This is a genomic window from Fulvivirga sp. M361, from assembly GCF_007097395.1.
Taxonomy (GTDB): domain Bacteria; phylum Bacteroidota; class Bacteroidia; order Cytophagales; family Cyclobacteriaceae; genus Fulvivirga.
Window position 1 is genome coordinate 57,672 of the sequence record NZ_VKDC01000033.1, and the last position, 57,671, is coordinate 115,342.

The window sequence follows — 57,671 nt, forward strand, 5'->3', positions numbered from 1 at the left end:
AAAGAACCCGCCTTAGCTCTTCCATCGTGCCGTAAGGACGACCTGGTTCGTTTCCTTGCCAGGAACATAGCGGGTGTATTATAAATCAGGTTTGGATTTACATACGGCTTTTGGAAGTAAAATTATCTAATTCAATGCCTTTTCCTATGGACTTCTATTTTTATGATTCATAATCGTTTGGTTTATCCTAGTGGGTGGAACTGATCTACATCCAATTGCAACCCTTCGGTATCGTTTCGTTGATAGCTTTCCGTACTCATGACTTTCCGGTGACCGGCCATGTATTGTACTTCTCTTAAGTTGTATTGCTTCAACCAATGGGTAATCACACTCGCCCGGATGTGTTTCAAGGATTGCAATTGGGGTTCTTGCTTCTTCAGCCGTTTGGTCAGGTTTCAGAGTGATTCATTGAACTGGGCAAAGCCTGTGATCAATAGTGCTTCACTTTCTTCTTTCTTAAAAGCGTGCTGTAATTCTTTTCTGGTTTGGTTGATGTAGCGGTCGAGTTCAATGATCTGAATAGCTTGTAACGGCAGGTTCCGGGCGGCATGGGTACGACTGCTTTGGATCGTTATGTTACCGCCTAATACATCTACATCTCTTACGGTCAGTGCGCCCAATGCGGTGGAGTTTAACCCTTGGAAGACTAATAAACCAACGGTAATCCTGTTTCTGATCGCTGAGGCTTTGGCGGTCGGCCTGGTATTTCGGGTCGCTTTGGTTTCTAAGTGGGTGTATAAGTGCTCTAATTGTTCCCGGCTCAGAACGGGATAGAGCTTTCGAGCCTGGTTATTCTTTAGTTGAAGGTATTTGGCTGGATTGACGGTAATGATATTAAGCTTTATGAGATGATCAAAATAATGGCTCACGGCTGTCATGTAGCCTATGATGCTGTGTTGGGCCAGGTTTCTTTTTCGTAATTCGGTGATGTAATCCAATAGATCTGTATAGGTGGTATTTTCTATTGCTATGTGCTTGTATTCCGCCCACGCTGTGAACTTTTCACAACACCGAACATAGCTTTTGATGCTGCTTTTCGAACGGCCTTTTTGCTGTAAATATCTAATTAGCTGATCCATAGTGTTTCTCCATGATGTGGGTGTATACCTGGGTACTTTCCAGCGAGTAGTGGCCTAAGAACTGGGCTACGTTTTCCAAGCTCATGCCCTGGTAAAGTAAGTGCGTGGCAATGCTATGTCTTAAGATATGCAGGTGCAGTTTCATTTGTCGCAAGGCGGCATCATCACTGTAGTGTTGAAGGGTTTTTAACCGGTTATTGAACATATTTCCTGTAGCCCTTTTCCCTTCCTGGTTCAGGAAAAGGGCATCTTCGTTGGCTTTTTTCATTAGGAGTGGCCGCCCTTCGTAGTGGTAGTTTTGCAGGTGGGCTACGGTGCTTAGGCTCATAGGGACGAACCGGGGTTTGCCGCCTTTGCCTTTTTTTACTTCCAATAAGCGGGTATCGTAATGTAGGTCGGACAGGTTCAGGGCTGCACCTTCTGACCTGCGTAAGCCACAGTTGTAAAAGACAGCTAAGATGGCTTTATCCCTTAAAGGCATGGCTGAACGAAAGTAGCCCGGGGATTTTTCCTGGTACTCTTCGGCACAAGTATCAGCTGCCTGGTAGAGGTGTTTTACCTGATCTAAGGTGAGCGGCACAACTTCTTCAGGAGTTGGGGTTTCCTTCGGTATTCCGGTAGGTGGGATTTCGATCCGTGCTTGTTTTCTCAGGTATTCCAGTAACCTGTCTAGGGCGTTTAAATGGGTGTTCAGGTAGTTATTAGATAACCCACCACCCCGCCTTTGGTTGCCGCGCTGGGACAGTTCGTTGTAGTAGGTTTTTATCAGGGGGATGTCGATTTGCTGGATTTGGGTATATCCGTTTTTCTCCATGTAGTGCAGGAACTCACGGATGTAGGTGGGGAACGTTCGCACGGTGCTTGGGGCATAGCCCAGGATGTCAAGCCACTGGCCGTAGCTTTGTTCTAAGTATCTAAAAGCTGCCGTTTGGAGGGTTAGTTTTTTCACTTCGGTATGTGTTTTCGGTTTGGAATGGACTTCTTTGATTTTCTTGGTTTCTAGCTTGTAGAGGTAATTATGTGGTTCGTTTCTTGGATTGAACTTCTTTTGGGCTTCTTGAACTACTTAGGTGAACCAGTATTTCATCCAACACTGTAGTAATGCGCTTATTGCGCTGGTTCTGGTCTTCGTAGGTGGCGATTTCATAGGCAAAGCCGTTCTTTTTATCACCTTGTACTTTTTGTATTAATCCCCATTCCTGCAGGGCGGCCATGTAGCGTTTCTGATTGCTGGATTTCACACGCAAAGCTTGTCGGGCTTGCACGTTGGTAAAGCTGTTTTTGTCTTCTGCTTGCAGCCAATCTTTTAAGCGTTCAAAGTAATTTCTCGTTGCCCCGTTTAGGTCATCTGATTTTCGGAGCAGGATTTCTTTCATGAGGCCGTTGGCCTCTTTTATATCATCTAAAGTGGTGGCTATGAACTCTTCTCCGGTGTCCTTGTCGTATTGCTTTTCACGCTGGTACTGGTGGTAAAAGGTCACCGCTTCAATGAAAGCCAGGTAGTGGGCATTGGTTCGCCTGGGTTTGAACACTTCTTCGGGGATGTGCAGGGATTCGGCAAAGGGGTTGCGCACTTGTACAGGTTGCAGCACCCGTTGGGTGTTTTGAAGCAGTTCAGTGATCCGATGTTCTTCAGTTACGTCTATTTTGCCCGCACTCAATTTGCGTTGGTAGTCCATGATCTTTTGGTCTTGTTCCTGGCTTTCATCGATGTAGATCAAAAAGGAACGGTTCGCGTTGTCCCCGTAAAGGCTTTCTCGTGTGGTGCATCCGGCCACGCTGACAGGGCCTTCTACTTTTAGGGTCACGGTTTTGGTTTCGCCTCTGGTGTTCTTGATCACAATGGTTTTACTGATGCGCTTTTTGGATTGGATTTCACGCAAGGGGTACAATACATCTTCCGCACCGTCCAGGTCTTCGATCAAGATCAGTTTGTTTCTGAGTTCTTGTTGGCCGAAGTAGTAGAAGGCATTGCCGCTCAAGCTGGTGATCTCTAGTTTATCTTCTTCCGGGATCAAGGCACTTACTTTTTCCTGTAAATGGGTTTTGCCTATCCCTGAACTTCCTAAACTGATGATGTGGAGTGGGTTTTCTCTCTTTCTACTCGTAAAGATCAGGTACATCAATAATCGGTTGATTTCCTCTCCAATGACCCCGGCTTTGCCGATGTCCTCTTTGGTGCGTTCGATCAGGTTCGGACTGGATAGGTACAGTTGAGCTGCTTTGATTTCTTCCGGGGTGAGGAACTTGCGTTTGTCCTGGGCTTGGGTTTGTTTCTCGATCTCGTTCATTCGGTAATCTTCCAGCTCTTCGGTGAGGTCAACGAGTGCAGCAGTGATCACGCTCGTTCCGATCTCTAACCGCTCGGCTACTCTCCGGATCAGCTTTTCTACCTGGATGTTGTTATACAGATCGAGGTTATGTCTAACTGCCTGCTGTTCTTCTGTTTTGATCTTTAGTGTGACTCTCATTCTATCTAAGCCCTCTAATCTGATTCCTCCTAGCACTGTAATTTCCAATGGTGGGTGTTCGTAGGTGAGGCAGTCGGGGTTGGTGGTATTAAGAGTACTTTTCATGCTTTGCGTACTTATTTATTTTTTCTGTACAATCATCTATAATGGAGCTAATTATTGTATAGGTCAATATTATGATGTAATAATATATATTTTTGATTTTATAATCAATTATTAAATCAAATAATTGATCCAATACAGTATTTCTTTGATCTAATTTTATATAAAAAGGGTTTTTAACTAACTTCGACCTGTGACTAAGTCAAAAAAGAGACTCAACAGAATTAAAGTTGTCCTTGCAGAAAAGGAAAAGACAAATGCGGATTTGGCCAGAGCGTTAGAAAAAAATCAAGCTACGGTTTCTCGTTGGTGCACAAATGACGCTCAGCCAGGACTGGAAACACTATTTGAAATAGCCGACTTTCTCAAGGTAAATGTATCGGACTTAATCGCTGAGAAGAAATAAAACCCCTCAAGTATTTCTTAAGATACATTTATGTCTAATCAGAGAAGATAAGTGTGATTTTTTTGAATGACATATATGTTTTTCATTTGATGCATATATATGACCAAGAATACAAGACTTAAGCGTTCATTAACTTTATGAAATCGACTCTGGTATTAGACTTAGGTTTTTTAGGGTTAACCAAATGAAATACAATTCATGTGTAAATTACATGAGTATAGAAATTAATAGCTGGAATAGATTTCAAAATTGGGTTTCAAGGTATTTTGCCTACCCTGAATTAAACAGTGAAGAACTTCAGGAAAGTCATGAAGAAGGAAAGATAAAACCTTCGCATATGGAACGCCTAACTCTTTTTAGAAGAAGGCTTTTTGTAGCTGTACTGATTGTTCTGGGTATAATACTTTTATTCAAATATCTGTTCGGTTAAGAATTGTGATTCTAAAGTGATTAAATTACTTATCAACGGGAGCAAAAATTGCATCAGCAATGTAGTGGTTTTCGTACCAATTATTATTAGTGATTGAATGAAACTTCCCATTTTCAATAATAGCTATATCATAAAGTTGGGGTTCGGATTCTGAATGACTCGATTACGAATAAGGTATAATTATTTTGTTCCTAATAGAGTAAGAGATGTTTTGATAAATAAACAGCTTCTTAAAGTCAAATACTACTGATAGAAAAGGAGAGACACAATGCTTACTAAGTAAATTAGATTTTTGCATTCATATGATTTACTAATCTTCATTCTATCAGATCGATTTTTTTATAAGTAACTAGTCGTTTTTGACGATTAGATGACCGTTATCTGTTTTCTTTCTGCAAAAGTCATCAAAAACGTAAAAGACTTTTTTGAATGATTAGAGACGAATTGAATTCTCCATAAAGTTTTTTCGGCATCTATGTTTACTGTGTGATCAGGTTTTATTAATAAATCTCCAATTTTATTAATCATAAATACTTCTTTGCCTTCTGACAGGTTAACTTCAATGGCATCTTCTGTGAAAGCCAATTGACCTAGTATGAATTTTCTACTGAAAATATTATCTAGTAGGAGAAGAAAAAAAATCAACCCTAATATACTTGCAGTGATGTATACCGATAAGGGAGCGTTCAAAATAGAAAGAATAGGCATACCCCCATAAGTTCCACCAAGTACTAAGGCAATGCTCAAAAAGAGGCATATGGAATACAATACCCGCAAAGATTTCTGTCTTCTGAACTTACTAATGGAAACAAGCTCAAATGTCATTTTGATCTTTTGAAAAATAATCTGAAAGCCATAGGGTTTTCTGGATGATCTTCATTATACTCTAAAAGTATCAAACTTTCAGCATCAAGATTCTCTATGATATAATTTCTATTACCCAGAATCAAGATGCTATCCCTTACAGAATATTGAAATTCGGTATTATTCGAATATTCAAACCCACGACCATCTTCGAAAAGATCGAACTTCAAAGAGGTTCTATAAGGTTTACCATCAAATGTGTACTTTTCACCTGTTTCGCCATTCCGTAAAACTTTCTTGTATGCCTCCCAGCTGCCATAAATTATTTCAGTACTTGATGTAGGTTGGCATGAAAAAATCAGGAATAAAATAAATGGTAGAATTAAGTACTTCACTATTGTTGATTTGATAAATTATTTATGTCTTTGACGATTTGTTGGAAATTATCTTTTAAATATTGCTGTGCAACTTCTAAATCATCTGAATTAGTTAAATCAAATTGTGATAATACTTGACTCAAACCATTATAAGTGTTGTTTAAAACTTGTATCGCTTGGTCTTCATTCAGCGAATCATCATTAAAATTCAAAACACCCTCATTAGCAATATTCAAAGCCCCTAAATCACTCTTCACGGCAATCGCAAATGTTGTTTCTTCCAAAACCTCTTGAGGTGTAGCATCAGAAGCCATCTCGGTCACTGCTCCAAGTAGCCCAAGACCTCGACCAATTTTTTTAACAATTGAATTCGCAGATTTTAGCATTCCTCTGTTTTGACCAACCATAGCGTCTTTAGAACCTGCATCTGTTATGAAATCTAAAGTTCCTATTGTACCAGCTTGGGCGGTTGTAGAAATTGCTGTGTTGTTTTCTCCAATGCTGGCTTTACTGATCTCAGTTCCTACTCCAATTACAGCACCTCCAGGAGCAAATGTAGAAGCAACAGCCATACCTACATTAAAAGATTTTCGTTCACCAGTGGTCATTCTTCTTGCAATTAATCTTCCACCTACCTTTCTAACATTGCTTCTATTAAAAGGCGGATCATTAACTCCCGCTGGAATCATCCCATCGGGATCAATAAATCTTATCGGATTATCAAAAGCATAGTTATATGGGCTATGCCTTCTCATTAAATCAGCTGCAGGATCAACTTGCAGGAATCGGCCTATAGCTGGATCATAATATCTCGCGAGATAATCGTATACCCCCCAATCTAACGATTTTTGTAACTCAAAGCCGTTGTATAAGTAATTATTGCCTTTAGCAGTGATGCGTTGATATCCTCCGGCTGTTTGCATACCGTAGGGGTAATAATCCGCAGTCTGAATAATGGGGTGTTCTTTCACTTCAATTTCCAGGTCATCAAAATACACTTCGGCTATCGTGCTGCTTTCATTACTTAGATAGACTAATACATAACCCTGTGATGGAGCTATAAAATCAGTTACACTTAACTCGTCATAATTGGTATTCTTTGGCTGACCTACCTGCTGACTGGCTGTGGTACTGATCTGATCATAGGCAAAACTACTGTTATCCAATGTGATCGTTTCACCCTCTGGCAGGAACATCACATTCAAAAACGCCATAGGTGAACCACCATCTGCCGGGAAAGATGGGGTTCCTATTAAAGATCCTGAACCAAAGTTATTATTAATGCTCTGATTACCTAGCTCATGGGTTCCACCAATCCCCCCGGTAAACGCATTAATGATAGAAGTGGCTAAATTGGTCACTGCACCTGTTGGATTGGCCGTCACTTCTACATACTTCGCGTACACTTTAGCATTGAGTGTATCACCCATCCCTACAGGGATCGCAATCACAGAACCGACTCTGCTACCTTCGGTTCCGTTAAGAAGTTGTGCATGGGTATACGTTGTTCCTAGTTCGTCCGTGTGATCAAAGATGTCGTTACTTACAGTCGTGACATCCTCAAACAAGCTTTGATCATCATCGGGTGTGCCTTCATAATTGGTTTTGAAGGTGATTGACTTAGGTTTAGTGGTAAAAGTAACGCGTGTATTCCCCAGATGATCTTTGAGATAATACTGGTAATCCGGGGCCTCGGTAACCGGATCAAAAACGATACGCCCTTCTTCGTGTTGGATCAGCTCTAGTTCATCATCTTCATAGATATACTCACCAATATAATCTGTGGTTTTTATCGGTTCCACGGTGGTGATCTCAATGTCCTTGATATAAAACAAGTCATCCGTAGCACTGTCAGCTCCTGCAAAAATTCGTTCTGAACCGGAGAGCATGAAAAAAGAGACGAATCCATCATTGGTATTCTCTTTATCCCCCAGGAAAAACGTTACATCTATCCATTGGTCGGTGGCCGTATAAATGCTTCCCGGATAGTCACCTACATATACCTGCACCCCGTCCACATTCGTGTTGCCGGAAGGCAGGTAGAGCTTGGCTTTTACCCGTACCCGCTTACCCTGGAGTGGGGCCATGTATTTGTGGATCCGGTGTAAGCCATGGGAACCATTTGCATATACTCTGAGGACCCTGTTGCCCTCACTAACAGGGGCATCGATTACACTTCGAGCAGTTAGTGCAGGATTCCAGGAGATCAGCTCACTGGGTGTATAAGAGGTATCTTGCAAGATCGTCGAATGTACTTCCTGTTGTAGCTTCATACCCGCAGCATCATAGGTATAGCTCAGTAGTTCTCCATTCCCCTTTTCCACCGTTTCTGGAAGGTTCAGATGGTTATAGGTGATCCAGGTGATATCTTTGTTCAGGTCGCGCGTCATGTTTCCATTGGCATCATAAAGATAATCTTCATTGCCATTACTTCCTATATGGCCGTTGATAAACCCTTGCGCTTCGGCAGTGGGATCTTCTACGTACTGAAGCTGGTTGCCGACATATTCGTAGGACAGCTGATCAATGACGCCTCCTTTTCCGTTTCTACTTAGGCTGTCAATATTTCCATTCAGGTCATAAGCGATATAGGACACATCAAAATCAGGGGTATTGACAGCATTTTTATGATAGTCCGCCCCGGTCAGCCGGTTCATCGCATCATAGCTGTAACCATAACCTGACGTTTCCTGTCCTAAGTCGTTACTCCACTTCGTTGCGCTAATGTTTCCATTATAGGCAGCAGTAGCTGTCACTCCTGTTAGTGCATTGTTATAGCCTAATTCCATGCCCCAGTAGTCTGTGGGCTGATTTGTGTCTTGATTGTCAGCGTTGCTGGTAAGGTTAGCATTATTGATGTTGGTCAACCACCCCCGGATAGTATACCGGTAGTCCACACTCTGGGCAAAGCCTGGTGCTCCTGACTCTTGGTGCAGGTTCTTTTCGATCAGCTCGCCGAGTTCATTATATTGGTTCTGTGCTAATAAGTATCTTCTCGACAGGTACACATTCTCAATCAAAACGTCTTGGGCATAGGCCGCTACATCTACTATAAGTCGCTCCTGAGTAGGGTGTAAAGAGGTGTAAATCAATTCCTGATTATGCCAGTATCGAATTTGACCATTCTGCCGCTCAATGGCCACAATATCTCCCACAGCATACGGTCGAGCTTCAATGAGAATGTCAGAATCATACTCTTTCACATTAAGTTCTGAACCAATATCAAAACGGTAATCAATGGTGGATCGATGTGAATCAACATTTTCATTCGATAGCCCGATCACCCTATACCCGGTTTTATATTGGATGGGAATAATAACTTTTCCATCCCTGCCTTCAGGAATCTCCTGAAGAGAAGCTGCCCCTCCGTATCCTTGTCCCGTAGGCAAGGTTTTTATCAGGCCATTCGAGACCTCTTTCACATGTTCCTTATCCACCCAGGTGACGGGGAACGTCAGCTCATGCCAGGTATGGATCAGCCGTCCCGCATGATCGTAGTCATAGTTGCGGGTCTGGTCAATACGCTTTTCCCGGGGAGCATCGAAAGTGAAAGAGCATTGAAGGTCCGATACAGAGGCCTCGGGAGAGGAAAATGAAGCATCTACGATCAGAGAAGTACTGGAAGCTACCGTAGTACTATGCAGTACTTCATCGTTTTTTACGTAGTAAATAAGGTCACCACTGCGCTCTACCCGAAAGGTATCCCCCACCTGATAACTGCCAAAGTTGCCCAGTAAAACCCCTTCTTCAACGATAAACACTGCACTGTCCTTACGCAAATTAATGGCGTGATCGATCCCGGCGTAAGCCACACTTACATCTTGTGTCGACAGGCCGATCATCAGGTCATGCGCAGCGCTCACCGCCCGAAACGACATCCATCCGTCCTGACCCTTTGCCAGCCTGTTCAATGAAGAAGCATTCCCATTCCAGCCGGTGACATTGGTTTTGATCAGGCTGTCTTCGTTGACGGTCATGTTATTCAATCCGGTCCAAACCATCGAATAGGGAAACGTATCGTTTGAACGAGGCACTCCAAAAGAGCAATCCAGGTGGGCCAAACTTGCCTGATGATTTAAAGACACATCCAATACCAGCGAACCCGTACTCAAGCTATCATACGTATGGAGTAAGACGCCATTTTTATAAAGCCTGACCACTCCACTTGCACGCGAGAGCTTTAACTCGTCTCCTAACTCTGCATTACCCAGATCAACCACAGGGGAGCCTTTGTAATACATCCGGATCAAAGCATTGTATAAATACACCCCATAATCTATTTCAAAAGGAACGGTGTTATGATCCACATCGTTGAGGCCAAAAAACCGTTGGCCGGTCAAGTCGGTGACAACGCTACTTACCCAACCGTCCTGGTGTTCTTCCAGGGTATTGAGGGTAGATAGACCCGCATTCCAGCCTACCCCTACAGAAGTAAACAGGTCATTGGCATCTTTCACGTTTTTCTGGTTACGCCATACAATAGGCTCAGGGGTGTAATGACTGCTTTTGGTTTCCAGCACTTTACCTACAAAATCATAGGTGTTGGCCATCCGGTCGGTCCCTTGTTTATGGTTATCACTGGCTTGCTGGATCACACGGTAGCGGTTGTCATAGTAAGTGGCGCTGCGCAGCCACCGGTCGCTGCCGAGGACTTTGGTCATCGTGCCGGTCACCTGGCCTTTCACACGATCAAAGTAAGTAAGGTGCTGAGCAGTAGACTGGTACTGGTATTCCGGTAAGCTCGCATGATGAAAGGTGTAATCGTCGTAATAGGTGATGGTCAGGTAATCCTGTTCCGCTACACTGAAAGGAAAGCTTTGAGAGGTATAGCTGAAGGTATCTTCCCCGCGCTGCTCATAATAAGAAGGCTGCCATGGTTTTAAGGTAGCTCCTGCATCAAAAAAGGCAGCATCTCCTACCAAAGGTCCGCTGGAAGGAACTCCACTGCGATGAAACTCTTTCCCGTTTTTCAAGTACCGGATCGTAGTGCCTTCCCGCATTACGACAAGGACATCCCCGGTATGGTATTGCCCAAAGATCCCTCGCTGTGCCCCCGATTCATATACCCTCAGGTCACCATTGTTCAGGTATATGGCATAATCAATGGTATTATGGTGGTCATTCACATCGGTATCTGACAGCCCAAACATGCGATAACTGGTGGTTTCAGTGGCTTCCATTCCAATGAAGCCATTCTCACCAGTGGCAATATGGACAGCCGTAGCGGCTCCAGCGCTTCCCCAGCCGCTGCCGCTGGTCCGGGTCAGCACGCCTTCCTCGTAGGTGACCGGACCGCTGGGAACCCAGGAAATTTCTTGGGTATACACCGCATCCACATAGCGCTGCATCGTCTCCCGGTCGGAACCGTTACGATATATTCCTGTACCTACAGGGCGGTTTAAGGCGTCGTATTTGGTGAACAGCCATTCTCCTTTGTCTCGCTGATTACCGTCCTGGGTTAGTACCAGACGGTCTCGTTGATCATATACCATGTAAACAGGATCAGTGCCAGGCACTTTTTTGGAGATCATCCGTTGGCGACCATCGTAAGTATATTGAAAAGCCCAACGGGCTAAAAGCGCAGCGTCCGGAGTATAAGGAAAAGTACCTGGATTACCTATTTCTTCAACTGCCTTGGGAGGTAATACATATCTCAGATTACCAAAATCATCGTAAACATAGTAGGTATCAGCCCATTCTCCCCCGACGAATTGGGTCATATTTACTGTTTCATCAGCTTGTAACCTTTTGAGAACGGTCTGATCTAATTTATTTACAAATTCAACGACGGCATGACCCTTTTCATCGGTAGTGATGGTTTTGTTAAGTAAAAAGTCACCATAAAAGCCCAAAGCATCGAGTTGATCGGCAGAATCAACATACCAGTAAAAAACTTTATCCCTAAGAAGGTTAACATCATAATTGTAATGTATTACCCGATCGGTTTTAACACTAATGTCCGGGTTAGGTTGCCAAGCTAATCCAAGTGCTCCTTGTTTCAATACCCGATTGAGCGGTGAAGATTCATAAATGATTTGGGCATAAGGAGCTACATCCTGTGCTACGGAGTTACCTGAATTATAAAATTGGGACTGCCTATCTATTATGGTTTCTTCATTTGAAAGACACTTATCTGCATCAGAATAAGCTGCATAGACCACATTCTCACGCCCAAATGCGTCTAATACCACGGGCTGCTTGATATGTTTCTTTGATGGAGCAGAAGCTACCTCAATTTGCTGAAGTGAGTTACCGAGTCCATCATAATATACGATCGTTTCCGTTTTTTGGTCTGTAGAAAGGCTGTTCAATTCATCTATGGCTAAAGGGATATTTGGCCTGATATTAACCACACGATTGACATCCTGTGTTTCATAGGTATTAAATGATATTCGAATGGTAGGGCGCCCCACACTTGAGCACCCCGAAGCATTAACTGCTTCTACATAGTAGGCAGTGTTTGTGTTTATCAAGGGTGTCCTGTATTCACCGGTAGTCACCAGGTTACCGTGCTCATCGGTTAAGGGAGTACTGGGAGCTGCTTCATTGTACCATAAAAAGCTGATGTTTTGCGCTTCTTCAAGAGCTCGGGCGTTCAAAACAAATGAAGCAGGGGTACAAGCGTTCAAATGATGTGATACTATAGGATTAGGAGGGCGTGCTTCCAAACCTGGAATGTTCACTCTGGTAGCCGGTCCCCAGCAATCCTGATCTTTACCACGCACATAGTATATGCCAGGCGTATCGAACTCCCTCATAAGAAAGGGTATACCGGTATCACTACTTAACAAATCATTTTGCCAATATATTTCCCCACCAGCCGGTACGGGGGTGACACTAGCAATAATACGATCGCATTGCCGGATCAGTTCCACGACAGGTGCCTGCGGCGTCCTTTTTACGTCTACATCCACCCTCTTCGCCTCACTCCAACAATCAAAGTTTTCGATCCTAATGTAATGCGTACCGGGAGTAGTGAAAGTCCTGGTATGAGCCCGATCTCCTTTGACGATGGCCGTAGGGCTTGTCTGCCAATAATAAGTATATTCATTATTCTCCAGTGGTGGCAACGTGACCGTGGTTTGTCCGCTACAACTCATGTCTGTTGAAAAGGTTTCGGGCTTTCCTGGTTTTGTTGCAAAAATGGCATTTACAAAAGTGCCGGATTGTAATCCGTCTTTATAGGCAGTAACAGTAAAGGCTCGGATCACAGTTTCATTTATCCAGTCGAACTCTTCTAGTGTTACATTAATACTACTACCCGTACCCAGGTCCCTATTGTTATCTACATCATGCCACCTTAAAGTAGCCCCGGGTTCATTATTAACTGCCGTCAATGTAACTGTACCAGGACCACAGCGCGAAACATGGCTTGCTGTAGGTGCGGTAGGAGGAGTAGGTGGAGGTTCTACAGTAAATGATACCTGGTCTATCAAGTTCCCATCTATGTAGTAACGCACCTTTACGTTTTGCCCTGCCGTTAGCCATTTAATGTCTATACTGGAAGAGTTTTCATTTCTCTTTTCGTGATTGCCGATAACCTCCCAGGCTGTACCTTCTTCTATTGGAATCGGAAACGGGCTAGTATCTCTGTAAGTATATCGTCCAAAAACATCAACTACTATCCTCCCTCCGTTCGGGGGAATGATCCTACCCGTATTTTGCGCCCACAAGGTAGAGAATAACGTAAAGCTGGCAATAATTGGGAGCAGAATCTTCTTCATGTCAGGGATTTTTAGAGTTTTGAACCAGCTGGTAGGTGGTGGACTCAACGACCTTTTTATTCTGGTCTAAAACGTGTGTTAATCTGCCCTGATCGTCGTAGATATAGTGTAAAGACTGACCGTTAGGGTCTATAACTTCTTTTATGCCAAACAGAGGATCATAAACATACGTGGTCATATGAGCGTCTACGGGACGAAATCTTATTTCATCAATTTGACCGGTCAGGGTTATGGTATAGCTGCCTGTAGTAACTGAAACCTCTGACTCTTGCTTTTGCCATTGTCCTGAAGTTTTTATCCAATAAGACAATAAATATTTCCCGGATGGAAGTCCTTCCAGGAGTTTCGTATAACCAAGGGTCCTGCTTTTTCGCCCTGTCTTGCTATCTCCATCTGCACTGTTTCCATCTGTGCTGTCTTCAAAACCTGTATAGAAGATCTCGTCACTACTTGCATTTACTACCTGTGCGACTGGCAGGTGATCATTATACCCCCAGACATAACCTATTTCTTCACTGTTGGTCTTTTTGGTTATTAAACTGCCGCTGTTGATATCATAAGTAAGATATGTTTTAGGTATATATCTCAGATTATCACTTAGAAGCGTTACATATTTCCCTTCCGCATTGACCACTTCATTGTTCAATTGGCTTATGTATCGCTCACTTTCCCACTCATATATAATAGTGGGTAATAACACCGTAGAGTCATAAGTCATAATACGCCCTTCCGTTAAGTGGTTAACTTGATTTTCCAGACGCCATAGTTGTGTTTCTACAGGAGATGTGAAAACATGCTTATGGATAAGCGCCATGTTAGGAGTTAGTAATGGATCAGAGGCATACGCATAGTCGTGCGGGTATTTGGTCTTAATACGGGTAGTAGTTCCATCACTATACGTGGTGATTTGTTCGGTCACCTGGAGGTGTTCGGGGTTGTCATAAATGTATTCGGTTACGTTAGTGACAGCACCGGAAGGAAAGTGTTGTACTTCAGTAACCGTACTCAGATAAAACCAGGAATTAGAGAGTGAATAAGCATCGCTTAAAAACTTCAAACCATCGGTAAGAGGACGCTGACAAGATAAATCGGCGGTCTCCAAGCCCACTTTAAGGGCCAGGTTCCTGGTATAATGCGGTTCATCGGGGCTACTATTTCTGATACTATGGGTGTTTATAGTTTCACGGAGAATGTTTCCCGAGGCATTATAGTCCGCTTTTCTTATCAAAAGATTGGAACCTGCACCATCCATAGGGTCAGAAGCAGGGAAAGGGAAAGCGTTCCTGCTGATGTCAGGGTTGGTGTAATAGTATTCCGTCTTGCCATTTTCACCATTTTCACCGTAACGAACGGTTACTTGCGTGTAGGCCGCTGCACTGCCTGTACCTAATGTATTATTACTGGCGCTAATGGCTACATATTGACATAATTCCCTGGTACAAGCAATACCCGTAGAGATTGCCTGGACAAAGATATTGGTGTATGAGGGAATGTTGGTCATTACCCCACTGGATAAACGGACCGCTCTTCCGTTAATGACAAACTCTTTTGAATAATCGAATGTACGGACCTGTTCAGGGTGCCCAAAAGGATCTACATCTCTGATCCTGGCAATCCTTATCCCACCCACAGGCTTTTCCAGATCATCTGCAGTGGCTTGGTCTATTGGTTTGTAGGGCACATATTGAACAGAAACCCTACCGTAATAGTCGTCTGGCACACCGGTAGCCATATCGATCCACTCTTCATCGATTACTTCAGCTTTTATGGTATAATTACCTTCTGCTAAATAAACAGGCCCTAAGTCTACTATACGATTCGCTTCTCCACCCGTATTAGTAGCATAATTGAGTACTTCCTGTTGGGTACCTGTATTGAAAATAGAGAATCTAAAATGCGGAAAATTAGTGCCCATATCAGGGAGCAGGCCACTAATGCCGGTGCTCACCAACTCTACTTTTACATCGACTGATTGTGCGCTTTGTATAACCAGTGCACTTTCTTCATTAATGATCTGAGAAGGTATGGTTTTATCCCAACCTACCTTGGAAGGACCTGTCCAAACAGGAGACAGTGGTATTTGGTCCAAATTTAGAAGAGTAGCATCCGCATAGGTGTTTGTTTCATAATCAAATGAGGTATAACCGCCGGTAGGATATGTAATTTTGGCTAACATTCCTGTTCTTGCATAGCACACTTCTTTGGAAGATTCCCGATCAGCACCGTCATAAGGAATGCTGGATTGCCCTTCAGGTATCAGGTGACTATTGGCTACACCGTTATGGAATCCCCAATGGTCCTGGCTGTTGGAATAGATAGATGGCATTCGCCCTTCCCAGTATTCAAAATGATGAGTTAATGCACCGGCAAGTGATGTGCCTTGTTCAGTAACAGATTCCAGTCTGAGACGATTGCCATTGAAATAATCATATGTCAGGTTAAAAGTTTTACGTAACTCGCCAAGGCTATAGATTTTAATAGAGTCGAGTTTGAACTCTCCGGGTATATCTAAGCGATCACTAGAAGATACAAAACGTATGCTACCGTTTTCGAAAGTAATTTCCGTTAATTTGATAAGCTTTCTACGTACTCTTTTAGGTACGTGTACATCTATTCTATCCGTTGGTGGACATATCCCGTTAATGTTGGAAATCAGGTGTAAAGATTGATACATAAGCCTCCTCTCAGTATCCTCTACTATATAGGGTGTTGTATACTTTAAATTGATCGTATTAAGGGCGTTTGCTGAAACTATCCGGGTTAAGTACCAGGATTGCGGATATTCAATGGGCAGATCACCGGGATCTGGCCCTATAAATGCCTTTTTATATTCACCTTCTTCTTGTGATGTAAAGGAGTAGCGAACACCATTTTCGTCGACCAGGGTAAAGCCACCTCCGGAAGAAGTTATGCTGGTTTCAACCAAGATAGGCTCATAGGGGACCGGAACAAAACTACCCGTGCCACCATCAAATAATAGTTTTCCCGACCTTCCGTTAAAATTGTAAAAATATTCATCCGGCTCCGAATCTACATCACCTTTATATATCTGATACGTAAGCGTCTCATCGTCTTGGGTCAGGTTTTGCCCTTGCGCTATTTTGTTTGCCAGTATACTTATCCTTTCATGGTTTTTGAAATAACCGTTGTGAAACTCATCGGGAATGCCTCTCACAGTACGTGTTATGACTCCTCCTGCATTCAGCGAAAACCCCAAGCCTACCCATGAAGCTTCTTCCTGGACTTTCAGCCCTGAAGCATGGTAACTTAAACTGATGGGTAATGATAATGTGTTATCTACGATCGTGTGGATAGGAATAGAAACGTTGGCCATTCCCTTGTTCATTTCTACCGGGATATTACCATATTTCGCCAGTGCCCCGGCCGTTGGTGAGGGTGGGATAACCTGACTGGAAACCGGAAGTTGCTGACACATACTCTCAGCGTACAGTACTCCTATCTGAAAATAAAGTAGCCCTATGATGATGATTAAGGTTATTTTTTTAAAAAGGTTGTTAAGTATATCCATTGTGTTTACGTAATCCGTTTACATTTTAATCGATCTCACTGGTATTCGTTGGGATCAGTATTGACTGAAAAACATAAATTACCATCTTACTTTCATCATCGTCTTAAACCCTGAAACACAGTGCTTCAGGAATATCTCCAGACCTGATGATACCATAATTTGCCCTTAGAAAACACTAACTTTAGCCTCTATCATCATGACAACCACCCTGCTATCTCTTAGAAACCAACATTGCCCGGAAGTGATGAAGAAGACAAGCCAATATAGCATTCGCTTTGAGGCTGGTCTATCAGCAGTTTTCCACTTGAAACCTCAACCTCCTCCTGGATCAGCAGCATTTTAGCCAACACTTCCATTAACTGCGTAAATTACTGATTCGCCATCGCAATTATGCTGGTCGAAAGAAAAGGAAATGATAGGCAAGAAAGGTGGAAAACGTTGGTTCATGGATTCATATTTTTTTGACAATGCCAAAAGACGACAATCTCAAAAAATCAGGTTGCCATGAGCAATCAATTTAGGCATTCAGAATGGCTTTAACTTGCCTTTTTCAGGGTTCGATATTACACTGACATTAATCAGTTTTTTAGTGTATTTCGATATACAAGGAGCTTTTAAGAACATCTATCTGAATAATTACCTATTTGCGTAAAAATCCTTACACTTTATGGTTTTGAATTATTTCAATAATTGATTGGACGCCTTAGAATAATCATATAATTATTTGAGTGGTAAGGGGACTCCACGGAATTCATAAACTACCTGAAGCTAATAATTAATTACACCTTAATATAGAAAACCGTGCTATTTGATGAGAATCGATATAAAATCGATAGCCTCTTAGAAAAACGGCTAGCAAAACTTAACAACCACTAACTTTGTCTAAATGATCGTAATGAATCCTTTCGGAAATCTCATTACCTGGAATCATAGTGCTCCTAATAATAAAACCTGAGGTTACCTACTACACAACCCACTCTCATCACAACGGCCAATACCCCACTCCCCCACAACAATCCCTCTCAGCGCCGGTCACGGAACTCAGGCAATTCACCTCACCTCTTTCATAGAGCACACCCATTAAAGCAAAAACGATAGCCTCTTTGAAATCAATGATCGAGGGGTCCGGAATACATACACTGACTTTGTCGGCAAGGTATTGTTGCAATGTTTCGATGAGAAAAGCGTTTCTGGCCCCTCCTCCGGTAACTAATAGCCGGGCCTGGGCATTGGAGAAAGGTTTGATCGCTTCTGCTGCCTGGTAGGTAAGGTGATGGACCATAGTATGAAGTTTGTCTTCTACACTGATAGTACTTTGATCCAATAACGGCATCACCTCATCATGAAACCACTCGTACCCGGTAGACTTAGGAAAAGGCGCCTTGAAATAAGGTAATTGATTGAGCTGATCGAACAGGGCTTTGTCCAGCCTTCCTGATCTGGCCATAGCGCCGTTCGCATCATACGTTTTACCGATGGACTGTACCAGGTAATTGAGTGGCATATTGGCCAAACCAATATCAAATGCCATTCGCTTGTCCTGATGGTGGAACGATACGTTGGATATCCCTCCGAGGTTAAGGCAAAAATCGTAGGCTGAAAAAAGAAGTTGGTCGCCTATAGGCACGAGTGGGGCGCCTTGCCCACCTAATGTAACGTCCAATGTCCGGAAGTCGCAGATCACTTTCAGGCTGCAGGCATTGGCTATTTTTTGTCCTGACCCGATCTGGTAAGTGATGCCTTTTTCAGGCTGGTGAAAAACGGTGTGCCCATGGCTGGCTACAAAATCCGCTTTGATGTCATATTCCTTGACAAACTGCACTACCTGTTCGCCAAGCCATTGCCCATATTCATTGTTTAACTGAAGCAACTCCACCGCAGAAAGCAGGACGCTTTCTTTGAGCCTGGCACGAAGGTCAGCCGTATAATCGATGCTTTTTGAAGCCCGGAGTTGGAATGACCATTTTTCTTCCTTTTTTTCGAAGGTGCAAAAGGCCAGATCAAGACCGTCCAGTGAGGTGCCCGACATCAAGCCGATAACATGATAGGTAGATTTGATGGTCATTGCTTAGATTAATTTATTTTGGAATGTTGAGGCGCATTCTATTCGTTAGACTGACTTTGACACACAAAAATAATTGAGGAAGGTTTGTCGGCTTCTTCTGCCATGGGTTCTTCAATGGCTTTGAGGATTAGACCACACGAAGTCAACGTTTCCAACCAGCAAGACAAGGTGCGGAAATACCAACGATGTGGTAAAACAAAATTACCGGGCAGGCCTTTCCAGGAGTCGTCCAGCCACTGGTCCTCATATTTCATTTTAACCAGTTGAAATGAAATAGGATGTAACGTTTGAATAATGATCAGCCGTTCGCCTTCCAGATGATTTTTCAATGCATTGAGGAGTTGTATTGTCTCCTCTTTCATATAAAGGCAAAAGTTCAACACAATAGCTTCATAGGGCGCTCCTGATATGGGGTTGCCTTTAATGATCTCCTCAAAAGAAAGCACATCAAACACCCCGTTTCCTTGTTTTTTTGCACGGTCGATGAGTGCCGGCGTGGCATCTATACCGGTCGTGGGGATATTTAATTCATTCAACGCGCGTGTAAGCCAACCTTCACCACATCCAAGGTCGAGCACTTTCGCAGGGTGGTAAGCTCCTACCGTTTTTACAACGGCCGGGCTGGTTACTTTCCGGGAGGCAATGTCCCCGTCATTAATCACTTTGATCCATTCTTCCGCGTTGGTTTGCCATGATTTGAGTATATCCATTATGCAAGTATTTTTTTTATATCTACCGGTAAACTTCCCTCTCCCTGCGCAGCTCCAAATAGCAGCTGAGCTGCTTTCTGCTCAAATTCATACATATCCTGGTACGCCAGTATTACATGGTCCGCCCGTTCGTAAAGGATATGTGCCAACGAATAGGGGTTTCCGAACACAACCAAAGCTACCTTTTTTACGGTCATCAGTCCGGTAAGCCATTGAAGCATTTCCGGGGCAAGGCCAAACTTACCGGCAGGTTTGATATGTGGCACATAAAGCGCTACGATCACATGATCGTATTGTGTAAGTGACTCTTTCAATAAAGCAGCTTTAGGTTCTGAATAGCTTACCAGCTCATAGGCCGGTATGGCTTTGAATGAGACCAGTGTTTTGAAGAAGGCGTTGTTTTCAGCGCTTTTGTTCAGGCTAAGTAACCCTATCTTTTCAGGGCTCTCCGCAGGAAACGGCATACCCGGGCCCTTCTTCACCACTGTGATGGCCGAAGCAGCTACCTTCTGCTTTAGGTGACTACTTTCCATCGGCGTCAGCGGCACGGCCGAACCCTCCGGACCGCCATTTACTAATCCCGCTTTTTGCTTTAGCTCATTTACCTTTTGATAATGTCCCTCAATCTGTTCCTCTGAGGCCTGGTTCAGTATTTTCTCTATACCTGCCGGTATGTTTTTTGAAAAGGACAATATATCATTTCCGGCAGAAAATGCCGCCCACTCCAAATCGCCCGGCGTTTGATACAGGTTAGATACTGCATGCATGTTTAATGCATCGGTAAAAACAGCCCCTTTATGACCTAACTTTTTTCTGAGCAACCCGGTAACAATTTCATGAGACAAAGAAGCGGGTTTGCCTGAACCCGACAATGCCGGAACGGACAAATGGCCGGGCATAATGCAGTCGATACCTATTTCAATGGCTTTTTGGAACGGATACAATTCCTGCTCGTAAAGCGCTGCTTCCGATTTATCTATGGTCGGCAGGCCCAGGTGTGAATCTACGGAAGTATCTCCATGACCGGGAAAGTGTTTCGCACAGCCCAATATACCTACTGACTTCATACCACGGTAAAACGCCAGGGCCAGCTCAGTGACTTTTTCCCGGTGCTGCCCAAAAGAGCGATAGCCTATTACAGGGTTGGCAGGGTTGACATTCAAATCCATCACCGGGGCCAGGTTTAAATGTATCCCGGTGGCTTTAAGATCTTTTGCAATGGCTTCACCTACTTCAAACACCAGGTAAGGGTCTGACGAAGCTCCTAATGACAAGGCATAGGGATATTGTTCCGTATTTTCTACGCGCATGGCCAATCCCCATTCCGCATCTATGCTCATCACGAGCGGATGCTTTGCCACACTTTGATAATGTTGAATGAGCTCCATCAACCGCTCATGGCTTCGCTCATTTTTTGGAATATCGTGTTTTTTCTCATAGTTCGTAGCCGCCATTTCAGGACTATGAAAAAAGGTGAGCCCACCAACATGATACTGTTGGATGAGTTGTTCCGTCTTACGAATGTTGGCATCACTGTCATTGATATAGACAGCGGGGAAGAAGAGTTGCCCCACTTTTTCGCTGGTGGTCAGTTGTTCCATTACTCTTTACTATTTTCAGTTTCTTTTTTACCATAATTACCCGGAAAGCTTAAATGCCGGATGATGTAAATGCCCGGCACTGCCGCAATGACCACCCAAACAAAAAACATCCGGTATCCCATAGATTCCTGTAAGTAGCCGCTCACCATACCGGGCAGCATCATACCAAGTGCCATAAGCCCGGTACCTATGGCATAATGTGCCGTCTTAGTCTCTCCCTCAGCAATGTAGATAAGGTATAACATGAAAGAGGTAAATCCAAAGCCGTAACCGAACTGCTCTACAACAACTGCTCCCATCACCCATTCTACCTGTTGTGGCTGAAAGTATGCCAGTAATACATAGAGTACATTAGGAAGGTTCAGCGCAAGGGCCATTTTCCATATCCATTTTCCCAGGCCATCACGAGATATCAAAAACCCACCAAGAATTCCGCCCAACGACAGCGATATCAGTCCCAATGTACCGTAAATAAATCCTACTTCCTGTGTACTTAAAGCCAGGCCTCCCGCCGAAGTGTCATCAAGCAGAAAGGGGGAAGCCATTTTTACAAGTTGTGATTCACCTAACCGGTATAAAAGGATATAGGCAATGGCTATGACGATATGTTTCTTTTGAAAAAACGTAATGAAGACATCAAAGAACCCGGTCATTGGGTTGACCATTGCTTTTTCCACACTCTCTTTTTTCGGAATAGACCAAAAATTATATAAGGTCAATAAAAACATGATCCCCGCCACACATGCCAGCGTAATGGACCAGGCCTGGCGATTATCCTGAAGGGACTCTTCCAGGTATCCCGCCAGTATCACTACAAGGCCCTGACCTGTAATTAAGGCAAGACGGTAAAACGTGCTACGAACTCCTATAAAAAAGGATTGTTGCTCTTCCTTCAGTCCGATCATATAAAAACCGTCTGCTGCAATGTCATGTGTAGCCGAGCTGAATGCCGCAAGCCAAAAGAAGAAAAGGGTGTAAGAGATCCAGGCGTTGAATTGCAGTGCAAGGGCTGTACCCAATATAGCTATGGAAAAAGCCAGCTGCATAAATAAGAGCCATTTTCTTTTGGTACTTTTCAAGTCCACAATAGGGCTCCAAAAAGGTTTGATCACCCATGGCAGATAAAACCAACTGGTGTAGAGGGCTATTTCAGTATTGCTCAGCTCCAGTCGCTTATACATGATCACAGACACTACCGTTACTATGACATAAGGAAATGCTTCGGCGTAATACAAGGAGGGTACCCAGCGCCAGGGGGTAACGGATCTGCTTTCAGCCATTCTTTTTTAATAAATGATTGTAAATACTTTGCTCCGAACCGTCAATAATCACTGCGCCTACCGCTTTCTGATAATAGGCCGCCGGCCCTACTCCACCTATGATACCATAGACATATCCCCGTTCTTTCAGTGCTTGTAATGCTTTTACCAATAGCACTTTGCCAATACCTGACCCGCGGTATTGCTCCAATACCCCGGTAGGTCCAAAATAGCTTTTTGAAGTAGTTTCATAACAGGCGAATCCTATGGGCTTACCTTCTTTCTGGGCAATAAAACAAGAAACGGGTGATTGAGAAAAAGCCACCTCTACCTCACTCGCCCAAAAAGAACTAAAATTGGCTTCCGTCCATTGGGTCAGCAAGCTCTTTTCAGGAGCAATGGGCTTCCGGATCAATACTCCTTCAGTTGCCAGCCGGTCTTCAGCGGCGCTGACATCGGGCAAAGCCATCAATCTTACGAGCATATCTTGCATGGTATAATAATTTGGGTTTAATGAATAGATTTTCTTTGCACTTTTCGGGCAGGATCATTCGGGGTGCACTTTCATAGCCACAATTTATGAAGGATATGACGCGCTCATCAAATTGGTCTTTTGGATATACCTTTCGGGCATTTGCGGGAAGTGCAAATAATTGAAAAACTGAGGTATAAAACTTATTTAATCGGGTCATATAAAAGTGGAGCTGCCTATTTCGGCAGCTCCTGTGTAACTAAAACTAAATGGATGGGTCATCGGGTGTATTTGGATTAGTGGCCCTTTCAGTATCAGGATATGGATATAAATTCCGATTCCTGAACTGAGTGGATGCCGGTGGTGCCGTTTGACCAAACCGCTTACTATCTTCAAGTCTTAACCCGGTTAAAAACAGTTCTATATTTCTGTTTTTTAGGATTTCAGCTAGTATTGCCTCTTGAGTATTTGGCCCCGAATAAGCAGGTAAATCCGCATTAACTCCCATTGGATCATCCGTTTTGGTCAATATCTTATCCAATTCCTCCGTGGCCATGTCCAACTGGTTCAATCTTGCAAAGGCTTCTGCTTTGATCAGAGTCACTTCGCCCGGTAAATAAACCGGGATACTTTTATCTGATTCATCGAAAAAACCCTTTAAAAAAGATATGTTAAAATCGAATTGTCCGGTTGAATCAACTGGATCGAGATAAAAATCAATTCTGCCATCCGCTGGATTTACGCCTTCAATACCAAAATCATCTATCGGAGAATAGTTGAACTCAGTAGCCAAATTTGTATTTAGAAAAATTGGATTTTGGTTTTCGGAATTAAATGTAAAATACGATTCCGAGGTCAAATCCACTAAATTCGCTGCATCAATGGCTGCCTGGAAATTGCCAGCCATTAGATTTAATCTGGCGCGATATGCGTTGATCATATTGACCAAATCAAAATCGTTTCCAAAAGAACTTACCACGGAGGAACTTGGAGCATTGCTGGATAAAAGAGCGCTGGCATCATCTAAAAGTTTTATGGCTTCCGCCAATACATCGGCGCGTGAACTGAACATCGCATTTCCATCAGCATTTGTACTGGTAGGCACTCTTTCAAAGGATTGTATTAAATATCCCAACGACGCAGCTTTATAGAAATGCGCCACACCTAATACAGCTGACTCAACGGCCGGATCGGATATCACCTCTGAAGCGTTAGCTATGATTACATCGGCTGTTCCTATCACACGATACAACCTGGACCATAATCCAATAATATTACCGTTATTTTCTGAAAGTACTGTACCACCTTCTCCCAGTTCAAGCAAATTTATAAATGTGTTCGTGACCTCTACTTCTCTTGCTGTTATACCTGGTGTTAGTATAATTCGTTCCAAAGCACTCTGATAAGCTATCCCCATGCCAGCAGACATGGCTATTAAACCCGCCTGATCGCCTGAAGCTTCTGTAAGTGTGGCGGCATTGGGATTTGGAATATCCATATCACATGAAGTGATTATAAATGCTACTGATAGCGCTATCAATAGATTTTTAAAATTTATGATTATATTCTTCATATCACTAATGGTTTAAAAGGTAGCTGTAATGCCTAATGAATAGGTTCTGGGAATAGGTACTTCGTTGAAGTCAAACCCCCTAACTGTGCTCTGCCCTGCAGCATTAGTTTCCGGATCTCTTCCTGTGTAGTCATCAAAGGAAAATAAGTTTCTACCGGCAAGTGTTATACTCAAACGCGATATACCTAAGCTTTCAACCGCCGTATTATAGCTAACAGAAACTTCCCTCAATTTCACAAATGAGCCATCTTCGATATATCGGTCAAATGTGCTAAAAGCTGCTCCTCCACCATTATAGCCTCTTGGTAACTCACCCCGAAGTTCTTGTTCAAAGAGGTCACTATTACCAAACACTTCAAGCGCACCTATCCTACGCGTAAAGTTGAATACATCAAATCCCTGGATGGCATCAAATTGCAATCTGAAGTTGAAATTCTTGTAGTTCACTTCATTAATTAATGAAGCTGTATAATCCGGATTAGGATCACCGATAACTCTTTCAGCTAGTGCCCCGACAGGCTGGCCATCGGCATCACGACCTACTCTGTCACGTTGGGGAAGGCCAGCGTCTGTCAGAAGTGGTGTTCCATCCGGATTGGTCGCTGTATAAGTTGTATAAAATACTCCTAAAGACTCTCCATTTAATACGGCTGACTGCCCAAAACTACCCGGCAGTAGTATAAAATCTTCTTCCAGACCACTTATTTCATTTTCGTTAGTACTAAAAATACCGGTAACGGTCCATGAAAAATCCTGGTTAGCAAAAGGAGTAGCCCTTATCAAAAGTTCGATACCATTATTTTCTAAAGTACCCACATTGGATCTTTGATTTTGAAAACCTGTAGTTGGTGCCAATGTTCTGTTCAAGAGTAGATCTTCCACTTTCTTGTCGTAATATGTGAATTCTACCCCAACCTTATTGTTCAAAAAAGCCAGATCAACTCCAAATTCAAGTTCCTTTTGTCTCTCAGGCCTGACATCCAGATTTCCCCGCTGTGTGGACGGTAATAACCCTGATCCACCTGCTACATTTACATTAGTAAACCGATCAAATGGTCCAATGCCCGTAAGGTTGCCAGCTTCCCCATAAGACGCTCTGAATTTGACTAATGGCGCTATGTTGTTAAGCCCTTGCCAGAAGTTTTCTTCAGAAAGGACATAACTACCGCTTAACTTCGGGTAAGTCTGTGTCCTTTCGTCTTCGCCAAAAACAGAAGACCCATCTACTCTAATAGCTCCTGTGAGGAACAATTTATCTTGAAAGCCAAATGTTTGCTGGAGATAAGCCCCCTGAACAACAATCTCAGACCGAGAATCACCTCTTGCATCCAGATCACCTCCCGTGGAAACTTGAACGAATGGCACAAGGTTAATAGCATTCAATGCAATGGATTCTACTATTTCATATTGTAGTGTTCCTCCAATAGAGGTCGTTGAAGTTATTGAAGAGCTAATTTTCTTCTGGAAGCCTACCGTAAGGTCATTATTGATTTGAAATCTGTTTAGATCTGCTCTCCTCGAAAAACCATTACCAAATCCCCCGACTGTGGTTCCTGGAGGGATAAAGGCTTTACCTTGTTCCGTATAAGTATCAATGCCCAACACATATGAAATATCAAGGCCCTCTATTGGGTTCAAGTTCAACTGCAAGTCTCCTATGTATCGTTTAGTATTTGTACTAAAATCAAAATTCTCAAGCGCATCCAGGTGGTTTACAAAACCTCCCAGACTCGGAAATTCCCCTGTAACAGGATCCTTATTAGGATCTGTGATATTGTTGTTAAAACTTATCGCCGTCAGTACTCCATAAGATGCAGCAATACCACCGTTAGGAACATCGTTACTATTACTATAAGAAAAATTAGACCCAAGGGATAAAGATGCCCAATCATTGATTACCTGGTCAATCCGCAGCCTAAGACCATATCTTTCAAAGTCCTGATTTTTAATGATCCCTTCATTCAATAAATAAGAGCCTGATACATAGTACCTGGTATTTTCATTACCTCCTTTTAAACTTAAAAAGTTATCCGTTCCTACAGCGGTCCTAAATACATCATCATAATAGTCAAATCGCTGAGTAGGCACCAAAACTTCGTCTCCCGTGCCAGGGTCTTCTCCAAAAACAAAAGGAAAATCATTGAACTCAATTTCCTTTCTTCTTTCATGTACACGCAGTGTTGTACCAAACGTTAATTGAGATTTTCCTGCCTGACCTCTCTTAGTAAAGATCTGGACCACGCCGTTATTTGCCCTGGAGCCATATATTGCTGCGGCTGCGGCTCCTTTGATGATCTCAATACTCTCAATGTCTTGTGGATTAATATCCACCAACCTATTTTGTGAAGCACCTCCAATGTCAATGACACCGTTTGAACTGTTATCTACAATAACACCGTCAACAATGTAAAGTGGGTCTGAGCTACCTGCCAGTGTGCTGACTCCTCTCAATCTCACACTAATTCCACCGGCCGGGTTACCTGAATTTTGTTGAATAAGCGCACCGGCCACTTTACCTGTTAGCGCTGCTGTTAAATCAACCGAATTAGACTGAGCAATGTCCTCACTTTTTACAGTAGAAATAGCATTTCCTAATTGTCTCTTACTGGTAGCCACTGATGTACCTGTGATCACTATCTCGTCAAGGTTCAGAATATCAGTAACCATACCAATATCATTGACTATCGTAGTCTGACTTGCCAGATCCAATGTGATTTTCTTCGTAAGTTGCCCTAGTGAGCGACATACCAAGGTATAGTTTCCTTGTGCCAAATTCGCCTGAAAAACGTAAGCCCCATCAATATCTGTGACCGTACCAAAGTTGGTGTTCTCAATCTGGACCGTTGCGCCGGGCACAGGTTCTCCACTATCGCCGGTTACCGTACCTTGAAAGGTATAATCACTTTGGGCATAAGTGCTAACGCTTAACACCAAAAGCACTAAAAAACTACCCAGGTAGTGCAACCCCCGTAAATAATAACTAGTAATTGTTTTTGTCATACATATTTATATTAAAGGTTTGAATTAGAATTTCCATCTGACGAAGGCTTCGATGGCTTCATATTCGGGTAGTCCTAGTCGGTTGTATTGAATAGCGGTTTCGTGATTTCTATCCTCGGCCCTTTGCCAGAATTCACGCTTGTCATTCCCTGGGAACATTGCCTCATCTTTCTGCGACTGATGTTTAAAGATGGCTTTACGCTTACGCATAAGGTCTTTAGGACCAATGGGAACAGCCATTTCGATGTCAAAAATGTCCCACTCCTGCCATGCGCCGCGATACAACCACACGTAGGTATCGTTAAGCCATTTAGCTCCTTCATCTTTCAAGCGGTGTACTGCTTGAAAGATGGCATCCAGGCATACGCGATGGGTACCGTGAGGGTCTGACAGGTCTCCGGCAGCAAATATTTGATGGGGTTTGGTCTTACTCAACAGATCATAAATGATCTGCACATCTTCTTCTCCTATAGGTTTCTTCCTGACCGTACCCGTTTCGTAAAATGGCAGGTTTAAAAAGTGGATATTATCTTCTTTCACCTGACAATACCTGCAGGCGGCTTTGGCCTCTCCTTTTCGGATCAGTCCCTTGTAATTTTGTATTTCCGGAGGGTCCACTTCTCCGGGTTTCTTATTTTTAATGTTCTCTTTTACTTTTTTGATCGTTTCGGAAAGCTGTTCATTAGTAGCTTCATTGTCGATCACCTCACGGGTAAAATCCAGAAAACGCAGCACTTCATCATCAAAAACTGCAATGTTTCCCGAAGTTTGGTAGGCAACATGTACATCATGCCCCTGGTCCACTAAACGCAGCAAAGTACCCCCCATGGAGATCACATCATCATCAGGGTGCGGGCTAAAAATCACGCTGGATTTAGGAAATGGAGCGGCACGCTCCGGTCTTGTAGAATCATCTACTTTAGGCTTACCGCCGGGCCATCCGGTGATAGTTCGCTGTAAAAGGTTGAATACCTTGAGGTTAATCTCTTCAGCAGAGCCATACTCAGCAATCAATGACCCCATACCGAATTCATTAAAGTCTTCGTTGGTAAGTTTCAGTATGGCTTTGTCCAATTTATTTCCAAGCCAGATGGTAGCTTTGGTAATAAGCTTTTCTGTCCACTGACATTCTTCTACCAGCCATGGTGTTTTTTCACGGGTAAGCTCACTGGCCGCAGCGGCATCTATGATGAATTCACAGTTTTTGTGCTGCTGAAGAAAAGAAGCTGGCAATGACGCTTTCACCTCTCCCTCCACTGCTTCCTTGATCACTTTCGCTTTACCTTCACCCCAGGCTATAAGGTAAACTTTTTTGGCCTCCATGATGGTACCCACTCCCATAGTGATCGCCCGGGACGGCACGTTTTCATCTCCAAAAAAATCACTGGCAGCATCACGACGTGTCACCCTGTCCAGGCGTATCAAACGGGTGCGACTGTTAATGGACGAACCTGGTTCGTTAAATCCGATATGACCTGTACGTCCGATACCCAGAAGTTGAATATCCAACCCTCCCAGATTTTTTATTCTCGCCTCATAATCATTACAATAGGCTTTGATCTGATCTAATTCAAGGTCTCCATCCGGTATATTAACATTTTTTGGATCAATATCTATATGGTCAAACAAATGCTCCTTCATGAACCGGACATAGCTTTGAAGGCTGTTCGAGTCCATAGGGTAATATTCATCCAGGTTGAACGTAACCACGTTCTTAAAACTCAAGCCCTCCTCTTCGTGAAACCTGATGAGGTAATCGTAAACACGTGTCGGACTGGAACCGGTAGCTAATCCCAACACGGCGTATTCACCTTTGGCAGCTTTGTCTTTGATCAACTCGGCAATTGCTTTTGCCACTTGCATAGAAGCGTGGTCCGAGCTATTGTAAATGGACGTGTTTATTTTCTCGAACTTTTTGGCTTCCATTTTATGAAATCCATTTTCCAGTTTTTCGAGTATCTCTTTCATATAGATTTAGCAATTAAAGATTGAATAATAGCCTATTTTGCAATTAATAAACTAAATCTAGCTAGATTAATTATTAATTGCAATAAAACATGTCAAATAGAGTCCAATTATGCAATATAAAAAAGCATAATGCGATATATTGTTGCATATTAATGGAATCTGAGAGATTTTTTAACTACATTTAGTGCTTAAAATCGAGGTAAACGCAGTATTTAATGGCAAAAAAAAGGGATCGGCAACAGTTCATTTTACATGAGGTACGAACACATAGCAGGGTTCTTCTGGCTGATCTGGCCCATCTTTTGAATGTTTCCATGGACACAGTGAGAAGAGATATCACTGAGCTTGACGAAGCCAAGAAGCTTAAGAAGGTGCACGGTGGCGCTATTTCAATCGGCTTTCATTACTCAAATGATGTAAACAGAGACATTTATGCCTTCGAAAATAAAGCCATCATAGCTAAAAAAGCCGTAGAGCTGATAGAACCCGACAGTGTAATATTGATTAGCGGCGGAACTACCAACCTGGAATTAGTGAAACGTTTACCCGCCAAACTAAATGCTACTTTTTTTACTCCAAGTCTGCCTGTGGCACTAGAGCTCATGCAGCATGAAAATATAGAGGTGATATTTATAGGAGGCAAACTGTCACGTGACGCACAGATCACTATAGGAGGCAGCGCTTTAAATACGCTGTCAGAGATAAAAGTAGACCTTTGCTTTTTAGGTACCGGCTACCTGGACCCGGCCAATGGTTTGACGGAATTCGACTGGGAGGTGGTGCAAATGAAAAAAGCAATGATCAATGCTTCTAAGAAAGTGATCTCATTGACCATTTCAGAAAAACTGAACTCAACACAACGTTATAAGATCTGTGAAATACAATCCATAAGTGGCTTGATCACAGAACTCGATGTTACAGCAGAAATACTAACACCCTACCGGGACCAAAATATCACGGTAATATGACCAAAAACTCCACTTAAAATTATGAAACCAGAGCGCACAAATAAAATCACCGAATCTCCTTCCATCTACCATAACCTGGAAACTATGGAGACTATGGAGATCATTGAATACATTAATCAGGAAGATCAAAAGGTGGCTGAGGCCGTTCATGATTGCCTGCCTACGATCAGGGAAATGATCGATGCTATTTTCCCTAAATTTAGTACAGGCGGACGTCTTTTCTATATTGGCGCGGGTACTTCCGGCAGGCTAGGGGTATTGGACGCTTCAGAGATACCTCCTACTTACGGCATGCCTCATAACAAGGTAGTAGGCATTATAGCCGGTGGAGATCAGGCCATACGAAAGTCAGTGGAATTTGCCGAAGACGATCCTGAGCAGGCTAAAAAGGACCTGGAAGCGTACAAGCTAAATGCTGATGACGCTGTGATCGGTGTAGCGGCCTCAGGCTCTACTCCCTATGTGGTGGGAGGATTAACATATGCCAGGCAATTAGGCGCCTTTGCAGGAGGTATTACCAATAATCCCAACTCCGCTATCTCAGAAGTAGCAGACATTACCATAGAAATAATAGTAGGCCCTGAATTTGTGACCGGGAGCACTCGCATGAAAAGCGGGTCTTCTCAAAAAATGGTTTTGAACATGCTATCTACGGCCCTGATGATAAAAATAGGTCGGGTGAAAGGGAATAAGATGGTGAATATGCAGCTTAACAATCAAAAGCTTGTGAATCGTGGAGTCAATTTTCTAGTCGAGGAATTGAGCATAACGCACGATAAAGCACTAAAGTTACTAAATAAACACGGATCGGTAAATGAAGCTATGCTCCATAAAAAAGGATCGCTTCACTAGTTCTTCCCCTAATAAAGTGGTGACAAATTAAACCACACGGTTTAACTTGTCACCATTTCCGTATGGCGCGGCTGTAATACCACAGGCTTATCATACAGTTGGATCGTCAGCTGGGTTTCTGACCTGTTTTCTACTTCTACCTTTTCTTGTGTCACGTTGATCTTGAGCAACCAGTCTCTGAACCTGATCTTAAAGGAATAAGAGTCCCACTGGTCCGGAATGAACGGGTTGAAGGACAGCTGTCCGTCCGTCACCTTCATTCCTCCAAAACCTTTCACAACGGATAGCCAGGTACCTGCCATGCTGGTGATGTGACAACCGTCTTCGGTATCATTGTTATAATCATCCAGGTCCAGGCGGGCCGTTCTCAGGTACATTTCATATGATTTTTCCTTTTGCCCCAACTGCGCCGCTAAGATAGAGTGCACACAAGGGCTCAGAGAAGACTCATGCACTGTACGCGCTTCATAAAACTCAAAATTCCTGGCTATAGTTTCTTTATCAAATTGCTCTTCAAAGAAATAGATACCTTGTAGCACATCGGCCTGTTTGATGAAACAGGATCTCAAAATTCTATCCCATGACCATTTTTGGTTTAACGGCAAGTGCTTAGGATCCAGGTCTTTTACTTGTACCTGCTCTTTGTCCATGTACCCTTCCTGTTGTAGGATTATCCCTGTTTCAGGGTCTACGGGATAGTACATATTATCAACTATATCCGTCCAAACGGCAGATTCCTGTACTTCATCAAAATGAATTTGCTGCACCAACCGGCCGTATTTTTCAGCATTATGTTCTTTCACAAAACGGGCCATCTCCAGTGCGTACTTCATGCACCATGAAGCTATCAGGTTCGTGTACCAGTTATTATTTACGTTGTTCTCGTATTCGTTAGGCCCGGTAACGCCCAACATAACATATTTCTTTTTGGCTTCGGAGTAATTAACCCGCTGACTCCAAAAACGTGCAATGGCGATCAGTACTTCCAGTCCATAGTCAGCTACATATTCTTCATCCCCTGTATAGCGTACATAGTCAAAGATAGCGTAAGCAATGGCCCCATTCCTGTGGATCTCTTCAAAAGTGATCTCCCACTCGTTGTGACACTCTTCTCCGTTCATGGTCACCATGGGGTATAAGGCCGCACCGTTGTCAAACCCAAGCTTTGAAGCATTTTCAATGGCCTTATCCAATTGCTTATAACGGTAAAGCAGCAGGTTGCGGGCTACATGATGGTCCGCTGTGCTCAAATAAAACGGCAAACAGTAAGCTTCTGTATCCCAGTAGGTGCTACCTCCATATTTTTCTCCTGTAAATCCCTTAGGCCCAATATTGAGACGCTCATCCTCACCCGTATAGGTCTGATGCAGCTGGAAGATATTGAAACGTATCCCTTGCTGCGCGGATACATCACCATCGATACGAATATCACTTTCTTCCCACTTTAGTGCCCAGGCAGCGGCTTGCTCCCGTAACATTACTTCAAAGCCTTTCTTTACCGCTTTTATCAACTCATTTTCACAAACGGTACTTAACTGCAGTTTCTCATGGTTTTCCGAACTCACTATCGAGGCATACTTTTCTATTTTGAGTGATTCTCCTTCCTGCAAATAGATGTTGGCATAGGTCTCTATATATTTATCTTTCTGAACAGCCTCCCAGCTCAAATCAACGACAGCATCGTTTTTCTTCAATACACATTTCATCCCTGCCGCCACATGAAAGTCCAGTTTATTGGTACGGGCCACTATCCATCCTCCTTCACCATTGACAGATTTCTCCATCTCTTCCCAGAATTTCTCCCCATAATTCGAATCTTCGTTGACCACATCAAAATCAATGTAAGGAGACACTTTGATCTCTCCGCTAAAATTCAAAGGGCTTAGATTATACTGAATAGCGCCGAGCTGATCATCTACGATACTACAAAACCGTTGGGATTGTACCTTAAGCTCTTTTCCGTCAGATGTGGTGGCAACAAACTCCCTCAACAAATAGCCTTCTTTCATATTGAGTACGCGACGGAAATCCCTGACCTTACAAGTAGCTAAATCCAATGGCTTTCCATCGATCACAATGTCAATACCTATCCAATTGGCAGAGTTGATCACTTTAGCGAAATACTCCGGATAGCCATTTTTCCACCATCCTACCCTGGTTTTGTCCGGATAATACACACCAGCTACATAACTTCCCTGCAAAGAGTCACCAGAATATTTTTCTTCAAAATTGGCACGTTGGCCCATCCGGCCGTTGCCAATACTGAAAAGACTTTCTGAAATACGATTAAGTTTCGGATCGAAACCTTCTTCTATAATATTCCATTCGTTGTGTTTTATATAGTCTTTCATAGTGACTCTATTTTTCTTTTGAATTCTTCCATTTTAATATATCCGATCCCCGGCACTACCCAATGGGCCTTTCCTAAAACTTCAGGCGCTCCTATCCCTACACAGTACATATCCCCATTGATGGCCGCTTCCACCCCGGCTGCGGCGTCTTCAAAAACAAGGCAATTTTTCGGCGCTACCTGCACCGCTTCGGCTCCCTTCAAAAATACCTCCGGATCCGGCTTGGCGGCAGATACATGAGTGCCATCCACTATGGCATCAAAAGCATCTATCAACTCTACATTTTTCAACACACTAGCTGCATTTTTTGATGCTGATCCAAGCACAATCTTTCGGTTGTTTTCTTTTTCCCTGGCTATGAAGTCAACTACCCCTGGCAAGATATCTGCCGGGGTCATTTTAGAAATGTACTCCACAAACCATTTGTTTTTCTGATCACGATAAGGTTCTTTTTCCCCTTCAGACATCTCAACCGGTCCCAAACCCAATAATATGTCAAATGACTTTACCCTACTGACTCCTTTTAAAAGCTCATTATCCGCTTTGGTGAAGGTTATACCAAGCTGATCAGCCAAACGTTTCCAGGCAGCATAATGATACTCTGCCGTGTCTACAATCACCCCATCCAAATCAAAAATGAGCGCCTTAATTTCTGCCATATTGTTAAATAAAGCACAAAAATAGGCTTAATGAATACAAATTTTCAAGAAAATGACAGCTAACTCCGCAAACATTTCCGCAAACGATTTCTAAATTATAAAAACATGATTATCAGTTATTTATCATTATAATTTTTCTCTTTATTTTTGAAAATATTATAAATAGCAACAGTGGCAATAACTAACCACACCGCATTGATAGCCGTTGAAGGAAAAGCACCATAATATATTGTATTCACAATCAGAAACGCTCCGCCTGTAAGGTTTAAAAGCTGATAGGTCAATGATTTAGCGGTAGTTTTATGATAGCTGATCATGGCATAAGCCAGAATAACTTCAAAGGAACCTACCCACCCTATGATATCTATTAATAGTTTAGTCATACACTATACGTTAATCTCAAATATAGCTGACCGCAGGTAATTGCCCTTAGCGTTTGATAGGTAAAGGCACTATTATGAAAATTTCCTGGTCTTTATCTGTCTTGTCTTCCGGATATCGACAAAAACGGTTTTATTCATGATCCAATGCGTGTATCACTTCCCGGATCCGTGGGTCATCCAGAATAGTGGTAAAGGATGGCTCCCGTCTGATGGCCTTTCCACGAAAGTTTTTATTGTCTGAGGCAACAACTTTGATATGCGCTATTGACTTCTCTACATCTCCTTTACGGGCCATAAGCTTAGCCATACTCCAATGCGCCCATTTACTTTCAGGTTCAGCACGCAGCCAAATATCTGTAAAAGTAACAGCTGTACCCAGCGCTCCTTTTTGACTAAAGCTGAAACTGGAAGTGGCGAATTTGGCCCAAATGAAATTAATAAGCCTCAAAGCCATATGACGCTTTTCAAGGTCAGCAGTTTTTGCTATCTTCTTCCAGAAGTCAATTTCATGGTACCACCAGGTCACTGTTTTTATAGTGGAATCCTTCTGCACACGAAGCTGTGTGTGCAGCGCTTCATTAAAAGCTTCATCAATTCTCAATTGATTCGCCAGCTCTTTCCGGTTGATCTTTTCTGCAGTCTTTTGCTGTTTCTTAAAGGCTTTGCTGAGCCTGATAGCTTCCAACTTGTCTTTTATCAATTTCAGGTCCAGTATCCCATCAAAGTCTGTGATTATTTGGTGATAGACCTCCTCTGCCCCTGCCAGGTTTCCAACCGCGTGTAAGCTGTCTGCATAAACGGTGAACTGTTCAAAAGTTTGGTTAGCGTTCCAGTGCTCATTACTGTCCAGTCCCTTTTTAAATGCCTGTAACTCTAACCAATAACAGGCCCTTACTATTTGATTGGCAGGAGGCCACTGATGAATGCCTGAAAATACTATTTTATTATTTCTCAAACCCATTTTATCCAGCTCCTGCTTCACCTGCGTATGCTCCTGGTAATTCATATCTTTATCTCCAACTAACGCCACGTACGAGAACCGATGTATAGGCTTGGGCTTATATTCTGCCACATTAGGAAAGCCCGCACCACAGGCAATCACACCTTCAACCTGACCTGTAATCACAGCTACGCTGGTCGCCACTCTGGATCCTCCGGAAAACCCGGAAGTATAGATACGATCTTTATCCACTGCGTATCTTTCAACCACATCCGCCAACATGGCTTCAGCTGATCCGAGGGCTATGTCCCAGGAGCCATTTCGCGAGTTATTGGAAGCCAGTACAATGTACCCCAGCTTCTCTGCAGCTCTCTGAAATTGCTTAATAGGCAAAGCGCCCCTGGCAGCTGGCTCAAAGACGATGACCACCGGCCGGTTTTGATCAGGACTGTAGGAAGTAGGCAGGTACAATGCGTAAGATTGAGTGGGTTCCCTGAGACAACGGACCGTATCAATTATTTCACCAAGAGGCTGGTCTTGTGCTACCAACAGTAAAGGAAAGAAGGTATAAAACACCACAAAAACTGACTTAACAAACATATATTACGGGTCTGCATTCAAAAAATTTGCGATTTTTATCAAATCTACCCTGTCTTTAACATCAAGCCGATGGGTCTTTATGTAATCATTTACCTCAAGACCCAATGAGTGCAAAAGCACTGTAAATTTTTTCCTGTTAGAAGGTAGTTTGATCAGTTCATCCTTGATCAAAAAATAAAATATCTCCTTTTTCACAATTTTACTCGAGCGCTCACCTACATCAAGCGCCGTCACATAGGAGGGTTTTAGAATATTGAGATGTATTTTTAAGTACAAACCCGGATCACCTGCTACCACTACTTCCATGAAGCCATTGGTCAGAGGTTCTTCAGAAAGTAAGTGATCTGAACGTTCGTAAAACCTGTGTTGATCATTCTTGTCAACGTATTCAAAGCGAGTAACGGTAGATCCGGGAAGTACACGTACCTGACCATGATAGTTGAATTCAAACCGGTTGTTTTCCAGGTCATACCTGATGGGATAGTTTTCAATGTCCCGCTCATTCTTTAGGCGGATACTACCTACCGACCAGTCATCCTCCAGGTAGATGGTACCCAGGTCTTCAGCAACAGGCATGTCTTTGACTTCTATGATTCCTCCGGGAGCGGTATTTACAAAAAGTTTTCCTGCTCGTTGACGCACCTGGCCGTAAGACACGGTCCCTCCTACCAGGAACATAGCAGTGACAAAAAAATATTTCATTTCTAAAAAGAGAGAGGAGGCATGAAATACCTCCTCCGCATTATTACTTCAACATTTATACATTATTCCTGATCCCACCAGAACCGGTCCTGAAAATTGGGTGAAGTGATCGGGACATTACTATTATTCAAATCAATCTCTGTTTGTGGGTAAGGCAACCTTCTGGGTATTTCTCCATTTAAATTGAAGGTATTGTTCCCCCCGTCGACAGGAGTTAAAGCCGGGAAACCCGTTCGCCGGAAGTCCGTCCAGGTTTCTAACCCATGAGAATACAAGGCTATGTACTTCTGTGTTATAATTTGCTCTAGCCGCTCCGTATTATTGGCAAAGCTATCCAGGTCACTGTTATCCGCCACATAAGCGGCATCTACCGTACCTACTATTTTCTCCAGTGACGCAGTAATAGCCTCGGTCAGTGCATTTTCGGCAGCCGTTACATCATCATTCTGCATTAATTCGGCCTCAGCTTCAATAAACTTCATCTCTGCATAACTCATATAAATAACCGGCGAATTTATTTTAGAATAGAACGTACCTACATCAAATGAAAAAACAGTATCTGTGACTACTTCATTATCATCCTTTTGTAACACAGGTACCACTAACTCGCTATACCTTGGATCATCAAGGTCCAACATGAGTCTGACAAAAGTATTATCCATCTTTATGTTACCCCCCCGATCCTGCGAGAACTGAAACTGAGGATTAGCTTCGTTGGGACCAGAACCAAACAAAAACTGAAAATCTTCGGCATTAGAAGCGATGCCTTCACTCAATTCGGCAAGCGCGTTAATGTATGCGTCACTGTCCACTTTTGACGTATGCAGGTAATACTTAGCTTTCAAAGAGTGCGCTACTTTTATCCAGGCCTCCGGATCACCGCCGTACATCAGGTCTTCTCCACCTAACGGTATACCATCACCGTCGTCAGCCTCAAACGCTGTAATAGCCTCATCCAACAATCTGTGCACTATCGTATAGATATCTTGCTGGGTATTATACCCAGGAAAGAAATTATCTTCCGTAAGCCCCTGAAAGGCTGTAGTGTAGGGCACATCTCCAAACATATCTGAAAGGCTTCCAATACCATGTGCGATGAGTATTTTAGCCATCGCCGCAGTATGAAGTGACCCTTCGTTTTCCGCTTTCCTTAAAACGGTTACCAATGGATTCAGGCTGTGATGGTACGTTCTTCGCCAAACACCGTCCATATCACCGGCTTTTACCAGGTACTTATAGTTATCCAATTGCTGCGCGTTGATACCCTGGAAGTGCTGCATGAACAACCCATTGATACGCACCATTTCTCCACCAACAGCAAACGCCAAACCGGCCTGAGCGGCAGGTACAATAGCCTGTGCCGACACATCTAAAGGAATAGCCGGATTAACATTGGTACTTCCAAAATCACATGCTGTAGTAGCCAACATAAGGACTACAGCAAAATATATCGTTAGCTTATTTTTTATATTTTTTATCATTGCTTACTTCTTTATTAAGGTTAAAAAGTAATGTTCAAATTAACTCCGTAGCTTCTGGTGTTTGGATTATTAAAATAATCATAGGCAAACACATTGCTTGAATCACCGGTAAGGTTCGTTTCCGGATCGATGCCTGTATAATCCGTGATCAGGAATAAATTCCGTGCAGAAAACCCAAACCTGACCGTTTCAAATGGCAGGTTAGCCAGCAATTTGGCAGGTAAGCTATAAGATACATTCAGGTCACGTAATCTCACCCAGGAAGCATCTTCTACCGTTAATTCGTCAAGGTTTACAAATCCATAATTCTGATAAAAATTAGCTCCCTGGTCGAAACCGCCTTTAACCACTTCAATGGTATTGACCTGATCAGTAGGGTTACCTTCTGCATCTGCCAGCACCCCTGGGAACACTACTCGTTCTTCACGATCCAGTGTTTCGATACCCACACCGAAGTTATTCAACACTCCTTTAGTGCCATTATATACATCACCACCTTGTTTGATATCCAGTAAGAAGGACAGTTGCAAACCTTTATAAGTGAATGTATTACGTATCCCCAAAGTAAAATCAGGCGTAGGGTCTCCTACTTTGCCGTCCACTGGGTTTTGCAGTGGCAATCCGTCGGAAGGATCTATGACCATTCTTCCCTGATCGTCGCGTAAAAAACGTGTACCGAAAAAGATCCCAAAGGGTTCACCTTGTTGTATGCGCTGCGTTCCAAATGGGTCGATGGTAATAACATTAAGCCCGGGTGCAATGGCATTGACAATAGTGGTGTATTTGTTAAAGTTTAGGCCCAGGTCATAGCTGAAGCCCCGGGTTTCTATCAATGTAGCTGTAATGGCCGCTTCTATACCTTCATTTTCGATCTCACCTGTATTGATGGCACGTCGCAGAAAGCCTGATGACCTGGCTATATCTACCAGGTTGATCACATCCTGTGACAGCGCATGGTAATAGGTGATATCCGCTGTGATCTTACCTCCCCAAAACCTTAGGTCAGCACCTACTTCAAAGGTGGTGGTAAATTCAGGTTTAAGTTGTTCATTACCTAACTGCCCGTCAGGAATAAAAGAATTCGTACCTAAAGCCGGGAAAATAACACCATTTGGATTGGTCCACCCATCTCTTACCCTGGCCTGTGAAAAACCGGAAGAAGTAAGTGCGAATAAGGCGTCGTTACCCACCTTACCATAGGACACTCTTAACTTACCGTAGGGAAGAAATTTATTACCCATGTTTAACGTTTCGGTAAAAGCCCACCCTAGAGCTGCGGCTGGATAGAAAAAAGAGTTATTGCTTTCCGGCAGAGTAGAAGACCAATCATTACGGCCGGTAAGATTTAAAAACAGCACATCTTTATAGGAAAGCCTGATATCTCCGTAAACACCATATAGTTCACGTTCCGTAGGTCGTTCTACCGAACTGACGGAGGTAGCGCTTGCCGCGTTGAAGAACCCCCGGGAAGCCAGGCCCTGACCATCATCCCGACGGTTGTCGACTTGCTTTCTGTAAAAATTCCAGCCAAAGGTACCATTCACGCTCAGGTCTTCATTGATGCTGGTATTGATCGTACCCAGGATATCTCCATTCAGATCTGTACTATTTATAGACTGGTTTATGATCTGCCCGGCTGGCAATGACCCTGATCCTATATCATTTCTGAACTTTCTAAAATCGCTGTAGGTATCTACTCCTAACCTGGCCGTGGTAGTAAACCATGGCGCCCAGTCATAAGATGCCTGAGCAAACCCTATTAAACGATTCACGTCATCTGTAGTGAAGTTTTTATAAATGGTCCAGTAAGGGTTATCATAAATGGCCCTGTCACCTAATAACCCCCGGTAAGACCTGGGACGACCGTCTTCAAACTGATAGGCAGAAACATCATTATCAGGATCTACACCATTTCTATTATCGAACGTAGGTGAGGTTCTCAACAGTCCCAGCATTACCCCTGAAGTATTGGACCCGTTTTGCGCTCTTTTCCCACCGGAATTGATGTAATTCGCTGAAAAGCTTGTACGCAGCTTATCTGTCAGTTTAGCCGAAATAGTGGCTTTAAATGATGTTCTGGTGAAATCACTGTTAGGAATGATCCCTGTTTGATGCATCCTGCCGGCTGAAAGGTAATAAGTGATCTCATTTGACCCTCCTGAAACACTGATGTGATTATTTAAGGTCACACCGGTTTCAAAGAAATCCTCCGTATTATTATAAGCATTTACCATTCTGTTGGTAGCCCTTGGATCATCAGCAGATACGATCAACCCATTTCTGTCCCAGATAGAAGGTGTATCCGAATAACGTAAATCATTGATATTAGGCCCCCAGCTAAAGCCTGTAAAGGATCCTGTCATCGGACTTTCAAAAGTGGTCACAAAAACCTCTGAACCTTCAGCAGTCTCAACAGGGTTTCCCTGCGCATATGTTTTCTGCAATTCCGGAAGTTTATTCACCCGGTCAAACGTGGCTGAAGTGCTAAAACTGATCTTAGGTTTTCCTTTTGTATTTGTACCTCTTTTGGTGGTGATAATAATGGCACCATTGGAGGCCCGTATTCCATAAAGCGCTGTCGCTGCCGGCCCTTTTAACACTGTTAATGAGCCAATATCGTCCGGGTTAATGTCAATGGCCCGGTTGGAGTTATTTACTCCACCTGATCCAAGGTCGCTCACAGCATCTTCCGGAGAGTCAGAAGTATTAAATGTACTATTATCAATAGGTACACCGTCCACTACAAATAAAGGTGAGTTTTGACCTATGATAGTGCTATTACCCCGAATTCTGATTTGAGCTGCTGCACCCGCAGCTCCTCCGGAACTGGTTACCTGCACACCGGCAGCCTTACCGGCCAAGGCGGCTACCATGTTAGTTTCTCCTGATCTGGTCACTTCCTCTGCCTGTACAGTTTGGACTGAATATCCAAGGTCACGTTTATTAGCTTCCAGGCCGATAGCAGTTACCACCACTTCCGAAAGTTGTTTGATGTCGGAAACCATCACTACGTCAATCACCGACTTAGAGCCAACAACTACTTCCTGTGATTCAAATCCGACAAATGAGAAAACCAGTGTGCCTCCATCTTCGACGACTATAGCATATTTGCCGTCTATATCTGTGATAGTACCCAGACTTGTACCTTTCACAACTACATTCACCCCGGGCAGATCGGAACCATCATCTGGCGAGGTAACTTTTCCTGTCACTGTTCTGGTTTGCGCAAAGAGCTGCTGACAAACCAAAAGTGAGAAAATTAAACATACGTTTAACAGTAAATTCTTCTTCATAAACATTAGTAGGTTAGGTTTTGAAATATTCTTCCAGCTTTTTAAAGAGCGGGAAGATTCAATTTACCTACTATCAAGTCTCCACGAATCACGCAGATTACCTGAAATACAGTTTTCGAAGGGTCAATGAAGCTTTTATCCCTACGAACAACATTATGACTGGTTTACCAGCCGTAAAATAACGGGCCAAAAGAAATCAGGAAGTAATTATAACAATTAGAGGGATAATTAGTATTTATTCATCCCCCTCTTTGCGTCATTTTATTACTAAAGTAAACGCCAACTATGATGAAGATCATACCCAGGTAATGTCCTAAATATAGCTGCTCTCCATCTATCAGTCCCCAAACGACCGCTACCACAGGAATAATGTATGTGACAGAGCTGGTGAAAATTGGGGAGGTAATTTTCACCAGTTTGTTAAAGAGTATCAGTGCAATAGCCGTACCTAACACTCCCAAAAGTACCACTGCACCTAGCGAATAATAGGAATTTTCCACTACACCTACTTTGGCAGTGAAAGAGGTAAAGAAAAGCAGGTAAATGAGTGCCGCAGGACCGGCAATCAATAAGGACAAGCTGGTAATGGTAAGGGCAGATAAGCTGCTCATCTTATATTTGATCAGGTTCAGGTTAGTGGCATAAAAAACGGTGGCCAATACCACCAGTAAACCATAGCTGTTAAATTGTATATCTCCTTCCGAACCGGCAAAAATCAACACCACACTACCTACAAACCCAAACAAAACTCCTATGAATGTTTTAGCATGGGTTTTGTTATAAAAAAACAGCGCTCCCAGAATTAATGTGAACAAAGGCGTCACAGCGTTAAGTATACCTGCTACGGAACTGGGTATCCTGGTCTGAGCGATGGCAAAGAGAAAAGAGGGGAACAGACTCCCCAGCATACCTACGGAAAGTAATAACCACCAATTTTTCTTTTCCTGCTTTTTTAAGGAAACTATGGCAAATGGTAGCATAAAAACGGAGGCTGAAACAATACGGACAGCACCTACCGTTCCGGGAGAATATACCTGAAGCGCTGTCTTTATTAAAATAAATGAACTACCCCATATCATAGATAGGGTCAGTAAAAGGCCCCAGGCCACCCAATTGTTGTGTTTATCCGACAAATTCAGCGCGTACTACACTTCAACGTGTGATCCGAAAGTAGCTTCTATTTCTTCCAGGATGCCAAGTATTTCAACGTATGTATCCGTTTCTACCAGGCGTGTTCTAAAGGGTTTAAAATTAGGTATACCTCTGAAATAGTTTGTATAATGTCTTCTCATTTCAAAGAGACCTTGCCTTTCTCCTTTCCATTCCACTGAGAAGTCCAGGTGTTTTCGCGCTACGGCAATACGATCATCCAATGTCGGCGAAGCCAGATGGTCACCTGTTTTAAAATAATATTTTACTTCATTAAATATCCAGGGATATCCAATGGCAGCACGTCCAATCATAATGCCGTCAACACCATATTTATTCCTGTATTCAAGGGCTTTTTCGGGAGTGTCTATGTCGCCATTGCCAAAAATTGGAATATGGATATCGGGATGGTTTTTCACCTCTGCTATTTTTGTCCAGTCGGCTTCTCCTTTATACATCTGCTTTCGCGTGCGCCCGTGTATGGTGAGCGCCTGGATTCCTACATCTTGAAGCCTTTTAGCCACCTCTACAATTTTGATAGTGTTCTCATCCCATCCAAGACGTGTTTTTACCGTCACAGGCAAATTAACCTGCTTGACAATTTCTTCCGTCATCTTCTGCATTTTAGGAAGGTCCAGAAGAATACCGGCACCTGCTCCTTTGCACGCTACTTTTTTCACGGGGCATCCGTAGTTGATATCCACTATTTCAGGTTCAGCCTCCTCCGCTATTCCGGCTGCCTCACGCATAGAATCTATCTTATCACCGAATATTTGTATACCTATCGGGCGTTCATAATCATAAATATCCAGTTTTTGCACACTTTTTTCCGCATGCCTAATAAGCCCTTCTGAAGAGATAAACTCTGTATACATCAGGTCAGCGCCATTTTCTTTGCATACCGCACGGAATGGAGGGTCACTCACATCTTCCATGGGCGCCAAAAGCAAGGGGAATTCTCCTAATTCAATGTCTGCTATCTTAACCATATCGCTATCACCACCTATACTATTGAAAATAAGGCGTAAATTTAACCCAATTTATGGATAAATTCGATAATCATTTCTTACTGCCTGAAGAGCACAGCCCTGCTTCTTCGGCTTTACTTGCCTTACTTGTCTCATTGATCTCATTTTTCGTCGTAGGTCCTACGATAGGGCTTCTACTGGCTATACCCTTTTATGATGGGTCTATATTAGAGTTTGCCGAAGGCCTTTCTAATCCGACAGCATCCAATACATATAAAATACCATTGTTTATACTTCAGGGTGCGGCAACCCTGCTGGGATTGTTTGTCATCCCTGCCATATACCTTCGGTTTAGAGAAAAGATTACACTATCATCTCTTGTAGCTAAACCAGTAAGCTTGTTACCCTGGATACTTACCGGCATCATTACCATTACTTTCATGGCCGTCAATGCGTATTTCATTGAATGGAATGCCACCATCACTTTTCCGGAGTTTCTAAGCGGTTTTGAAAGCTGGGCACGCAAGACCGAAGAGGCAGCAGCTCTGATGACAGAGTATCTCACCACATTTGACAACACTTCTCAATTTATTATTGCCTTTTTGGTGATCGCTGTTTTCGCAGCCTTGGGAGAGGAATTAGTTTTTAGGGGCATACTCCAAAATATGCTCTACAAAGCTTCAGGTAATATTCACCTGGCGATTTGGTTGTCAGCTTTTCTTTTCAGCGCCATCCATTTCCAGTTTTTCGGATTTATTCCCAGAATGTTGCTTGGTGCTCTTTTTGGTTATTTATATTATTGGTCATCAAACCTTTGGATGCCTGTTTTCGCTCATTTCGTCAATAATGGCTTTACTTTGGTGATGGTTTTTCTTCATAACAACGGTGTAGTGGATTTTGATATTGAAAATAGTGAAGCTCCTTCTTGGCCCTCTGTGCTTTTATTCACTATCATTACTGCAGGACTCTTATTTTACTTTAGAAATCATTTCCTCAAAAAAACATACCTTAAATGAGCAAGTGGCACAAAGTATTTAGCTCTTATGAGTCTTATAAAGCTGAAATTGTCAAAGACCTGCTCGAAGAAAACGGTGCTAATCCAGTTATAATCAACAAGCAAGACTCTTCTATTTCCAGCATCGGGCAGGGGCAATATGAAGTTCATGTAATCGCTGATGAAGTGATCAGGTCATTGAAAATTATAGAGAATGAAGTCAATTTTGGGTAAGTATAGTAATCTGAAGCAACGTATAATTGCCGCACTACTAGGCGCCATAATCATTTTAGGAGGAACCTATTATAGCCCCTGGGCTTATTTCCTGATCTTTCTCCTGATCAGCATCACTACGCAGCTTGAATTCTACAAATTAGTAGGTTTGGATGGCATGCTCCCGCTGAAGACTTTCGGCACATTTTGTGGCTCTGTGCTATTCCTTATCTCCTTCCTGGTGGAAAGCGGGGCCATCGAATCGAAATATTATTACCTCATATTTCCAGTTCTGGCGTGTGTTTACATGATCTATTTGTATCGAAAACGGGTGATCAAGCCTTTTCGGGGAATAGCTTTTACTTTTTTAGGGATCATTTACGTTTCTATTCCTTTCTCACTCATAAATATTATTGCCTTTCACTCCGGGACATATACCGGCGAGCTCATTATGGGTTCTATGCTCATATTATGGGCGAGCGACACCGGAGCATACTTTGCCGGTGTCCGTTTCGGTAAAAGAAAACTTTTCGAACGTGTTTCTCCTAAAAAATCATGGGAAGGAAGCATTGGAGGGCTTCTCCTGGCCCTGGTTATGACGTATGCTGTATCTCATTTACAAACCACCCTTGTCCTTTGGCAGTGGTTATGTGTCGGGATTATCATTGTGGTCATAGGAACCTATGGAGACCTGGTAGAGTCGCTATTTAAAAGAAGCATTGAGATTAAGGACTCGGGCAGGATCATACCCGGGCATGGCGGATTCCTGGACCGTTTTGACGGACTACTATTGTCCGCCCCCTTCATCACTGCTTTTCTCAAAATATTTCTGTGATTGTTCGTATTGGAAGAGAATTATTTAACTTTGCAACCGTTTTAAACACCAAATTTCACCTATGGGTTATATAGAGCCGGCTCCTCTGAAGGATGAAGAGAATCCTTTTGAAGCGATGATGTCAAGGTTTCACATTGCCTCACAAATTCTGGGCCTTGACGATGAGGTCTACAACGTATTAAAATCTCCAGCAAAACAAGTGATTGTATCCCTACCCATCACCATGGATGATGGATCAATCCGTGTTTTTGATGGTTACAGGGTAGTACACTCTAATATTCTGGGGCCTTCCAAAGGAGGCATCCGTTTCGATCCCGGAGTGAATCTCGATGAAGTAAAGGCACTAGCGGCCTGGATGACATGGAAATGTGCTGTAGTGGATATACCTTATGGTGGTGCCAAGGGGGGGATACAATGCAATCCCAGAGAGATGTCAGCTGGTGAGATAGAACGTCTGACCAGGTCCTATACCAGTTCTATGATAGAGATCTTTGGAGCTGACAGGGACATACCGGCACCAGATATGGGTACCGGTCCGCGGGAGATGGCCTGGTTAATGGATGAATATTCCCGAACACAGGGTATGACCATTAACTCGGTGGTTACAGGTAAGCCACTCGTTTTAGGCGGTTCATTAGGACGTACAGAAGCTACAGGAAGGGGAGTAATGGTATCCGCACTGGCTGCTATGGAAAAACTAAAGATCAACCCATACAAATCCACGTGCGCCGTACAGGGCTTTGGAAATGTAGGCTCTTTTGCAGCGTTACTGCTAGCGGAAAGAGGAGTGAAAATTGTAGCAATTAGCGACCTGTCAGGGGCTTATTATAATGCAAATGGCATCGATATAGAGGGGGCTATAGCATACCGAAACAATAACAAGGGATCGCTCGAAGGATACGCCGAAGTAGAAAAAATAGATGGAAGTGCTATTCTCGAACTGGAAGTGGATGTACTGGTGCCTGCTGCCACTGAAGATGTCATCAATTCTCATAATGCGGAAAAAATCAAGGCAAAATTAATTGTGGAAGGTGCCAATGGCCCAACCTCTGCTAAGGCAGATACCATTATTAATGATAAAGGAATAATAGTAGCTCCTGATATCCTGGCAAATGCGGGAGGTGTAACGGTGTCTTATTTCGAGTGGGTACAAAACAGACTGGGGTATAAGTGGACTGGTGAGCGTGTAAACAGGCGATCAGACAGGATCATGAAAGATGCTTTTGACAATGTATACAAGACCTCCCAGGAGTATAACATCTCCATGCGAATTGCCGCTTATGTTGTAGCTATAGATAAAGTGGCTAAAACGTATAAGTACCGTGGTGGTTATTAATACCTCTGCTTAAGTTGGTTTATTTAAGAATTCTCTATTGTGACAATCCATAAAGAAGGCCGGACATTACTTTTTGTTCTGTTACCGGCTCTTGTAATTATAAATCTCATTATCCATTTCTATTTTGGTGTTGGTGTGGTTCTGTATATAATAATAGCACTAAGCGCTGTTTTCTACCTGCTGATTTTACAGTTCTTCAGAAGCCCTCACATCCAATCGCCTATCAGTGATAAGCATGTGCTTGCACCAGCGGATGGCAAGGTGGTAGTGATAGAGGAAACCATTGAAAATGAGTACTTTAAAGATAAAAGGATTCAGGTATCTATATTTATGTCACCGATCAATGTACATGTAAACCGTATGCCGGTAAAGGGTTTTATTGAATTTTTCAAATATCACCCCGGAAAGTATCTGGTAGCGTGGCACCCTAAATCCAGCACCGAAAATGAGCGCACCACAGTGGTGGCGAAAACTGACAATGGTGTACAGGTGCTTTTTCGGCAAATTGCAGGAGCATTGGCACGCCGAATAAAATGGTACATTGATGAAGGCGACAAACTGGAGCAAGGTCAAGAGTTTGGGTTTATCAAATTTGGGTCAAGGGTGGATGTTTTTTTACCGTTGGGTACAGATATAAAGGCAAGAATCGGTGATAAAACTACCGGTGGAGTAACGGTAATAGCAGAATTGACCTGAGTAAATACCATCTTTTCTTAGTTATTTTGACAACAGGTTTAAGCGAAGCTTAGCATATGATCAAATGAAAATACCTTTTGTTGATTTAACTTCTCAATATCATACGATTAAAAAGGAGGTCGATGAAGCCATCTCAAAAGTACTTGAAGGTGGTGTTTTCATTGGAGGCAAGCCTGTGGAAGCTTTTGAGAAATGTTTTCAAAATCTCTACGATACAAAACATTGCATAGGTGTAGGCAGTGGCACCGATGCCATTTATATTACTTTGAAAATGCTTGGCATTGGCCCTGGAGATGAAGTGATTACAGCAGCTAACGGCTGGATCTCTACGGCCGCCGCTGTAACACAAACAGGTGCCACACCCGTTTTCGTGGATATAGACCCCTCCACTTATACTATAAATGTAAACCTTATTCCAAAAGCACTCTCATCACGTACCAGGGCCATACTACCCGTGCATCTTTATGGTCAATCCGCTCATATCCGTAAAATCAGTGAGATATGTGAGGCCCATAACTTATTTCTCGTAGAGGATTGTGCACAGGCCCATCTAACGGAAGAAAATAGGGTCAAAGCCGGAACTTTCGGAAATGCAGGCATATTCAGCTTTTACCCTGTAAAGAACCTGGGAAGCTACGGTAACGCCGGTTGCATTATTACTGAAGATGACCACCTAGCCACTGAGATAAGGACCTTCGCCAATAACGGTGCTCTGAAAAAACATCACCACACTATGGAAGGCATCAATAGCCAATTGGATACTCTTCAGGCGGCTGTTTTGAATGTAAAATCAAAATATATCGAGCAGTGGAATGCCCAACGTATTAAAAACGCTGCCCTTTATGCATCACTGCTCTCTGAAACAGATCAAATACATCTTCCTACAGTAAGAAAGGACACCAGGCACACTTTTCATTTGTATGTAATAAGAACGAAACGAAGAGACGCTCTGAAAGAATATTTAGAGGAAGCAGGTATTCAAACAGCCATTCATTACCCTGTAGCGTTACCCAATTTACCGGCCTACAGGCATTTGAATACAAAACCGTCTGATTTTCCGGTGGCCACCCAATATCAAAATGAAATTCTTTCGCTACCCATTTACCCTGAGATGACCGAGGATATGATCTATTTGATTATTGAAAAGATAAAGTCTTTCTTTGGTAAATAAACAAGGAACACCCAAACACCTAGAATTTACCCTCTAACAGCCGCATAATGCTTCCGAGGTACTCACGATCAATTTCATCGAAATCATTCAATTTGTTGCTATCTACATCCAGAATAAGTACCACCTCGTCTTTATCAAAAGCAGGAAGTACAATTTCAGACCTGGAATCAGAGCTGCAGGCTATATGACCGGGAAATTGGTCTACATCCGGAACCAGCAAAGTTTCACCTTGCTCCCAGGAAGTACCACATACACCTTTCCCTTTTCGGATCCTGGTGCAGGCAATGGGTCCCTGAAAAGGTCCTAAAACCAACTCGTTCTGTTTCACCAGGTAAAACCCTACCCAGAAAAACCCCATACCGGATTTCAACACAGCCGTGATATTTGCAAGATTGGCGATTAGGTCTGTCTCGTCAGATATAAGTGCTTTTATCTGAGGTACAAGCAGTTCATATTTTTCACGTTTATCAGATGAGGTCGGTATAACAAGTTCTTCGGCCATGGTATTTTATTAATATCATCAGTCAATGTTCAAGATATGCATGAACAACTATGAATTTCATATTTTAGTTTAACTATTCTTGTAATAGATGAGGCGATCGCCATGAATGTTTTCTTCGCGACAGAAGGCCTTTAAGACGGGAGCTTTTATTCCACAACCAAAAGTCTGCTGTGAAATAAAAACACGCGCTTCATTCCAAAGGCTTTCCTGAATAAACAGATCCAATGTCTTTTTGCCTCCTTCGATTATAATGGACCTGATGCCTTTTGTGTAGAGGTCTTCCAGCAGGCTCTTTTCAAAATGATCTGAAGTCAATTGCACCCACTCATTTTGTCCATCGACCTTATCCTCCTTAAGATTATAGCATATTGTTCGCTCAGAACCATCAAAAAGATTAAGATCAGTAGAAAGTCTCAGGTGCCTGTCTATCACTATCCTGACAGGGTTTTTCCCAGAAACCTCACGCACGTTTAACCTGGGATCATCATACAAGGCGGTATTGGTTCCTACCAAAATCGCATCTTCTTCCGCTCTCCAGGTATGTACCAGCATCCGACTGTATTGATTGCTTATCCATTTGGAATCATGGTTTTCACGGGCCAGAAATCCGTCGTTGGTTTCTGCCCATTTCAGTATAACATATGGTCTTTTTTTTGTCATACTAAATAAAAACCTCTTATTCATTTCAGAAGCTAATTCCTTAAGTAAACCTGTTTCTACAGCTATTCCAGCTTTTTTTAATTTTCCTATGCCTTTTTCTAATACCAATGGATTAGGGTCTGGCACAGCAATAAATACTTTTTTAACACTATGCTCAATAAGCAGGTCTGCACATGGTGGTGTCTTACCGTAATGTGCACAAGGTTCTAACGTGACATAAACTGTGCTCTCAGGTAGTAACCTCTTGTCTTGCACGCTGTTAATAGCATTAACCTCAGCATGGCCCTCACCATACTTACGATGCCAACCCTCACCAATGATCTTGTTATTGTATACAATAACGCATCCCACCATAGGGTTCGGACTTACATTCCCTTTACCATACTGAGCAATCTCGATGGCGCGAAGCATATATAGCTCATGTTCATTCATAGAAAAAGGATAAGGTATTTTACTATATATTTGTGGTACTATGGCAAACTCAACCTCTGGTTTATATTCGCAATGTTAACGATAGACGGGTTATATCAGAAATAATGGCAGAGATTCTTCCTAACTCTTCGAAAAAGCTGCTCCAATACATTTTGGATAGAATTGACATCCCTGAAACCAAGCAGGAGGTAGGTCAAATCGCCAATCTGATCATAGAGCATATATTTAACCTTGATCGGGCTGAAATCATTGTAGACCGCTCGTTGAATATGACCTCTAAGGAAAAGAAAATGCTGGATGGATACATAGATCGGGTGAATAATAATGAGCCCATCCAATATATTTTGGAGGAAGCGGAGTTTTATGGAAGAAAATTCATGGTCAATGCTTCCGTACTGATCCCGAGAAATGAGACTGAAGAGTTGGTAGCTCTTATTGTGAAGGAGAATAAGGAAAAAAAGATCAAATTCCTCGATATTGGAACAGGTTCCGGATGTATCGCTATTACACTGGCTAAAGAATTGAAAGAACCCAAGTCCGTTGCCATGGATTTTGACCCCAGGGTGATCAAAACAGCACGTGCAAACGCCTCAAAACTGGATACAGAAGTAGAGTTTTTGTTAATCGATATTCTTACGGAGCCTATTCCTGGCGGATCTTTTGATCTGATTGTAAGTAATCCACCTTACATCCGAAGAAGTGAAAAAGAACAAATGAAGCCCAATGTACTAGACCATGAACCTGGAATGGCACTTTTTGTAAATGACAATGACCCACTCATTTTTTATCGGAGAATAGGGGAATTGGCACAAGCTGCGCTAAAAGATGGTGGAAAACTGTACTTTGAGGTAAATGAAAATTTTGCTGACGATACTAAAGTGATGTTAGAGGTTATGGGCTACACTTCAGTAGATGTCATACAGGACATTAATGGCAAAGACAGGATAGTACGCGGGTTATGGTCCAATGATCTTTTCGCCCAGCCAGAAGGGTTTTGAACTACTCATTTCGATCCATCCTTCCTTTTTGAATTGAAATGAACTGCCAAGATCAGACTCACAGGTCTTTATGTTACCGTTCGCAGAACATACGATATCAGCCGATGTAACGAACTCACTACCTGAGGCAACCCATTTTTTAAAGAGGCCATCTGCCCTGAACCATCTGTATATTCCATCATAGTATACTATCGTTAGTATATTTTCTATATCGGACAGCTTTGTATCACGAAATGAGGAAAACGGTGACACAATATTGACTGAATTATACCCTGATGCCACTAAATAATGTAACGCCGTACTGAGACGATTTTCGTTATGCGTTGCGGTGATAAACTGTAATGGCGCCTGATGTGTCAAGTCTTGTTTTAAATCTTCAGGTTCACCTTCACCACACAGCACCATATCTAACTTGAATCCATAAGAAAGTACCTTTTCAAGTTGATCACTGGCAACCATGATTGTCGGAGCCCATTCCAACAGTTCTCCGAACCAGTTTTCCGACCCTGACATCAGGTCAAGGATTAAAAGAGCAGGTTCCTGCTCATCACGAACAATGTGATGAGAGGACATAGCTAAAGGTCTTTATGCGAACCGTCACAAAACGGTGGGTTTTTTGTGTGTTTGCAACCGCACCAAGCCATCTTCTTATCTTCGTCAATTACTTGCTTCATGGGAGAAAAACTGGTACCCTTATGAGAACCATCGCAGTATGGCTGGCTTTTGCTCAGTCCACATGCACACCAAAAATAGGTGCCACATTTACAATCTGCTACAATAGGTGCTTTTTGTACAATTTTAGGAGTATCCATAGGCTATGTTATTTCGTTCGGTTTCGCATCTGTTAATTCAATGGATAGCAATCTACAATATACTGTGAAAAAATCCGATATACTTCAGCCAACTCCTCGTTATTCTTTAAATAATCCAGGTGAAGGTCCAACGTTTCAAAATCATGCCGTCTGGCCGGACCAGTCTGTGCATTTTCCGGCCCCATCTCAAAGGCTTTGAGTACTGTCTCCTCTACTAAAGGGTATAATAACTCATTGTCAAGCTTTTCAGCCTTCATTATGTCTGCGCTAATACGCAGGCAGTGATTTACAAAATTATTGGCAAAAACTGCTGAAAGATGAAGGGCCCGGCGCTGGTCACTATTAATTTGTACCACCTTATTTGTGACCCTCTTGGCTACTTCTTCTAACAACCCCTGACCAAAAGCAGTATTGGCTTCTATACAGATCGGGACAGTATCAAACGACACCTTCTTCCCTTTGGAAAATGTCTGAAGTGGATAAAGTACACCTATATGATCTGTTGCTGCATAAGATAACGTACCCATAGATTGCCCTCCTGATGTGTGTACCAATATTGCATCTTCCTCGGGAAGAATTATTTCCTGGCTTATCTCTTCCAGTGCATCGTCACTTGCCGCTACAATGAACAGGTCTGATGTACTCAGAGAAAAGTCAAGATCCTTTTTTACTTCCGCCTGGTAGAGCCGTTTTACCAGTGCATCGGCATTTTTTTTGTTTCTACTATAAACCTCCTTCACTACCACACCGGCATTGTCCAGAGCTACAGCCAGGTGCCAGGCCAAATTGCCGGCACCAATGAATGATATTCTATAAGACATGATCTCTTACTGTTAGAAACCGAAAATATGAATCAATACTTGTTTGTTGACTCTATCAAGAAGATGTAAGGTAAATATTTTTTGAAATACTTTATTGTAAATATAACACGGTATCAAATAAAGAAGATCCTTTTAATCCATTTGAGTGAATAAGTCAAAACCCGGAAATGACATTAAATAAGTGTAACTCAATTAGGTTCAACACATTATTATTCCACTCCCTTTTCCCTCATTTTTTTGAACTCTGTATATCTCCTGACTACAGCAATGCCAAAGCCAAACATCAAAAGAAGGGTACCTAACCAAAGCACATTGATCAGGGGCTTTTCCAAAGCTTTTAAAATAATCCAATCTTTTTGCCGGGTACTGATTCCAACCTCAAATTGATTTTCTTCAGGATGGATATTCATGAGGGAAATGCGTAAACCTAAATCATTTACCTCATCAGGTATTCTACCCACGAGACCGTTTTTTACCAGGAATACAGGATGTGCCTCATACTCTTTTTCCTCGCCTTGTATCTTTACAAATCCTTTCACCGCCAGATCCCCTTCTCCCAGGTCTACTCCATTCACTTCGAAAATACGTTGAAGTCCTTCAAACCGGGCTACATAGTCGTTTACAAAAAAGTTTTCATTTACCGTTACCTTGAACTCATCGAGTTCACTCCATTCTACTTCTTCATGGGACAAACGAGTAACGACATGTGCATATAAATCCTTATTCAGGTCACGTTTGATAGCCGGTGATGCAGCTGCTCCCATGGTGGGGTTATCTTGAATACGGGGATAAAGGTTATATTTTTTTCCCTTGGCAGAAGTTAGCTCTATCGCATAGTAGGTGTTCTCAGCGTGAATGGCAAAAGTATCATTGGCCTGAAACAACTGATCTCCTTCAAAATACAAATCGTTATCAGCTACCGCCATAAATTCACTTATACGCGTTACCTGATCTTTTTTCACTAAACCAGGACCTTCCAATGGCTCCAGATGCTCTCCGGTATATTTAATTTGGTAATTATTCATCGTCTTAGGTTCGTTGATGAACAATAGCAAATTCTCACGGTTGAACTCTTCATCCAGCTCACGCGATATCAGCATACCGGTGTTGTTCAATGACACCACTTTAGAATAACCGGATGAAAACAACACCCCAATGAGCATCATGCCTACGCCTATATGAGCCACAGCCCCTCCCGACAACCTTGGGCTGCTCTTCAAAACACCTATTAAGATCTTTGTATTGGCTACTACAGTATAAATTCCCGCTACCAACAGCACCATTAACGTTGGATCACCTACATTAAACACTAAGATAACTACAGTACTTATGATCAGCGTAATAACTATGGGTAACGTAAGGTCTTTCTGCAACTGGCTGCGGTCCATTTTTTTCCACCAGAAAAACTGCCCTGTACCCGATAGTAAGGCCACTAACACCGCAAACCATAACTGAAATTTTGAGTAATACTCAATTTGATCTGCAGGAGGCGCCAGGTTAGAAATGCCACCAAAAGCCTCCACAATACTATTATACACAGGTATAGATGTGGGGACCAATACCTGGAACCCCATGAGGCACAAAGTAATCGCCCCTATTAAAATCCAAAACTCCCTGGAATAGGTGGAGGCCTCTTTTTCAGTAGTAGGCAGTGCTTTCCATCGCATCCAGGACAATACGATCGACAAAATGGTAAAAACCAGCAGATAGATGAGCAACTGACCCGACAACCCGAGGTCGGTGAAGGAATGCACGGAAGAATTGCCCAAAATCCCACTTCTGGTAAGAAAAGTGGAATACAAAATCAAAATAAAAGTTGTGATCACCAGGATAACAGATGCTTTCAGCGCTGTACTGCTCTTTTTGAAGGTGATCATCGTGTGAATAGAAGCGATGAGAAACAGCCAGGGAACGTAGACCGCATTCTCTACAGGATCCCAGTTCCAATATCCACCAAAGTTTAAAGTTTCATATGCCCAATAGCCCCCCATTAATATACCCAAACCAAGTACCGCGCCTGAGAATAGCGCCCAGGGCAAAGCCGGTCTGACCCAGTCACGGTATTTTTTCTGCCAAAGCCCTGCGATACAATAAGCAAAAGGAATAATGGTAGTGGCAAAACCCAGGAACAGTGTTGGAGGGTGGATCACCATCCAATAATTTTGTAACAGAGGGTTTAGGCCCGTACCATCTTTAGGAACGAAATCCGGATTTTCTCTGAATATTGGGGCATCAATAGCATCTCTCAGCAAGATAAAAGGAGAACTTCCGATCTTAAGTTCGAGCTGGGGAATGGCCACACCTAATATCATAGAAGACAAAAAAACCTGGACCAACATAAATACGGTCATAATGGACGGCTCCCAAAATCTATTGGTAAAGATCAAAATAGTACCGAGCACCGCATGCCAGAACATCCACAACAAAAAGCTGCCTTCCTGCCCCTCCCAAAAAGAAGAGACCATGTAATGTGTAGGTAACCGCGTGGAAGAATGGTTCCAGGCATAGTGGTATTCAAAATAATGATTATAAATGATGAAGAATAATGAAACTACAACACCCAGAACAGACCCGCCATGCATAAAAAAGAAAGCACGACCGTTGATCCGCCACGACTTTTTCCGGTCAAGATCTTCCGTTGTAGAAGCCTTAAAGTAAGAAAAAGAGGAAAACAGCGCCGTTATAAAAGCGGCTATGGAAAAAAAGTGACCCAGGTCACCAATGAAGGTGTGCATCATAAACTAGTCCTTTACCTATCAGCTTTCAGCAGTCACCGTTGTTTCCTGGTACTTTGAAGGGCATTTCAGCAATATTTTGTCTGCCACAAACACGTCATCCTTATAGGAGCCAATAACTACCACTTTTTCAGATTTTGTGAAATCCGTAGGCATCGGCTCATTATAAAAAACCTGTTGCTTTTCATGATTATCATCTATCATTATAAACGAGAAGGACAGTTTATCGGCAGATGGAAATAATCCTGTTATATTTCCGTTACTGTCTTTAGTGAGCTCACCTACCACATGAATACTATTGCTACGCCCGTCTTTGGCCATTTCATGGGCCTCCTTGAAAGTCACATACGAGCTGGCGTCACCGGCAGTTGAAATAATCATAAAAATGGCTATTGCAATAACTCCAATTCCTATCAGGTGGGTTTTCTTCATTGTATTGCTGTTTATGTATGATTACAAAGTTAAGACCTGCTTTGTTCTCATGTGCCCTTATTTCCCAACTGTTTTTCCAATCGACCTACTTTTCGATCAATTGACACCAGGTAAGTGATGGTTCCTGCCAATATGATCAGTATAATACCTGTTAAAACATATATTTTACCGTCTGCTCTAAATTGATCTGCCATCTCAACCTGATCATTTTTATAATCCTGCTCGGTTATCGCTACTTTATCCTGTCCGAAAAGCAGGAATGAAAAAAAGAAAAAAGATAGCGTTAAAAATGTTTTCCTCATAATTCTAAAATGGTATCAATTTTTCTTATCCTGATTCTCACTGTAGCCATCCAAACCCCCAGCAATGTCCATCCCATCACCGCCGGATAGAACGTTATTCTCAACCGGTTGTCCAAGTCATAAGCATTAAATCCAGGATTGCCCCCGTTACCCGGGTGCAAAGAATCCGTCATTCTCGGTAAGATAAACAAAAGCGGTATGAGTGCGGCGAAGGCAAATATGTTATAAACTGCTCCAATTCTTGCCTTTTGCATTGGGTCTTCCAAAGACCCTCTAAGCACAAAATAGGCCAGGTAGATCAAGAGACCTATGGCTGACGCATTCTGTTTTGGGTCACCACTCCACCAATCATCCCAGGTAAATTGTGCCCAGAGCATTCCTGTTAATATACCCAAAACACCAAATACGATACCCACGTTCGCAAACTCCACCGAGACCGTATCAAAATGCGCATTGGAACCTCTTAGATATTTTACGGCATACACCACTGAAATCGCCAGCATAATGATCATTCCAAACCACATGGGCACATGAAAGTAAAGGGCGCGAACGGTTTCATTAAGAATGTTCAAACGGGGGACATCCATTAACAATCCACCTGTTACTACATAAAGAAGTAATAACACTGTAATAACCTTCCACCAATTTCTAAGCATATCGTTTGCTCTTAGCTGCGCCAAAGATAGGGGAACAAGAGATAAGATAAAGCGCCTGCAATGGCATTTATTGCTAAGAGAATAACCATTTCATCATAAGAATCAGACCATTCCAATCCATCCATGGCGTTTTTAGAGATTTTAATCACCATTAGTAAAA

The 57,671-nt window shown here is 42.8% G+C and carries 46 protein-coding genes (1 of these 46 only partly in view); 11 read left to right on the plus strand and 35 right to left on the minus strand.

Translation table 11 applies throughout. The features are described 5' to 3' along the window. Window positions 1-182: 182 nt before the first annotated feature. From FNH22_RS25050 to FNH22_RS25065, 4 genes are all read right to left on the minus strand, one after another. On the minus strand, window positions 183-350 hold the full coding sequence (locus FNH22_RS25050; protein WP_143401250.1) for an integrase: 168 nt from the start codon (window positions 348-350) through the stop codon (window positions 183-185). Window positions 351-395: 45 nt separating this feature from the next. Next, window positions 396-1,079, minus strand: coding sequence for a site-specific integrase (locus tag FNH22_RS25055; RefSeq protein ID WP_143401251.1), 684 nt, complete (start codon window positions 1,077-1,079; stop codon window positions 396-398). Then, on the minus strand, window positions 1,063-2,028 hold the full coding sequence (locus FNH22_RS25060) for a tyrosine-type recombinase/integrase (RefSeq protein ID WP_143401252.1): 966 nt from the start codon (window positions 2,026-2,028) through the stop codon (window positions 1,063-1,065). Before FNH22_RS25060 ends, FNH22_RS25055 begins: the two co-directional genes overlap by 17 nt. A gap of 67 nt (window positions 2,029-2,095) precedes the next feature. Beyond that, on the minus strand, window positions 2,096-3,655 hold the full coding sequence (locus tag FNH22_RS25065; RefSeq protein ID WP_143401253.1) for a hypothetical protein: 1,560 nt from the start codon (window positions 3,653-3,655) through the stop codon (window positions 2,096-2,098). Between the two features lie 190 nt (window positions 3,656-3,845). Here FNH22_RS25065 and FNH22_RS25070 point away from each other — a divergent pair, with 190 nt between their 5' ends. Further along, a complete protein-coding gene (locus FNH22_RS25070; protein WP_143401254.1) occupies window positions 3,846-4,058 on the plus strand; it encodes a helix-turn-helix transcriptional regulator in 213 nt (70 codons plus the stop codon). Window positions 4,059-4,269: 211 nt separating this feature from the next. Beyond that, window positions 4,270-4,488 carry a hypothetical protein gene (locus FNH22_RS25075; RefSeq protein WP_185154400.1) on the plus strand — a complete coding sequence of 73 codons (219 nt, stop codon included), beginning with the start codon at window positions 4,270-4,272 and terminating at the stop codon, window positions 4,486-4,488. A 366-nt stretch (window positions 4,489-4,854) separates the two neighbouring features. On the opposite strand, the gene FNH22_RS25080 is transcribed toward FNH22_RS25075, so the two are convergent. The 12 genes from FNH22_RS25080 to nagB form a co-directional block, all read right to left on the minus strand. Beyond that, window positions 4,855-5,313, minus strand: coding sequence for a hypothetical protein (locus FNH22_RS25080; protein WP_143401256.1), 459 nt, complete (start codon window positions 5,311-5,313; stop codon window positions 4,855-4,857). Beyond that, window positions 5,310-5,687, minus strand: a complete 378-nt coding sequence (locus FNH22_RS25085) for a hypothetical protein (RefSeq protein ID WP_143401257.1) — start codon at window positions 5,685-5,687, stop codon at window positions 5,310-5,312. Before FNH22_RS25085 ends, FNH22_RS25080 begins: the two co-directional genes overlap by 4 nt. Beyond that, window positions 5,687-13,393 carry a DUF6443 domain-containing protein gene (locus tag FNH22_RS32465; protein WP_221420351.1) on the minus strand — a complete coding sequence of 2,569 codons (7,707 nt, stop codon included), beginning with the start codon at window positions 13,391-13,393 and terminating at the stop codon, window positions 5,687-5,689. Before FNH22_RS32465 ends, FNH22_RS25085 begins: the two co-directional genes overlap by 1 nt. A gap of 1 nt (window position 13,394) precedes the next feature. Further along, window positions 13,395-16,922, minus strand: coding sequence for an RHS repeat domain-containing protein (locus FNH22_RS25095; RefSeq protein WP_143401258.1), 3,528 nt, complete (start codon window positions 16,920-16,922; stop codon window positions 13,395-13,397). A gap of 982 nt (window positions 16,923-17,904) precedes the next feature. Then, the gene (locus FNH22_RS25100) at window positions 17,905-18,987 is read right to left on the minus strand and encodes an anhydro-N-acetylmuramic acid kinase (protein WP_143401259.1); all 1,083 of its coding nucleotides are present in this window, start codon (window positions 18,985-18,987) and stop codon (window positions 17,905-17,907) included. A 38-nt stretch (window positions 18,988-19,025) separates the two neighbouring features. Next, window positions 19,026-19,697 carry a bifunctional 2-polyprenyl-6-hydroxyphenol methylase/3-demethylubiquinol 3-O-methyltransferase UbiG gene (locus FNH22_RS25105; protein ID WP_143401260.1) on the minus strand — a complete coding sequence of 224 codons (672 nt, stop codon included), beginning with the start codon at window positions 19,695-19,697 and terminating at the stop codon, window positions 19,026-19,028. After that, a complete protein-coding gene (locus FNH22_RS25110) occupies window positions 19,697-21,298 on the minus strand; it encodes a glycoside hydrolase family 3 protein (protein ID WP_143401261.1) in 1,602 nt (533 codons plus the stop codon). The genes FNH22_RS25105 and FNH22_RS25110 overlap by 1 nt, the downstream gene beginning before the upstream one ends. After that, on the minus strand, window positions 21,298-22,578 hold the full coding sequence (locus FNH22_RS25115; protein WP_143401262.1) for an MFS transporter: 1,281 nt from the start codon (window positions 22,576-22,578) through the stop codon (window positions 21,298-21,300). Before FNH22_RS25115 ends, FNH22_RS25110 begins: the two co-directional genes overlap by 1 nt. Then, window positions 22,571-23,041, minus strand: a complete 471-nt coding sequence (locus tag FNH22_RS25120) for a GNAT family N-acetyltransferase (RefSeq protein ID WP_370513197.1) — start codon at window positions 23,039-23,041, stop codon at window positions 22,571-22,573. The genes FNH22_RS25115 and FNH22_RS25120 overlap by 8 nt, the downstream gene beginning before the upstream one ends. A 253-nt stretch (window positions 23,042-23,294) precedes the next feature. After that, window positions 23,295-24,602, minus strand: a complete 1,308-nt coding sequence (locus FNH22_RS25125; protein ID WP_143401264.1) for a RagB/SusD family nutrient uptake outer membrane protein — start codon at window positions 24,600-24,602, stop codon at window positions 23,295-23,297. 12 nt (window positions 24,603-24,614) lie between these two features. Continuing rightward, window positions 24,615-27,602: a TonB-dependent receptor plug domain-containing protein gene (locus FNH22_RS25130; RefSeq protein ID WP_143401265.1), complete on the minus strand. Its 2,988-nt coding sequence runs from the start codon at window positions 27,600-27,602 to the stop codon at window positions 24,615-24,617. A 24-nt stretch (window positions 27,603-27,626) separates the two neighbouring features. Next, window positions 27,627-29,570, minus strand: coding sequence for a glucosamine-6-phosphate deaminase (gene nagB / locus FNH22_RS25135; protein ID WP_143401266.1), 1,944 nt, complete (start codon window positions 29,568-29,570; stop codon window positions 27,627-27,629). A gap of 215 nt (window positions 29,571-29,785) precedes the next feature. Here nagB and FNH22_RS25140 point away from each other — a divergent pair, with 215 nt between their 5' ends. Both FNH22_RS25140 and murQ read left to right on the plus strand, forming a co-directional pair. After that, on the plus strand, window positions 29,786-30,538 hold the full coding sequence (locus FNH22_RS25140) for a DeoR/GlpR family DNA-binding transcription regulator (protein ID WP_143401267.1): 753 nt from the start codon (window positions 29,786-29,788) through the stop codon (window positions 30,536-30,538). Window positions 30,539-30,559: 21 nt separating this feature from the next. Beyond that, entirely contained in the window at window positions 30,560-31,390 is an 831-nt protein-coding gene (gene murQ, locus FNH22_RS25145; RefSeq protein ID WP_143401268.1) for an N-acetylmuramic acid 6-phosphate etherase, read from the plus strand. 41 nt (window positions 31,391-31,431) lie between these two features. Here the strand turns inward: murQ and FNH22_RS25150 are convergent, their stop codons facing one another. From FNH22_RS25150 to dusB, 9 genes are all read right to left on the minus strand, one after another. Then, on the minus strand, window positions 31,432-33,741 hold the full coding sequence (locus FNH22_RS25150) for a glycoside hydrolase family 65 protein (protein ID WP_143401269.1): 2,310 nt from the start codon (window positions 33,739-33,741) through the stop codon (window positions 31,432-31,434). Further along, window positions 33,738-34,400, minus strand: coding sequence for a beta-phosphoglucomutase (gene pgmB / locus FNH22_RS25155; RefSeq protein WP_143401270.1), 663 nt, complete (start codon window positions 34,398-34,400; stop codon window positions 33,738-33,740). The genes FNH22_RS25150 and pgmB overlap by 4 nt, the downstream gene beginning before the upstream one ends. 116 nt (window positions 34,401-34,516) lie before the next feature. After that, window positions 34,517-34,783: a hypothetical protein gene (locus FNH22_RS25160; protein ID WP_143401271.1), complete on the minus strand. Its 267-nt coding sequence runs from the start codon at window positions 34,781-34,783 to the stop codon at window positions 34,517-34,519. Between the two features lie 130 nt (window positions 34,784-34,913). Beyond that, window positions 34,914-36,323, minus strand: coding sequence for a hypothetical protein (locus tag FNH22_RS25165; protein WP_143401272.1), 1,410 nt, complete (start codon window positions 36,321-36,323; stop codon window positions 34,914-34,916). A gap of 3 nt (window positions 36,324-36,326) precedes the next feature. Further along, a complete protein-coding gene (locus tag FNH22_RS25170) occupies window positions 36,327-37,025 on the minus strand; it encodes a hypothetical protein (protein WP_143401273.1) in 699 nt (232 codons plus the stop codon). 62 nt (window positions 37,026-37,087) lie between these two features. Next, on the minus strand, window positions 37,088-38,506 hold the full coding sequence (locus tag FNH22_RS25175) for a SusD/RagB family nutrient-binding outer membrane lipoprotein (RefSeq protein ID WP_143401274.1): 1,419 nt from the start codon (window positions 38,504-38,506) through the stop codon (window positions 37,088-37,090). A gap of 20 nt (window positions 38,507-38,526) precedes the next feature. Next, window positions 38,527-41,799: a SusC/RagA family TonB-linked outer membrane protein gene (locus tag FNH22_RS25180; protein WP_143401275.1), complete on the minus strand. Its 3,273-nt coding sequence runs from the start codon at window positions 41,797-41,799 to the stop codon at window positions 38,527-38,529. Window positions 41,800-42,038: 239 nt separating this feature from the next. Next, window positions 42,039-42,932, minus strand: a complete 894-nt coding sequence (locus FNH22_RS25185) for a DMT family transporter (protein ID WP_255518155.1) — start codon at window positions 42,930-42,932, stop codon at window positions 42,039-42,041. A 12-nt stretch (window positions 42,933-42,944) separates the two neighbouring features. Further along, window positions 42,945-43,937 carry a tRNA dihydrouridine synthase DusB gene (dusB, locus tag FNH22_RS25190; protein WP_143401276.1) on the minus strand — a complete coding sequence of 331 codons (993 nt, stop codon included), beginning with the start codon at window positions 43,935-43,937 and terminating at the stop codon, window positions 42,945-42,947. Between the two features lie 53 nt (window positions 43,938-43,990). On the opposite strand from dusB, the gene FNH22_RS25195 reads away from it, so the two are divergent. The 6 genes from FNH22_RS25195 to FNH22_RS25220 all read left to right on the plus strand — a co-directional run bounded on the left by FNH22_RS25195 (window position 43,991) and on the right by FNH22_RS25220 (window position 49,161). After that, complete coding sequence (locus FNH22_RS25195) at window positions 43,991-44,932, plus strand: CPBP family intramembrane glutamic endopeptidase (protein ID WP_143401277.1); 942 nt, start codon at window positions 43,991-43,993, stop codon at window positions 44,930-44,932. After that, window positions 44,929-45,144 carry a putative signal transducing protein gene (locus FNH22_RS25200; RefSeq protein WP_143401278.1) on the plus strand — a complete coding sequence of 72 codons (216 nt, stop codon included), beginning with the start codon at window positions 44,929-44,931 and terminating at the stop codon, window positions 45,142-45,144. Before FNH22_RS25195 ends, FNH22_RS25200 begins: the two co-directional genes overlap by 4 nt. Next, a complete protein-coding gene (locus FNH22_RS25205) occupies window positions 45,125-45,958 on the plus strand; it encodes a phosphatidate cytidylyltransferase (RefSeq protein ID WP_143401279.1) in 834 nt (277 codons plus the stop codon). Before FNH22_RS25200 ends, FNH22_RS25205 begins: the two co-directional genes overlap by 20 nt. A gap of 61 nt (window positions 45,959-46,019) precedes the next feature. Further along, entirely contained in the window at window positions 46,020-47,294 is a 1,275-nt protein-coding gene (locus FNH22_RS25210) for a Glu/Leu/Phe/Val dehydrogenase (protein WP_143401280.1), read from the plus strand. Between the two features lie 39 nt (window positions 47,295-47,333). Continuing rightward, entirely contained in the window at window positions 47,334-47,990 is a 657-nt protein-coding gene (locus tag FNH22_RS25215) for a phosphatidylserine decarboxylase family protein (RefSeq protein WP_143401281.1), read from the plus strand. Window positions 47,991-48,054: 64 nt separating this feature from the next. Beyond that, window positions 48,055-49,161 carry a DegT/DnrJ/EryC1/StrS aminotransferase family protein gene (locus FNH22_RS25220; protein ID WP_143401282.1) on the plus strand — a complete coding sequence of 369 codons (1,107 nt, stop codon included), beginning with the start codon at window positions 48,055-48,057 and terminating at the stop codon, window positions 49,159-49,161. 19 nt (window positions 49,162-49,180) lie between these two features. Here the strand turns inward: FNH22_RS25220 and FNH22_RS25225 are convergent, their stop codons facing one another. Continuing rightward, on the minus strand, window positions 49,181-49,663 hold the full coding sequence (locus FNH22_RS25225; protein ID WP_143401283.1) for a GAF domain-containing protein: 483 nt from the start codon (window positions 49,661-49,663) through the stop codon (window positions 49,181-49,183). A gap of 69 nt (window positions 49,664-49,732) precedes the next feature. After that, a complete protein-coding gene (gene ribD / locus FNH22_RS25230; RefSeq protein ID WP_143401284.1) occupies window positions 49,733-50,755 on the minus strand; it encodes a bifunctional diaminohydroxyphosphoribosylaminopyrimidine deaminase/5-amino-6-(5-phosphoribosylamino)uracil reductase RibD in 1,023 nt (340 codons plus the stop codon). 104 nt (window positions 50,756-50,859) lie between these two features. Here ribD and prmC point away from each other — a divergent pair, with 104 nt between their 5' ends. Further along, on the plus strand, window positions 50,860-51,753 hold the full coding sequence (prmC, locus tag FNH22_RS25235) for a peptide chain release factor N(5)-glutamine methyltransferase (RefSeq protein ID WP_143401285.1): 894 nt from the start codon (window positions 50,860-50,862) through the stop codon (window positions 51,751-51,753). Here the strand turns inward: prmC and FNH22_RS25240 are convergent. The 8 genes from FNH22_RS25240 to FNH22_RS25275 form a co-directional block, all read right to left on the minus strand. Next, complete coding sequence (locus FNH22_RS25240) at window positions 51,712-52,326, minus strand: hypothetical protein (RefSeq protein ID WP_143401286.1); 615 nt, start codon at window positions 52,324-52,326, stop codon at window positions 51,712-51,714. The two genes, prmC and FNH22_RS25240, sit on opposite strands and share 42 nt — an antisense overlap. Window positions 52,327-52,328: 2 nt before the next feature. Then, window positions 52,329-52,565, minus strand: coding sequence for a CDGSH iron-sulfur domain-containing protein (locus FNH22_RS25245; RefSeq protein ID WP_143401287.1), 237 nt, complete (start codon window positions 52,563-52,565; stop codon window positions 52,329-52,331). Window positions 52,566-52,597: 32 nt separating this feature from the next. After that, window positions 52,598-53,386, minus strand: a complete 789-nt coding sequence (locus tag FNH22_RS25250; protein WP_143401288.1) for a Rossmann-like and DUF2520 domain-containing protein — start codon at window positions 53,384-53,386, stop codon at window positions 52,598-52,600. 209 nt (window positions 53,387-53,595) lie between these two features. Further along, complete coding sequence (ccsA, locus tag FNH22_RS25255; protein ID WP_143401289.1) at window positions 53,596-56,124, minus strand: cytochrome c biogenesis protein CcsA; 2,529 nt, start codon at window positions 56,122-56,124, stop codon at window positions 53,596-53,598. 18 nt (window positions 56,125-56,142) lie between these two features. Next, the gene (locus FNH22_RS25260) at window positions 56,143-56,553 is read right to left on the minus strand and encodes a cytochrome c maturation protein CcmE (RefSeq protein WP_143401290.1); all 411 of its coding nucleotides are present in this window, start codon (window positions 56,551-56,553) and stop codon (window positions 56,143-56,145) included. Between the two features lie 47 nt (window positions 56,554-56,600). Next, window positions 56,601-56,855, minus strand: coding sequence for a CcmD family protein (locus FNH22_RS25265; protein WP_143401291.1), 255 nt, complete (start codon window positions 56,853-56,855; stop codon window positions 56,601-56,603). Then, window positions 56,852-57,511 (minus strand): cytochrome c biogenesis protein CcsA, encoded by a 660-nt coding sequence (ccsA, locus tag FNH22_RS25270; RefSeq protein ID WP_255518156.1) that lies wholly within the window; start codon window positions 57,509-57,511, stop codon window positions 56,852-56,854. Before ccsA (FNH22_RS25270) ends, FNH22_RS25265 begins: the two co-directional genes overlap by 4 nt. Before the next feature lie 11 nt (window positions 57,512-57,522). Further along, window positions 57,523-57,671, minus strand: partial view of a heme exporter protein CcmB gene (locus tag FNH22_RS25275; protein WP_255518157.1) — the 3' end only. The gene runs 535 nt beyond the window's last position; only the last 149 of its 684 coding nucleotides appear in the window; the start codon falls outside the window, past its right edge — the gene reads right to left on this strand; the stop codon is at window positions 57,523-57,525.

Excerpts from the sequence above, each read along its gene's own strand:
- FNH22_RS25055 (WP_143401251.1), bottom strand. The coding sequence starts at position 1,079 with ATGGATCAGCTAATTAGATATTTACAGCAAAAAGGCCGTTCGAAAAGC.
- FNH22_RS25065 (WP_143401253.1), bottom strand. The coding sequence starts at position 3,655 with ATGAAAAGTACTCTTAATACCACCAACCCCGACTGCCTCACCTACGAA.
- FNH22_RS25075 (WP_185154400.1), top strand. The coding sequence starts at position 4,270 with ATGAGTATAGAAATTAATAGCTGGAATAGATTTCAAAATTGGGTTTCA.
- FNH22_RS25080 (WP_143401256.1), bottom strand. The coding sequence starts at position 5,313 with ATGACATTTGAGCTTGTTTCCATTAGTAAGTTCAGAAGACAGAAATCT.
- FNH22_RS32465 (WP_221420351.1), bottom strand. The coding sequence starts at position 13,393 with ATGAAGAAGATTCTGCTCCCAATTATTGCCAGCTTTACGTTATTCTCT.
- FNH22_RS25095 (WP_143401258.1), bottom strand. The coding sequence starts at position 16,922 with ATGGATATACTTAACAACCTTTTTAAAAAAATAACCTTAATCATCATC.
- FNH22_RS25100 (WP_143401259.1), bottom strand. The coding sequence starts at position 18,987 with ATGACCATCAAATCTACCTATCATGTTATCGGCTTGATGTCGGGCACC.
- FNH22_RS25105 (WP_143401260.1), bottom strand. The coding sequence starts at position 19,697 with ATGGATATACTCAAATCATGGCAAACCAACGCGGAAGAATGGATCAAA.
- FNH22_RS25110 (WP_143401261.1), bottom strand. The coding sequence starts at position 21,298 with ATGGAACAACTGACCACCAGCGAAAAAGTGGGGCAACTCTTCTTCCCC.
- FNH22_RS25115 (WP_143401262.1), bottom strand. The coding sequence starts at position 22,578 with ATGGCTGAAAGCAGATCCGTTACCCCCTGGCGCTGGGTACCCTCCTTG.
- FNH22_RS25120 (WP_370513197.1), bottom strand. The coding sequence starts at position 23,041 with ATGCTCGTAAGATTGATGGCTTTGCCCGATGTCAGCGCCGCTGAAGAC.
- FNH22_RS25125 (WP_143401264.1), bottom strand. The coding sequence starts at position 24,602 with ATGAAGAATATAATCATAAATTTTAAAAATCTATTGATAGCGCTATCA.
- FNH22_RS25130 (WP_143401265.1), bottom strand. The coding sequence starts at position 27,602 with ATGACAAAAACAATTACTAGTTATTATTTACGGGGGTTGCACTACCTG.
- nagB (WP_143401266.1), bottom strand. The coding sequence starts at position 29,570 with ATGAAAGAGATACTCGAAAAACTGGAAAATGGATTTCATAAAATGGAA.
- FNH22_RS25140 (WP_143401267.1), top strand. The coding sequence starts at position 29,786 with ATGGCAAAAAAAAGGGATCGGCAACAGTTCATTTTACATGAGGTACGA.
- murQ (WP_143401268.1), top strand. The coding sequence starts at position 30,560 with ATGAAACCAGAGCGCACAAATAAAATCACCGAATCTCCTTCCATCTAC.
- FNH22_RS25150 (WP_143401269.1), bottom strand. The coding sequence starts at position 33,741 with ATGAAAGACTATATAAAACACAACGAATGGAATATTATAGAAGAAGGT.
- pgmB (WP_143401270.1), bottom strand. The coding sequence starts at position 34,400 with ATGGCAGAAATTAAGGCGCTCATTTTTGATTTGGATGGGGTGATTGTA.
- FNH22_RS25160 (WP_143401271.1), bottom strand. The coding sequence starts at position 34,783 with ATGACTAAACTATTAATAGATATCATAGGGTGGGTAGGTTCCTTTGAA.
- FNH22_RS25165 (WP_143401272.1), bottom strand. The coding sequence starts at position 36,323 with ATGTTTGTTAAGTCAGTTTTTGTGGTGTTTTATACCTTCTTTCCTTTA.
- FNH22_RS25170 (WP_143401273.1), bottom strand. The coding sequence starts at position 37,025 with ATGAAATATTTTTTTGTCACTGCTATGTTCCTGGTAGGAGGGACCGTG.
- FNH22_RS25175 (WP_143401274.1), bottom strand. The coding sequence starts at position 38,506 with ATGATAAAAAATATAAAAAATAAGCTAACGATATATTTTGCTGTAGTC.
- FNH22_RS25180 (WP_143401275.1), bottom strand. The coding sequence starts at position 41,799 with ATGAAGAAGAATTTACTGTTAAACGTATGTTTAATTTTCTCACTTTTG.
- dusB (WP_143401276.1), bottom strand. The coding sequence starts at position 43,937 with ATGGTTAAGATAGCAGACATTGAATTAGGAGAATTCCCCTTGCTTTTG.
- FNH22_RS25195 (WP_143401277.1), top strand. The coding sequence starts at position 43,991 with ATGGATAAATTCGATAATCATTTCTTACTGCCTGAAGAGCACAGCCCT.
- FNH22_RS25200 (WP_143401278.1), top strand. The coding sequence starts at position 44,929 with ATGAGCAAGTGGCACAAAGTATTTAGCTCTTATGAGTCTTATAAAGCT.
- FNH22_RS25205 (WP_143401279.1), top strand. The coding sequence starts at position 45,125 with ATGAAGTCAATTTTGGGTAAGTATAGTAATCTGAAGCAACGTATAATT.
- FNH22_RS25210 (WP_143401280.1), top strand. The coding sequence starts at position 46,020 with ATGGGTTATATAGAGCCGGCTCCTCTGAAGGATGAAGAGAATCCTTTT.
- FNH22_RS25220 (WP_143401282.1), top strand. The coding sequence starts at position 48,055 with ATGAAAATACCTTTTGTTGATTTAACTTCTCAATATCATACGATTAAA.
- FNH22_RS25225 (WP_143401283.1), bottom strand. The coding sequence starts at position 49,663 with ATGGCCGAAGAACTTGTTATACCGACCTCATCTGATAAACGTGAAAAA.
- ribD (WP_143401284.1), bottom strand. The coding sequence starts at position 50,755 with ATGAATGAACATGAGCTATATATGCTTCGCGCCATCGAGATTGCTCAG.
- prmC (WP_143401285.1), top strand. The coding sequence starts at position 50,860 with ATGGCAGAGATTCTTCCTAACTCTTCGAAAAAGCTGCTCCAATACATT.
- FNH22_RS25240 (WP_143401286.1), bottom strand. The coding sequence starts at position 52,326 with ATGTCCTCTCATCACATTGTTCGTGATGAGCAGGAACCTGCTCTTTTA.
- FNH22_RS25245 (WP_143401287.1), bottom strand. The coding sequence starts at position 52,565 with ATGGATACTCCTAAAATTGTACAAAAAGCACCTATTGTAGCAGATTGT.
- FNH22_RS25250 (WP_143401288.1), bottom strand. The coding sequence starts at position 53,386 with ATGTCTTATAGAATATCATTCATTGGTGCCGGCAATTTGGCCTGGCAC.
- ccsA (WP_143401289.1), bottom strand. The coding sequence starts at position 56,124 with ATGATGCACACCTTCATTGGTGACCTGGGTCACTTTTTTTCCATAGCC.
- FNH22_RS25260 (WP_143401290.1), bottom strand. The coding sequence starts at position 56,553 with ATGAAGAAAACCCACCTGATAGGAATTGGAGTTATTGCAATAGCCATT.
- FNH22_RS25265 (WP_143401291.1), bottom strand. The coding sequence starts at position 56,855 with ATGAGGAAAACATTTTTAACGCTATCTTTTTTCTTTTTTTCATTCCTG.
- ccsA (WP_255518156.1), bottom strand. The coding sequence starts at position 57,511 with ATGCTTAGAAATTGGTGGAAGGTTATTACAGTGTTATTACTTCTTTAT.